Annotated in this window: 46 protein-coding genes and 2 pseudogenes (1 of these 48 only partly in view); 33 read left to right on the top strand and 15 right to left on the bottom strand. The window is 71.3% G+C overall.

What is annotated here, in order from left to right; genetic code table 11:
* Positions 1–367, top strand: the final stretch of a protein-coding gene (gatB, locus tag ACFWYS_RS03390; RefSeq protein WP_384762642.1) for an Asp-tRNA(Asn)/Glu-tRNA(Gln) amidotransferase subunit GatB. 1,148 nt of this gene lie to the left of the window's left edge; only the last 367 of its 1,515 coding nucleotides appear in the window; its start codon lies beyond the left edge, outside the window; the stop codon is at positions 365–367.
* 61 nt (positions 368–428) lie between these two features.
* On the opposite strand, the gene ACFWYS_RS03385 is transcribed toward gatB, so the two are convergent.
* Entirely contained in the window at positions 429–1,232 is an 804-nt protein-coding gene (locus ACFWYS_RS03385) for a methyltransferase domain-containing protein (RefSeq protein ID WP_384762640.1), read from the bottom strand.
* Positions 1,233–1,419: 187 nt separating this feature from the next.
* Here ACFWYS_RS03385 and ACFWYS_RS03380 point away from each other — a divergent pair, with 187 nt between their 5' ends.
* The 7 genes from ACFWYS_RS03380 (at position 1,420) to ACFWYS_RS03350 (ending at position 9,291) form a co-directional block, all read left to right on the top strand.
* Positions 1,420–1,770, top strand: coding sequence for a hypothetical protein (locus ACFWYS_RS03380; RefSeq protein WP_384762638.1), 351 nt, complete (start codon positions 1,420–1,422; stop codon positions 1,768–1,770).
* 212 nt (positions 1,771–1,982) lie between these two features.
* Complete coding sequence (locus ACFWYS_RS03375; protein WP_384762636.1) at positions 1,983–4,229, top strand: MMPL family transporter; 2,247 nt, start codon at positions 1,983–1,985, stop codon at positions 4,227–4,229.
* The gene (locus ACFWYS_RS03370) at positions 4,207–4,779 is read left to right on the top strand and encodes a GNAT family N-acetyltransferase (protein ID WP_384762634.1); all 573 of its coding nucleotides are present in this window, start codon (positions 4,207–4,209) and stop codon (positions 4,777–4,779) included. The genes ACFWYS_RS03375 and ACFWYS_RS03370 overlap by 23 nt, the downstream gene beginning before the upstream one ends.
* A gap of 35 nt (positions 4,780–4,814) precedes the next feature.
* On the top strand, positions 4,815–5,393 hold the full coding sequence (locus ACFWYS_RS03365) for a hypothetical protein (RefSeq protein WP_384762632.1): 579 nt from the start codon (positions 4,815–4,817) through the stop codon (positions 5,391–5,393).
* A 215-nt stretch (positions 5,394–5,608) separates the two neighbouring features.
* Positions 5,609–5,803: a hypothetical protein gene (locus ACFWYS_RS03360; protein ID WP_384762630.1), complete on the top strand. Its 195-nt coding sequence runs from the start codon at positions 5,609–5,611 to the stop codon at positions 5,801–5,803.
* A 179-nt stretch (positions 5,804–5,982) separates the two neighbouring features.
* Positions 5,983–9,027: an AAA family ATPase gene (locus ACFWYS_RS03355; protein ID WP_384762628.1), complete on the top strand. Its 3,045-nt coding sequence runs from the start codon at positions 5,983–5,985 to the stop codon at positions 9,025–9,027.
* A 54-nt stretch (positions 9,028–9,081) separates the two neighbouring features.
* Positions 9,082–9,291 (top strand): DUF6191 domain-containing protein, encoded by a 210-nt coding sequence (locus tag ACFWYS_RS03350; RefSeq protein ID WP_384762627.1) that lies wholly within the window; start codon positions 9,082–9,084, stop codon positions 9,289–9,291.
* A gap of 26 nt (positions 9,292–9,317) precedes the next feature.
* Here ACFWYS_RS03350 and ACFWYS_RS03345 read toward each other — a convergent pair whose 3' ends face one another.
* Positions 9,318–10,520 carry a PQQ-dependent sugar dehydrogenase gene (locus ACFWYS_RS03345; RefSeq protein WP_384762625.1) on the bottom strand — a complete coding sequence of 401 codons (1,203 nt, stop codon included), beginning with the start codon at positions 10,518–10,520 and terminating at the stop codon, positions 9,318–9,320.
* Between the two features lie 265 nt (positions 10,521–10,785).
* Positions 10,786–11,784 carry an aldo/keto reductase gene (locus ACFWYS_RS03340; protein ID WP_384762623.1) on the bottom strand — a complete coding sequence of 333 codons (999 nt, stop codon included), beginning with the start codon at positions 11,782–11,784 and terminating at the stop codon, positions 10,786–10,788.
* Positions 11,785–11,859: 75 nt separating this feature from the next.
* Between ACFWYS_RS03340 and ACFWYS_RS03335 the strand changes: the two genes are divergently transcribed.
* The 6 genes from ACFWYS_RS03335 (at position 11,860) to serA (ending at position 21,912) form a co-directional block, all read left to right on the top strand.
* Positions 11,860–12,810 carry a 2-hydroxyacid dehydrogenase gene (locus ACFWYS_RS03335; protein ID WP_384762621.1) on the top strand — a complete coding sequence of 317 codons (951 nt, stop codon included), beginning with the start codon at positions 11,860–11,862 and terminating at the stop codon, positions 12,808–12,810.
* 445 nt (positions 12,811–13,255) lie between these two features.
* Complete coding sequence (locus tag ACFWYS_RS03330) at positions 13,256–16,321, top strand: putative bifunctional diguanylate cyclase/phosphodiesterase (protein WP_384762620.1); 3,066 nt, start codon at positions 13,256–13,258, stop codon at positions 16,319–16,321.
* 237 nt (positions 16,322–16,558) lie between these two features.
* Positions 16,559–18,415: an acetolactate synthase large subunit gene (locus ACFWYS_RS03325; RefSeq protein ID WP_384762618.1), complete on the top strand. Its 1,857-nt coding sequence runs from the start codon at positions 16,559–16,561 to the stop codon at positions 18,413–18,415.
* Between the two features lie 22 nt (positions 18,416–18,437).
* A complete protein-coding gene (gene ilvN, locus ACFWYS_RS03320) occupies positions 18,438–18,965 on the top strand; it encodes an acetolactate synthase small subunit (protein ID WP_384762616.1) in 528 nt (175 codons plus the stop codon).
* Between the two features lie 128 nt (positions 18,966–19,093).
* Positions 19,094–20,092 (top strand): ketol-acid reductoisomerase, encoded by a 999-nt coding sequence (gene ilvC, locus ACFWYS_RS03315; protein ID WP_272121842.1) that lies wholly within the window; start codon positions 19,094–19,096, stop codon positions 20,090–20,092.
* Between the two features lie 230 nt (positions 20,093–20,322).
* Positions 20,323–21,912: a phosphoglycerate dehydrogenase gene (gene serA, locus ACFWYS_RS03310; protein WP_384762614.1), complete on the top strand. Its 1,590-nt coding sequence runs from the start codon at positions 20,323–20,325 to the stop codon at positions 21,910–21,912.
* 10 nt (positions 21,913–21,922) lie between these two features.
* Here serA and ACFWYS_RS03305 read toward each other — a convergent pair whose 3' ends face one another.
* Positions 21,923–23,470, bottom strand: a complete 1,548-nt coding sequence (locus ACFWYS_RS03305) for an MFS transporter (RefSeq protein ID WP_384762612.1) — start codon at positions 23,468–23,470, stop codon at positions 21,923–21,925.
* A gap of 109 nt (positions 23,471–23,579) precedes the next feature.
* On the opposite strand from ACFWYS_RS03305, the gene ACFWYS_RS03300 reads away from it, so the two are divergent.
* On the top strand, positions 23,580–24,164 hold the full coding sequence (locus tag ACFWYS_RS03300) for a TetR/AcrR family transcriptional regulator (protein WP_384762610.1): 585 nt from the start codon (positions 23,580–23,582) through the stop codon (positions 24,162–24,164).
* Here the strand turns inward: ACFWYS_RS03300 and ACFWYS_RS03295 are convergent.
* Genes ACFWYS_RS03295 through ACFWYS_RS03280 form a run of 4 tightly spaced genes read right to left on the bottom strand, consistent with a single transcriptional unit; the run spans position 24,118 to position 29,053 of the window.
* Positions 24,118–24,831 carry an ATP-binding cassette domain-containing protein gene (locus ACFWYS_RS03295; RefSeq protein WP_384762609.1) on the bottom strand — a complete coding sequence of 238 codons (714 nt, stop codon included), beginning with the start codon at positions 24,829–24,831 and terminating at the stop codon, positions 24,118–24,120. The two genes, ACFWYS_RS03300 and ACFWYS_RS03295, sit on opposite strands and share 47 nt — an antisense overlap.
* Positions 24,824–25,777: an ABC transporter ATP-binding protein gene (locus tag ACFWYS_RS03290; RefSeq protein ID WP_384762607.1), complete on the bottom strand. Its 954-nt coding sequence runs from the start codon at positions 25,775–25,777 to the stop codon at positions 24,824–24,826. Before ACFWYS_RS03290 ends, ACFWYS_RS03295 begins: the two co-directional genes overlap by 8 nt.
* A complete protein-coding gene (locus tag ACFWYS_RS03285; protein ID WP_384762605.1) occupies positions 25,767–27,542 on the bottom strand; it encodes an ABC transporter permease subunit in 1,776 nt (591 codons plus the stop codon). Before ACFWYS_RS03285 ends, ACFWYS_RS03290 begins: the two co-directional genes overlap by 11 nt.
* A 17-nt stretch (positions 27,543–27,559) precedes the next feature.
* Positions 27,560–29,053, bottom strand: coding sequence for an ABC transporter substrate-binding protein (locus ACFWYS_RS03280; RefSeq protein WP_384762603.1), 1,494 nt, complete (start codon positions 29,051–29,053; stop codon positions 27,560–27,562).
* A gap of 135 nt (positions 29,054–29,188) precedes the next feature.
* Between ACFWYS_RS03280 and ACFWYS_RS03275 the strand changes: the two genes are divergently transcribed.
* Positions 29,189–30,730: an FAD-dependent monooxygenase gene (locus tag ACFWYS_RS03275; protein WP_384762601.1), complete on the top strand. Its 1,542-nt coding sequence runs from the start codon at positions 29,189–29,191 to the stop codon at positions 30,728–30,730.
* Positions 30,731–30,748: 18 nt separating this feature from the next.
* Here ACFWYS_RS03275 and ACFWYS_RS03270 read toward each other — a convergent pair whose 3' ends face one another.
* Positions 30,749–31,948: a PucR family transcriptional regulator gene (locus tag ACFWYS_RS03270; RefSeq protein ID WP_384762599.1), complete on the bottom strand. Its 1,200-nt coding sequence runs from the start codon at positions 31,946–31,948 to the stop codon at positions 30,749–30,751.
* Between the two features lie 181 nt (positions 31,949–32,129).
* Between ACFWYS_RS03270 and ACFWYS_RS03265 the strand changes: the two genes are divergently transcribed.
* From ACFWYS_RS03265 to ACFWYS_RS03255, 3 genes and pseudogenes are all read left to right on the top strand, one after another.
* Positions 32,130–33,056 (top strand): proline dehydrogenase family protein, encoded by a 927-nt coding sequence (locus ACFWYS_RS03265; protein ID WP_384762598.1) that lies wholly within the window; start codon positions 32,130–32,132, stop codon positions 33,054–33,056.
* Positions 33,057–33,095: 39 nt separating this feature from the next.
* Positions 33,096–34,727: an L-glutamate gamma-semialdehyde dehydrogenase gene (gene pruA, locus ACFWYS_RS03260; protein ID WP_384762596.1), complete on the top strand. Its 1,632-nt coding sequence runs from the start codon at positions 33,096–33,098 to the stop codon at positions 34,725–34,727.
* Positions 34,728–34,796: 69 nt separating this feature from the next.
* Positions 34,797–35,042, top strand: a pseudogene (locus ACFWYS_RS03255) (alpha/beta fold hydrolase); the annotation flags it as partial.
* Positions 35,043–35,086: 44 nt separating this feature from the next.
* On the opposite strand, the gene ACFWYS_RS03250 reads toward ACFWYS_RS03255, so the two are convergent.
* Entirely contained in the window at positions 35,087–35,293 is a 207-nt protein-coding gene (locus ACFWYS_RS03250; protein WP_384762594.1) for a DUF5988 family protein, read from the bottom strand.
* A gap of 161 nt (positions 35,294–35,454) precedes the next feature.
* Between ACFWYS_RS03250 and ACFWYS_RS03245 the strand changes: the two genes are divergently transcribed.
* Both ACFWYS_RS03245 and ACFWYS_RS03240 read left to right on the top strand, forming a co-directional pair.
* Complete coding sequence (locus ACFWYS_RS03245; protein WP_384762592.1) at positions 35,455–36,012, top strand: GNAT family N-acetyltransferase; 558 nt, start codon at positions 35,455–35,457, stop codon at positions 36,010–36,012.
* Positions 36,013–36,272: 260 nt separating this feature from the next.
* A complete protein-coding gene (locus tag ACFWYS_RS03240; RefSeq protein WP_384762590.1) occupies positions 36,273–36,413 on the top strand; it encodes a hypothetical protein in 141 nt (46 codons plus the stop codon).
* A 57-nt stretch (positions 36,414–36,470) separates the two neighbouring features.
* On the opposite strand, the gene ACFWYS_RS03235 is transcribed toward ACFWYS_RS03240, so the two are convergent.
* The gene (locus ACFWYS_RS03235; RefSeq protein ID WP_384762588.1) at positions 36,471–38,039 is read right to left on the bottom strand and encodes a purple acid phosphatase family protein; all 1,569 of its coding nucleotides are present in this window, start codon (positions 38,037–38,039) and stop codon (positions 36,471–36,473) included.
* A gap of 142 nt (positions 38,040–38,181) precedes the next feature.
* On the opposite strand from ACFWYS_RS03235, the gene ACFWYS_RS03230 reads away from it, so the two are divergent.
* The gene (locus ACFWYS_RS03230) at positions 38,182–39,225 is read left to right on the top strand and encodes a 3-isopropylmalate dehydrogenase (protein ID WP_384762586.1); all 1,044 of its coding nucleotides are present in this window, start codon (positions 38,182–38,184) and stop codon (positions 39,223–39,225) included.
* 306 nt (positions 39,226–39,531) lie between these two features.
* A complete protein-coding gene (locus ACFWYS_RS03225) occupies positions 39,532–40,620 on the top strand; it encodes a branched-chain amino acid aminotransferase (protein ID WP_384762585.1) in 1,089 nt (362 codons plus the stop codon).
* Positions 40,621–40,645: 25 nt separating this feature from the next.
* Here ACFWYS_RS03225 and ACFWYS_RS03220 read toward each other — a convergent pair whose 3' ends face one another.
* Entirely contained in the window at positions 40,646–41,821 is a 1,176-nt protein-coding gene (locus tag ACFWYS_RS03220) for a serine hydrolase domain-containing protein (protein WP_384762583.1), read from the bottom strand.
* Between the two features lie 78 nt (positions 41,822–41,899).
* Between ACFWYS_RS03220 and ACFWYS_RS03215 the strand changes: the two genes are divergently transcribed.
* Positions 41,900–42,496 (top strand): hypothetical protein, encoded by a 597-nt coding sequence (locus ACFWYS_RS03215; protein WP_384762581.1) that lies wholly within the window; start codon positions 41,900–41,902, stop codon positions 42,494–42,496.
* On the opposite strand, the gene ACFWYS_RS03210 is transcribed toward ACFWYS_RS03215, so the two are convergent.
* Positions 42,472–43,923, bottom strand: coding sequence for a cytosine permease (locus ACFWYS_RS03210; protein ID WP_384762579.1), 1,452 nt, complete (start codon positions 43,921–43,923; stop codon positions 42,472–42,474). The genes ACFWYS_RS03215 and ACFWYS_RS03210 overlap by 25 nt on opposite strands.
* A 129-nt stretch (positions 43,924–44,052) precedes the next feature.
* Here ACFWYS_RS03210 and ureA point away from each other — a divergent pair, with 129 nt between their 5' ends.
* The 6 genes from ureA to cimA all read left to right on the top strand — a co-directional run bounded on the left by ureA (position 44,053) and on the right by cimA (position 51,417).
* Positions 44,053–44,745, top strand: coding sequence for an urease subunit gamma (gene ureA / locus ACFWYS_RS03205; RefSeq protein ID WP_384762577.1), 693 nt, complete (start codon positions 44,053–44,055; stop codon positions 44,743–44,745).
* Positions 44,742–46,415: an urease subunit alpha gene (locus tag ACFWYS_RS03200; protein ID WP_384762575.1), complete on the top strand. Its 1,674-nt coding sequence runs from the start codon at positions 44,742–44,744 to the stop codon at positions 46,413–46,415. The genes ureA and ACFWYS_RS03200 overlap by 4 nt, the downstream gene beginning before the upstream one ends.
* A gap of 16 nt (positions 46,416–46,431) precedes the next feature.
* Positions 46,432–47,475 carry an agmatine/peptidylarginine deiminase gene (locus ACFWYS_RS03195; RefSeq protein WP_384762573.1) on the top strand — a complete coding sequence of 348 codons (1,044 nt, stop codon included), beginning with the start codon at positions 46,432–46,434 and terminating at the stop codon, positions 47,473–47,475.
* 8 nt (positions 47,476–47,483) lie between these two features.
* On the top strand, positions 47,484–48,083 hold the full coding sequence (locus ACFWYS_RS03190) for a TetR/AcrR family transcriptional regulator (protein WP_384762571.1): 600 nt from the start codon (positions 47,484–47,486) through the stop codon (positions 48,081–48,083).
* 132 nt (positions 48,084–48,215) lie between these two features.
* Positions 48,216–49,505 carry a TolB family protein gene (locus tag ACFWYS_RS03185; RefSeq protein WP_384762569.1) on the top strand — a complete coding sequence of 430 codons (1,290 nt, stop codon included), beginning with the start codon at positions 48,216–48,218 and terminating at the stop codon, positions 49,503–49,505.
* 307 nt (positions 49,506–49,812) lie between these two features.
* Positions 49,813–51,417, top strand: a complete 1,605-nt coding sequence (gene cimA, locus ACFWYS_RS03180; RefSeq protein ID WP_384762567.1) for a citramalate synthase — start codon at positions 49,813–49,815, stop codon at positions 51,415–51,417.
* 348 nt (positions 51,418–51,765) lie between these two features.
* Here cimA and ACFWYS_RS03175 read toward each other — a convergent pair whose 3' ends face one another.
* A complete protein-coding gene (locus tag ACFWYS_RS03175; RefSeq protein ID WP_384762565.1) occupies positions 51,766–53,643 on the bottom strand; it encodes a lectin in 1,878 nt (625 codons plus the stop codon).
* A gap of 308 nt (positions 53,644–53,951) precedes the next feature.
* On the opposite strand from ACFWYS_RS03175, the pseudogene ACFWYS_RS03170 reads away from it, so the two are divergent.
* A pseudogene (locus ACFWYS_RS03170) lies at positions 53,952–54,059 on the top strand (carbohydrate binding domain-containing protein); the annotation flags it as partial.
* Between the two features lie 213 nt (positions 54,060–54,272).
* The gene (locus ACFWYS_RS03165) at positions 54,273–55,613 is read left to right on the top strand and encodes a hypothetical protein (RefSeq protein ID WP_384762563.1); all 1,341 of its coding nucleotides are present in this window, start codon (positions 54,273–54,275) and stop codon (positions 55,611–55,613) included.
* 159 nt (positions 55,614–55,772) lie between these two features.
* Here the strand turns inward: ACFWYS_RS03165 and ACFWYS_RS03160 are convergent, their stop codons facing one another.
* Positions 55,773–56,555 (bottom strand): serine protease, encoded by a 783-nt coding sequence (locus ACFWYS_RS03160; RefSeq protein ID WP_384762561.1) that lies wholly within the window; start codon positions 56,553–56,555, stop codon positions 55,773–55,775.
* A gap of 236 nt (positions 56,556–56,791) precedes the next feature.
* Between ACFWYS_RS03160 and ACFWYS_RS03155 the strand changes: the two genes are divergently transcribed.
* Complete coding sequence (locus ACFWYS_RS03155; protein ID WP_384762559.1) at positions 56,792–57,382, top strand: YdeI family protein; 591 nt, start codon at positions 56,792–56,794, stop codon at positions 57,380–57,382.
* Positions 57,383–57,447: the final 65 nt, after the last annotated feature.

Below are 57,447 nucleotides of genomic sequence, written 5' to 3'. Positions count from 1 at the left end.
CAAGTCCCTGGACGAGCTGGCGATCACCCCGGCGCAGGTCGCGCGCGTCACCGAGCTGGTCTCGAAGGGCGACCTGAACGACAAGCTGGCCCGCCAGGTCATCGAGGGCGTCCTCGCGGGCGAGGGCACCCCGGACGAGGTCGTCGACAAGCGCGGTCTGAAGGTCGTCTCCGACGAGGGCGCCCTGGGCACCGCCGTCGACGAGGCCATCGCAGGCAACCCGGGCATCGCCGACAAGATCCGCTCCGGCAAGGTCGCCGCGGCCGGCGCCCTGGTCGGCGCGGTCATGAAGGCCACCCGGGGTCAGGCCGACGCCGCGCGCGTCAAGGAGCTGATCCTGGAGAAGCTGGGCGTCAGCGAGGGCTGAGCGCCGAGAGCCGTACGGCCCCGGAGGCAGGTCCTCCGGGGCCGTAGTGGTGCTCACGGGGTCACTTACGGCGCCCTACGAGTCGTACGAAGCCCAGCGCGCGGCCCTCGTCATGGCGCACCATGTCGCCGACCCGGCGGGCCATCGTGCGATGGAACTCCGCCGGGCTCTCCTCGGCGATCACGTCGCACCACAGCAGCCAGTCCCGCCAGCCGTCCGGCTGCCAGTCGGCGGCCTCGACCTCGACGGCCCCGCCGCGGGTCCAGTGGCGCCGCCACCACTCGGCGGAGTGGAAGCACCAGAAGTCGGGCTCCCACCAGGGCTTGAGATGCTCCGGCGGTTCGAGACCGGCCGGCTCCTCCCGCAGCGCGGGCACGACGACACCGATCCGCCCGCCGGGCTTCAACAGGCGGGTGAGCGTGGGCAGATAGAGATCGTTCGTGCCGAAGTACTGGTAAGCGTCGATGCTCACGATCGCATCGAAGCTGCCCTCGGCGAACGGCAGGTCGTGCGCCTCGGCGTGCACGGGCAGCACGCGGTCGGCGAAACCGGCCTCGGCGACGCGCCGGGCGTTCTCGTCGGGCTTGATCCAGAGGTCGGCGGCGGTGACCTGGGCGTCGTACTCCCTGGCCAGGAAGACGGAGGTCATCGCCCGGCCGCAGCCCAGGTCGAGGACGCGGGCGCAGGGGCGCAGGGCGTCCAGGCCGAGGGCGGGGGCCAGCCACTCCAGCAGCCACAGTGCGTTCGGGCCCATCTGGTTCTCGATGACCCAGCGGATGTCGTAGTTGTTGCTGCGCGGGTAGCGGGCGTGGGTCAGCCGCTGGGTGAGGTCCTCATTCGAGGTCCCCGGGGTGATGTCCGGCATCGGTGTACGGGCTCCTTGAGTCCTGGAAGGCGGAAGGGGATACGGAGGAGCTCGGCCGGACGCTCAAACAATGCACCTGCCCAGGTCGGCGGCGATGTGCCGCACAGTGGATGACCTTCGGAAGCTAGCAGCGCACCGCACGGCCCCGCATCAGGTTTCCCGGCGCGACGCGCTACGCTCGCCCGCCATGAGTGGACGTGGTGATTCCGAGATATCCGAGACGGGGGAGGACCGGACCGAGGCGCCCGACGAATTGCACGTCGAGGAGCCGGCGGACGACGAGGACCCGGCGCAGGTGGCGCGGCGGGCCCGCTGGACGGCCGCTGCCGCCGGGGTGCTGCTGACCCTCGCCGGGCTGTCCGCGTCGGTCATGCGGGCCACCGGATCCGCCCCGGCCCTCGTCCCGGCCGCCTACGCATGCGGCGCCGCCGTCTGCGCGCTGGCCGCGTTCCTCGGCTCGCGGGGGCGTACGCGCCGGGCGCTGTGGCTGCTCGTCACCGGAGTGATGGTGATGGCGCTGGGGGACCAGTTCGACTGATGTGAAAGGCGTCACCCGGGAGCGACAGAGTGGCCGTTACTGTCCTGTGATCTGCCTCCCACTCCTGTGAATAACCCCACGAACGGGGCAAACGATCTCCTCGGCCTGCGAGAGTTTGCTTCACATCGCTCATGCGTTCTTTGCGGGCTGTTCACTTTATGAACGACTGATCCCGGCCAAAGATCCATAAATCGTCCCCCGGGAGCACGTTCGTGGCAGCTCTAGCACGCTGGTGTGTCCAACGCCGCCTCGTCGCCGTACTGCTCTGGCTGCTCGCTTTCGGCGGGGTGAGCGCGGCCGCCGCCGTCACGGGCACCGCGTACTCGAACGACTACGAAGTCCCCGGTACCGAGTCCGGCCACGCCACCCAGCTCCTGACGGACGGCTTCCCCGGCCTCGGCGGCGACAGCGACACCGTCGTCTGGCACACCACGTCCGGCACCGTCCGCGCCGCCGACGTCGAACAGACGATGACCCACACCCTGGACGAGATCGCCGAACTGCCCGGCGTCGCGGCCGTCGGCAGCCCCTACGACAAGCAGGGCGCCGCCCAGATCAGCGAGGACGGACACACGGCGTACGCCACCGTCACCTTCGCTGACAGCGCCGAGAACCTCGACAAGGGCGAGGCGCAGGCCGTGGTGAGCGCGGCCAAGGACGCGGAGGCCGACGGGCTCCAGGTGGAGCTGGGCGGCAGTGCCGTCGGGCTCACCGAGTCGCCGGGCGGGCACATCGCCGAGATCGTCGGGGTGGCCGTCGCCGCGGTCGTGCTGTTCCTCGCCTTCGGCTCGCTCGCCGCCTCGCTGCTGCCCATCGCCACCGCGCTCGTCAGCGTCGGCACCGCGTACGCCGGGATCGCGCTGCTCGGGCACGCCATGACCGTCGCCGACTTCGCACCCATGCTGGGCATGCTCATCGGCCTCGGCGTCGGCATCGACTACGCGCTGTTCATCGTCACCCGGCACCGGCGCGGGCTGAAACGCGGGCTGCCCGTCACCGAGTCGATCACGAACGCCGTGGCGACCACCGGACGCGCGGTGGTGTTCGCGGGCGCGACGGTGTGCATAGCCCTGCTCGGGATGCTGATCCTGCAGCTCAGCTTCCTCAACGGCGTCGCGATCGCCGCCTCGCTCACCGTGGTCCTCACGGTCGCCGCCTCCGTGACGCTGCTGCCCGCCCTGCTGTCCTTCATCGGCATGCGCGCCCTCAGCCGCCGCGAGCGGCGCCGGCTGACCGAACATGGACCGGAGCCCGAGGTGCCGACCGGGTTCGCCGCCCGCTGGTCGGCGTTCGTGGAGCGCCACCCCAAGGCGCTCGGCGCGATCGCCCTGGCCGTCATCACGGTCCTCGCCCTGCCCACCCTCGGCCTGCGCCTGGGCACCTCCGACCAGGGCAACAACCCGGAGACCTCCACCACCCGCCAGGCCTACGACCTCCTCGCCGACGGCTTCGGGCCCGGCGTGAACGGCCCGCTCACCCTGGTCACCGAGGTCGACGGCGGCGACGACAAGCTCGCCCTCGACAACCTCGACGCGACCCTGCGGGGCACCGAGGGCGTCGCGTCGGTGACGCCCGTGACGTACAGCTCCGGCGGCGACACCGCGTACCTCACCGTCGTACCGGAGTCCTCCCCGCAGTCGCGGCAGACCAGCGATCTCGTCGACCGGCTGCGCTCCGAGGTCCTGCCCCGCGCCGAGACCGGCACCTCGCTCGATGTGCAGGTCGGCGGCATGACGGCCGGCTACGACGACTTCGCCGACGTGATCGTCGGCAAGCTGCCGCTGTTCGTCGGCGTCGTCATCGGCCTGGGCTGTCTGCTGCTCCTGCTCGCCTTCCGGTCCGTCGGCATCCCCCTGAAGGCCGCCGCGATGAACGTGGCCGCCGTCGCCGCCGCCTTCGGAGTCGTCGTCGCGATCTTCCAGTGGGGCTGGGGGAGCGAGCTGCTGGGCCTGGGCCGGGCCGGGCCGATCGAGCCCTTCCTCCCCGTGATCATGGTGTCGGTGCTGTTCGGCCTCTCCATGGACTACCAGGTCTTCCTGGTCAGCCGGATGTACGAGGAGTGGCTGGAGACCGGCGACAACCGGCGGGCCGTACGGGTCGGGCTCGCCGAGACCAGCCGGGTGATCAACTCCGCCGCGGTCATCATGATCTCGGTGTTCCTCGCCTTCGTCCTCAGCGGCGACCGCGTGATCGCCATGTTCGGCATCGCGCTGGCCGCCGCCGTAGCCCTGGACGCCTTCGTGCTCCGTACCCTCCTCGTCCCCGCCCTCATGCACATGCTCGGCGGCGCCAACTGGTGGCTGCCCCGCTGGCTCGACAAGCGCATGCCCCGCATCAGCATCGAGCCGCCCGAGTCCCGCGCCGCCCATGAGAGGCTGGCCGCCGCGACGGACGCCGAGGTGGCGGACGTGCTGGCGGAGGAGGAGCGGCAGCGGGATGTACGCGATATCGCTGGGTGACGGAGCCGAACTGCGCCCCCTGGAGCCCTGGCACGCCGAGGAGTTCCTGGCCCATCTGGAGCGGGGGAGGGAGTTCATCAACCAGTACATCCCCTTCGGCTCCAAGGCCGTCGACGCGGACTCCGCGCGCGAGACGCTCCAGCGGTACGCCGACATGCGTGCCGCCGACACCGGGTCCCTGCACGGCCTGTGGCTGGCGGGGAAGCTGGTCGGCGGGGTGCTCTTCCTCAACTTCGACGCCGAGAACGCCAACTGCGAGGTCGGCTGCTGGCTGGAACCCGCGGCCACCGGGCGCGGGCTCGTCACCCGCGCGATGCGCATCCTCATCGACTTCGCGGTCGAGCGGCGCGGCATGCACCGGGTGGAGTGGATCGCCGCCGCCGGGAACACACCCAGCCTGAACGTGGCACGCCGCCTCGGCATGACCCGCGAGGGCGTACGGCGGGAGAGCTACCCCTATGGTGGGGTGCGGCACGACCTGGAGGTGTGGTCGATCCTGGCCCCCGAATGGCGTGAGGCACGCGCGCGTGCCGCTCACAGCGATCATTAAGAGACTTCTCAGACAGCGTCCGTACGGTGCGAGACATGGGAACGAAGACAGTGGACGAGACCGGGGCCGAGACGGGCACCGAAGCGAAGACCGATGAGGAGAAGGTGGACGTCGTCAAGACGACCGACGCCGCCGGCTCCACCGACGCCGACGAGGTGGCGGAGCACGACGACGCCGAGGACGAGGTGACCGCCGAGGCCACGGAAGCGGGCTCCTCCGCCGTCGGCCAGGGCGCGGGCGCCGTGGTCTCCGTGGCGCTCGCCCTGGTCTCCCTGACCGGTGGCTGGCTGGGCACGATCGCCTCCGCGCGGCAGAACCTGATCGCCCAGCTGGAGTCCTCGGCGTCGCAGTCCCAGGACGTCTCCCAGCTGCTTGAGCGTGGCTACGGGGACGCCTGGCAGGCCACCGCCCTGTGGGCCGGCGCGTTCGCGCTGGCCGCGCTGATCGTCGGCGTCGTGGTGCTCGCCCGTCCCGCGTTCGGGACGCCCGGCAAGCCGCAGGCCGTCTGGATCAAGTCGGTCGCCTGGGGCGGTGTCGCGCTCGGCGTCATCGGCCTGCTGCTGGCCGTACTCAAGTACACCGACGCGCTGCTGGGTCTGCCCTCAGCGGGCTGAGCCGCCGGATTCACCGCAGATCCCGAGGGGTCTCAGGGCCGCCGTAAGCACCTTAGACGGCGCCCTGAGGCCCCTCACGCATGTCTAAGGCCCCTCCCTCCGGCGAAGATGCGGAACTCTCCCGATGTGGCGGACCCCCCTGGGAGACGAAGGTTGAGGCATCGCAGCAAGCGATACCGAAACCGACTCTCACCAGACAGAACGAGGGACCCGCCATGTATGCGTACGAGCTTCACCACCTCCGTTCCACCGAACTGATCCGCAAGGCCGAGCACGAGCGCCTGGCCCGCGAGGCCCTCCGCCTCCGCCGCGCCGCCCGCCGCGAGGCCACGGAACGCTCCACCGAAGGTGCGGCGACGGAGGAACATACCTCCCGCTTCCGCAGGCACCGGCACCCACGTGCCGCGTGACGGCGGGGGACACGGGGGTCGGGGGAGTTTCATCCCTGGCCCCCGGTCGGCATCTTCCAGCCCGTCCGGATCTCTCAGCCCGTCCGGCGCTTGAGGACAAGGCCCCGTCAGGGCCGAAGCGGGGCTCTGGGGGCGGCAGCCCCCAGAAAACCGGTGCCGGACTGTCAGCGGCGCGTGCGATGCTCGCCCCCGTGGAGAGCCGGTCCGTAAGCCCTGTGTTCGTCGGTCGCGCAGCAGAGTTGGAGACGCTGCACGACACCCTCGCCCAAGCCGCCGCAGACGACCCGCAGGCGTTGGTGATCGGCGGTGAGGCCGGGGTCGGCAAGACGCGTCTCGTCGAGGAGTTCGCCACCGCGGCCGCCCGTGAGGGCGCCGTCGTCGCGCTCGGCGGCTGCGTCGAGATAGGCGCCGACGGCCTGCCGTTCGCCCCCTTCTCCACCGCCCTGCGCGCCCTGCGCCGCGAACTGCCCGAGGAACTCGCCGCCGCGGCCGCCGGCCAGGAGGAGGAACTGGCCCGGCTGCTCCCCGAGTTGGCCGACACGGCCCCCGCCCGGCGCCCGGACCGGTCCGACGAGGAGGGCATGGCCCGCCTCTTCGAACTCACCGCCCGCCTCCTGGAGCGCGTCGCCGCGCATCGCACGGTCGTCGTCGCCCTGGAGGACCTGCACTGGGCCGACGCCTCCACCCGCCACCTCCTCGCCTATCTCTTCCGCACCCTGCGCACCGGCCGCCTCGTCGTGCTGGCCACCTACCGCTCCGACGACATCCACCGCCGCCACCCGCTGCGCCCCCTCCTCGCCGAACTCGACCGACTGCGCACGGTCCGCCGTATCGAACTCGGCCGCTTCAACCGCGCCGAGGTGGGCCGTCAGATCGCCGGCATCCTCGCCGCCGAACCCGCGCCGGCCCAGGTCGACGAGATCTTCGAACGCTCCGACGGCAACGCCTTCTTCGTCGAGGAACTCGCCGTCGCCGCCCACGAGGGCTCCTGCGCCGGACTCACCGACTCGCTGCGTGACCTGCTCCTGGTCCGGGTCGAGCGGCTGCCCGAGAGCGCCCAGCGGGTCGCCCGGATCGTCGCCGAGGGCGGCTCCACCGTCGAGTACCGGCTGCTCGCCGCCGTCACCCGGCTCGCCGAGGACGACCTCATCGAGGCACTGCGGGCCGCCGTGAACGCCAACATCCTCATCGCCACGCCCGCCGGCGACGGCTACCGCTTCCGGCACTCCCTGGTCCGCGAGGCCGTCGGCGACGACCTGCTGCCCGGCGAACGCTCCCGCCTCAACCGGCACTACGCCGAAGCCCTGGAGGCCGACCCGACGCTCGTCCCGGCCGACCAGCGCGTCATGCGGCTGGCCAGCTACTGGTACCACGCCCACGACCCCGCCAAGGCCCTGCCCGCCGTCCTGGACGCCTCCGTCACCGCCCGCCGCCGGCACGCCCACTCCGAGCAACTGCGGCTGCTGGAACGCGCGATGGAACTGTGGGACTCCGCCCCGGAGGACATCCGCGCCGCCCTGCGCCCCGTCGACTACACCGAGGTCTACCCGCCCTGCGGCTGCGACCCCGCGACCACCCCCCTGCGCTACCTCGACCTGATGGCCGAGGCCGCCGTCGCCGGACGCCTGTGCGGGGAACGCGAACGCGCTCTGAAGATCACCAAGCGGGCCCTGCACCTGCTGGAGGAAGAGGGCGACCCGCTGCGCGCCGCCTGGTTCTGGGTGCAGCGCTCCCGTCTGATCCAGGCCCTGGCCCGCGGCGACGGCTGGCAGGAACTCGGCACCGCCCAGCAGTTGGTGCGCGGCCTGCCACCGTCCGAGGTGCACGCCGAGGTACTGGCCACCGCGGCCGGCTGGTCCATGCTGCACAACCCGGGCCCCGAGGCCGTCTCCGCCGCCGAACGGGCCGTCGAGTACGCGCGCATGGTGGGCGCCGAGGACATCGAACTGAACGCCCGCCTCACCCTCGGCGGACTCATGGTCGACGCCGGCCAGATCGAGACCGGACTGGCCCAGATGTACGAGGTGAGGGACGAGGTACTGGCCCGCGGCCTCACCGCCGTCGTCGGCCGCAGCCATGTGAACCTCCCGTCCTCCCTGGAAGGCATCGGCCGCTCCGAGGACTCCGTCGGCCTTCTGCAGGAAGGTCTGCGGCTGACCCAGAAGATGGGCCTGCGTGACTCCGAGGCCTGGGTCTGGGCGAACCTCGCCGAGTCGCTCCTCTCCCTCGGACGCTGGGACGAGGCCGCCGAGGCCGCGGTCAACGCCCAGCGCACGGGACAGTCCGCCAAGCCGGGCGGCGGGGGCTCCAACTCCCTCGCCCGTCTCGCGCTCGCCCGCGGCGAGGTCGCCGAGGCCGTCCGCCACCTCGCCGCCGCCCGCGCCTCCTACGGCACCCACGACCCCATGCCGCAGAACAACCTCCCGATGTCCTGCCTCACCATCGGCACAGCCGCCGCCGAGGGCCGCCTCCTCGACGCGCGAGCGGAAGCCGACCGGGCCCTGAGCGCCGGCTTCCCGCCCGGCACCCAGCGCTACGCCTGGCCGGTGGTGCTGGCCGCCGCCGTCTCCGAGGCCGATGCCCGCGCACTGCCCGCCGCCCAGGACGGCCGCACCGCCTTCCTGGAACGGCTCTCCGAGGCCTGCCGCAAGCTCACCACGGGCGCGCCCCTGTGGCTGGCCTACGAGAAGTGGACCCGAGCCGAACTCGACCGCGCCCGAAGCCGGGCCACCCCCGACACCTGGTCGGACGTGGTCACCGCCTTCGAGGCGATGGGACGCCCCTACGACCTGGCCCAGGTCCGTCACCGGCTGGCCGAGGCGCTGCTCGCGATCGGCGGCGACGACGAGCGCGCCCGCGCCACGGAACTGCTCCGCCTGACCCATGCCACCGCCACCCACCTGGGCGCCCGCCCCCTCGCCGACGCCACGGCCCACCTGGCCCAGCGAGCCCGCCTCGCCCTCACGGCAGCCCCGCACTCGCCTTCCGCGCACCCCGCCGAATCCCTCGGCCTCACCACCCGGGAACGGGACGTCCTCCGCCTGGTCTCCGCAGGCCGCACCAACCGCCAGATCGCCGAGGAACTCTTCATCTCCCCGAAGACGGCCAGCGTCCATGTCTCGAACATCCTGGGGAAGCTCGGCGTCTCGGGGAGGGGCGAGGCGGCCGCGGTGGCGCATCGGCTGGGGCTGTTTCCGGCCGAAACGCTCGCCTACGGGAGCTGACACTGAGATATACGCTGTAAAAGTCCGTAGGGACGTCGGTCCTGTGGAGGTCCAGTGTTCAACGCGTTCGAGGAACTCTTCTCCCCTGGCCGCAAGCACACCAGCGACGAACAGAAGCGACTGGAACTGACCCGCGAGGACGTCGGGGACAACGACCCCGGACGCGGGCCGATAGATCTCGCGTCCGGGAAGGTGGTCGTACGGCCGCCCGAGCCGTCGGCCGAGGAAGACGACGAGGGCGACGAGGGCGACGGCAGGGAGTGACGGCAGGGAGTAGGGAGTAGGGCCGCTCAGCTCACCCGCACCTCCAGAATCCGGTCGTCCCCGTCCTTGGGGTCGCCTCGCCCGTCCGTATTGCTCGTCGTCAGCCACAGCTTGTCGCCGCCCGCCGGGACCACCGTCCGCAGCCGGCCGTACTTGCCCTCCAAAAACGCCTGCGGGGCCGCCGATGCCTCCGTGCCGTTCAGCGGGATGCGCCACAGGCGCCGGCCCTTCAGACCGGCCATCCATATGGAGCCCTTGGCATAGGCGATGCCGCTGGGGGAGGCGTCGTCGGTTGCCCACTGGGCCAGCGGATTGCGGTACTTGGCGTCGTCCGACTTGCCCTCGACCTCCGGCCAGCCGTAGTTGTCGCCAGGCTTGATCGCGTTCAGTTCGTCCCAGGTGTCCTGGCCGAACTCCGAGGCGAACAGGCGCTGTTTGGAGTCCCAGGCGAGGCCCTGCACATTCCGGTGGCCGTACGAGTACACGGGGGAGTCGGGGAACGGGTTGCCGGGGGCCGGTTCGCCCTCCGGTGTCATGCGCAGGATCTTGCCGCCCAGGGACTTCTTGTCCTGCGACAGCCCCGTGTCACCGCTCTCACCCGTGCCCGCGTACAGCATCCTGTCGGGGCCGAAGGCGATCCGGCCGCCGTTGTGGATATAGCCCTTGGGGATGCCCCTGAATATCGTGTCGGGCGCGCCCAGCTGCTCGCCGGACGGCTTCTGCTCGTCGTACAGCATGCGGACGATGCGGTTGTCCGAGGCCGAGGTGAAGTAGGCGTAGACCATGTGATCCGAGGCGTAGTCCGGCGACAGCGCCAGGCCCATGAGACCGCCCTCGCCCGCGGGTGACACCCCCGGTACCTCGCCCAGCTCGGTCTTCTTGCCGGTCTCCCCGTCGACCCGCGTGATCGTGGCCTCGTCTCGGGAGGAGACGAGCAGGTCGCCGTCGGGGAGGGGAGCCAGACCCCAGGGCGTCTTCAGACCCTCGGTGACCGTGCGCACGACCTTGACCGAGCCCTGTGCCGGTGGGGTCTCGGCCGCCTGGCGAGTGGGCGACGACCCTCCGGCCGTGGCGGTACTGGATGCCGCGCTCTCGCCCTCGCCCGGTGACCCTCCGTCGTCGGAGGAGCAGCCGGCCGTCAGCAGGAGTGCGGCCGCGGCCCATACGGCCGTCACAGCTCGACGATGCACGATCACGGTCCCTTCGACGCGGCCGGTTCTACTCTTCATACACCGCTCGCGCCTCAGAGGTTCCCGATCCATGAACCCCGAATCAGCGCCGCCCGGCCCACGACGGGACCGGATCCCCCGGCCGGTTCCCGCCGGGCTCTCCACGAGGCTCTCAGCCGACTCCGACCGCCTGGCCGGATACCGCCCGGCCGTCAGCCGGATCGAGCCCCGGCCGGTCTTGGCCAAGCTCTCCGCGGGCTCCGACCGCCTGGACGGGTGCCTGGGCGGATGCCTGGCGGATGCCGCCCGGGCGCTCCGGCGGACGTCAGTCCCAGGACCCCAGCGCCCCCGGCAGGTCCGCCACCTCGGCCAGATCCTGCTCGGTCAGCCGTACCGCCTCGGCCCCCGCGTTCTGCGTCACCCAGCGCTCCTGCTTGGTCCCGGGCACCACGACGACATGCCGCCCCTGGGCCAGCACCCACGCCAGCGCCACCTGCGCCGGTGTGACCCCGTCCCCGTGCCGGGCCGCGATCCGGCGCAGGCCGGCCACGATCGGCTGGTTCGCCGCCATCATCTCCGCGGTGAAGCGCGGGTGCCGGGCGCGGACGTCGTCCGGCTCGAAGCCCTCGCCGGGGGTGAGCGTGCCGGTCAGGAAGCCGTTGCCCAGGGGCATGGCCGCCAGGAAGCCGATGCCGCGCGCCGCGCACCACGGCAGCAGCGTCTCCAGCGCCTCCGGCGACCACACCGACAGCTCCGCCTGCACGGCGCTCACCGGGAAGACCTGCTGCACCCGCTGCAACTGCCGGATCGTGGCATCGTGCAGGCGGGTCCCGGAGCGACGGCCACCCCGCGCGCCCACCGCGCACAGCCCCAACGCCCGTACTTTTCCGGCCTGGACGAGCTCCGCCATCGCGCCCCACGTCTCCTCCACGGGGACTTCGGGGTCGGCGCGGTGCAACTGGTAGAGGTCTATGACGTCCGTCTGCAGCCGGCGCAGGGAGGCGTCGCAGGCCCGTTTCACGTAGCCGGGGCGGCCGTTGGCCACGATGTGCTGTTCGCCGACGAGCAGCCCGACCTTCGTCGACACGAACGCGTCCTGGCGGCGCTCCTTCAACACCCGCCCCAGCAAAAGCTCGTTGGTGAACGGGCCGTACATATCGGCCGTGTCCAGCAGCGTCGAGCCCAGATCGAGTGCCCGGTGCACCGCCCTGAGCGACTCCTCGCCCCGCTGCCGCGACGAGCTGTACGCCCAGTTCATCGGCATGCACCCGAGCCCGACGGCCCCCACCGCGAGTGCCGCCGCGCCGATCGTCCTGCGCTCCACCTGGCCGTAACCCTCCCTCTTCCGGCACCCCAACCTAACCTCTGCACTCCTGTTCGCCTGACATAGCCTCCTGACATGACCGCTGACGTGTGGCTCCCCATCCCGCCCGAAGACATCGAGGGCCTCCCGGAAGGCCCCAACTACCGCTATTGGGACGGCGCCGAGGACTTCCCCGCCGACCCGGCCGCGTGCGTCTTCTACGTCGTCCCGTACATGAAGCCACCCGGGCTCGGGCAGCGTCCCCTGCCGCGGATGAGCTCCGTCGAGGTCGTGCAGACGCTCTCCGCCGGCGTCGACCATGTGGAGCCGGGTCTCAAGCACCTGCGCCCCGGCGTGCGGCTGTGCAACGCGCGCGGGGTGCACGAAGCGAGCACGGGTGAGCTCACCCTCACGCTGATCCTCGCCTCCCTGCGCGGTGTCCCCGACTTCGTGCGGGCGCAGGACAAGGGGGAGTGGCTCGGCGGATTCCGGCCCGCGCTGGCGGACAAGAACGTCCTCATCGTGGGATACGGCTCGATCGGTGCCGCCATCGAGGACCGGCTCGCACCCTTTGAACTCGCGCGGGTGGCGCGCGTCGCGCGCTCTGAGCGCACCACGGCGCGCGGACCCGTGCATCCGCTCACCGAACTGCCCGCCCTGCTGCCGGAAGCAGACGTCGTCATCCTGTCCACCCCCCTCACGGACACCACCCGTCACCTGGCCGACGCCGACTTCCTGGCCCGGATGAAGGACGGCGCGCTGCTGGTCAACGTCGCCCGCGGTCCCGTGGTCGACACCAAGGCGCTGCTCGCCGAGTTGGAGACCGGGCGCATCACCGCGGCCCTGGACGTCACCGACCCTGAACCGCTGCCCCGGGAGCACCCCCTGTGGCGTGCGCCGGGCGTGCTGATCAGCCCGCATGTGGGCGGGCCGACGTCCGCGTTCCTGCCGCGCGCCAAGCGGCTTCTGGTGGACCAGTTGCGTCGTTATGTGAACCGGGAGCCGTTGCGCAACGTGATCCTTACGACGGGCGCGCCGCGCGCGTGACGCTCACGGGCTGAGCGTCGCGCGGGTGTCGCGTACGCCGCGTGCAACAGGCTCGTCATCCGCTTCGAGTACCCTCCGCAACCTCATGGAAGCGGTCCGTACTCGCATATGCGCTGGTCGTCACGGAGCGTAGAGGCACTATGTCCCTGAGTGACGAGACTGGTGTATCGTCCCGACAGGGGTTGCGCCGCGCACGTTCGGCGCCGGGGATGGACATTTCAGATTTGTGAGGGGGGCGACGGGCGATGCACGGCCTATGGACGAGCGATCCGACGCGACGGGGCCGCCGTCGGCGACCCTGGGTCACGGCCGCGCGCAGACGCGGCCACCAAGGCACTCACGGCTGCCGTCACAACCATCACCACCGCAGGCACGGCAGGCGGCATGCGCAGCCGGCGCACCGGGACCCCCGGGACCCGGGAGCGGCGCGGACCGGGAGGGCCCGGTGAGCTCGCCGCCGCCCCCCACGACGACCCTCGACTCGGCGCTGCGGGCACAGCCCTCGTCGGCGGCGATGCTGCCCCGGCTGTCGTCATCCGGCGGCGGTTCGGGCATGGTTCCGCAACTCGTTCTGGCCCTGCTGTGCGCGGGCTACGCCGTCGGCTCCGCGCTCGGCTGGGGATCGGATCAAGTCGCGCTGATCATGGGCGACTTCGGACTGGCCGCCGCGGCCGGTGCCGCCGCCGTGTCCTGCTTCCGCTACGCCCGTAGCCGGCGTATCCGCTTTCGACCCGCCTGGCTGCTGTTCGCCCTCTCCTCGGCGATGGCGGCCCTCGGCAACCTGGTCTGGGGGTGGTACGAGGTCGTTCTGCAGCGGCCCGTGCCCAGCCCCTCCTACGCCGACGGGTTCTTCCTGTGCTTCGCGCCGCCCGCCATCGTGGGACTCCTGGTGCTCGCCAAGCGACCGGTGACCAAGGCCGGCTGGGTCTGCCTCGGGCTGGACGCCTGGCTGATCGGCGGCTCGCTCCTGACACTGGCGTGGAGCCTCGCCCTGGCCCAGGCGGCCAAGCTCGACTCCGGCGGTGGGATCAGCGTGGCGCACACCGCGCTCTCGCTCGCCTACCCGCTGCTCGACATCGCCCTGGTCAGCATGGTGCTCGCGCTGCACTTCCGCCGCTCCTCGGCCAACCGCACCGCGGTCAACACGGCGATCGGCGCGCTCGCCCTGACCGTCATGTGCGACGCGCTGTTCACCTCGCCGCTGCTGCACAACAACTACCGCTCGGGCCAGCTGCTCGACGCGGGCTGGTTCGCCGGCTCGCTGCTCCTGGCGTACGCCCCGTGGGCCGCGCCCCGGCGCGGGCAGGAGGAGGCCGACCGGCACCCCTCGGCGGGGCACACGCGCGTGGTGCACGAGCATGTGCCGGGACAGCGCGGCGGAAGCCACCACCACACCCCCGCGCAGGGAGGTGATCACACCCGGTACCCGGCCACCCGGCCGATCTCCGGCTCCCTGGCCGCCCTCACGCCGTACCTCGCCGCCGCCGTCTGCACCCTGGGGATCCTCTACAACGTCCTCAACGGCCGCAGCGTCGACCGCGTGGTGCTCATCACCGGCGGCACCGTCGTGCTCGCCCTGGTGGTGCGCCAGGGCATCATGCTGCTCGACAACATCACCCTGACCCAGGAGCTGGCGCAGAAGGAGAACCACTTCCGCTCCCTGGTGCAGGGCTCCAGCGACGTCATCATGATCGCCGCACCCAACGGCATCCTCCGGTACGTCTCCCCGGCCGCCGCCGGGGTCTACGGCCGCTCCGCCGAGGATCTGGTGGGTACGGAACTGGCCAATCTCATCCACCCGGAGGACCTGGGCTGCGTGGTGCACGAAGTGCGCCGCTTCCTCGCCGCCAGCCCACTTGAGGAACCCACTACGCGCATCGAGTGCCGCTTCCGGTCCGGCGAGGACAGCTGGCTCAACGTCGAGTCAACGGTCAACCGGCACCACGGCGGACTCATCTTCAACAGCCGGGACGTGACCGAAAGAGTGCGCCTGCAGGCGCAGCTCCAGCACAACGCCGAGCATGACCCGCTCACCGACCTGCCCAACCGCGCGCTGTTCACCCAGCGCGTGCAGCAGGCCCTCTCCGGCCGCCGTGCCTCCGACCGGGGCCTCGCCCTGCGCAACACGGCCGTGCTCTTCATCGACCTCGACGGCTTCAAGGGCGTCAACGACACGATCGGACACCAGGCCGGGGACGAACTGCTCGTCCAGGCCGCCCGCAGACTCCAGGACACGGTCCGGCGCGGGGACACCGCGTCCCGGCTGGGCGGCGACGAGTTCGCGGCCCTGATCGTCGGGGACCACACCCGGGACCGCACCGCCCGCGAACGGCACATCGTGGAGCTCGCCGACCGGCTCAGACTGACCCTGTCGCAGCCGTACCTCATCGACGGCAACGATGTCCGTGTCAACGCCTCCATCGGCGTCGCCTTCGCCGAGCCGGGCCTCGGCGCGGGGGAACTGCTGCGCAACGCCGACCTGGCCATGTACCGCGCCAAGGCGGGCGGCAAGGGCCGCGTCGAGCTGTACAAGCCGCAGATGCAGCAGGACGTCGTACGCAAGGCGGAGCTGGCCACACGTCTGCGGGCCGCGCTGCACGACGGCGAGTTCGCGCTGCTGCACCAGCCGGTGGTGTGTCTGGCGGACGGCCGGATCACCTCGGTCGCCGCCCAGGCGCGCTGGCGGTCCTCGCAAGGGGTGCTGTTCACGCCCGCCGAGTTCCTGCGGGTGGCCGAGGACAGCGACAAGACCGCCGAGCTGGGCCGCTGGATGCTGGAGGAGGCCGTCGAGCAGGCCGCCGAACGCACCGCGACGGGGCTCGCCGTACCCGTCGTCGTGCGGATGGGCGCGCGCCGGCTGCTGGACCGGTCGATGCCGCTCGGCTCGATCGAGGCGCTGCTGACCCGGCACGGGCTGCCGTCCGGGTCGCTGGTCATCGAGCTGTCCGACCTCGACCCCCGCGCCTCGCTGGACGAACTGGAGCGCCGTCTCAGCGGCCTGCGCAGAATCGGTGTGCGGGTCGCCCTGGACGGCTTCGGCAGCGGGTTCGCGGCGATCACGGCCCTGCGCCGGCTCCCCGTCGACGTCCTCAGGCTCGACCGCAGCCTGGTCGAGGGAGTCGTCGAGTCCGCCCGGCTGCACAAGATCACGGGTGGGCTGCTGCGGATCGCCGGGGATCTCGGGCTGCAGTCCGTGGCCGACGGCGTGGACCTGCCGGAGCAGGTCGTCGCGCTGCGCGCGATGGGGTGCACACACGGGCAGGGCATGGCGTTCTCCGGGCCGCTGGACGAGTACCGGCTGCGCCGGGCGCTCAGTTCCGGCCACTATCCGGTGCCGCACGGGCCGGTGGAGCCCGCCTTCGCGGGTGGTGTGAGAGAGCCGAACGGACGTGTTGGAGGTGAACGCGCCCTGGACAGGGGTGCGGGGGTGTACACCGGTGGTGTGGCCGCTGTTCTCGGAGGCGGAAGTGCCCTCCGCTCACATAATGAGACTCCCGTCCCACCCACTTGACACCGGGTGTGCGCCGGGGGGAGGGTCAGTGCCATGCGCACCCGAATTCTCGTACTTGGAAAGCGCGTCGGCTGAAGCTGGTGACGTCCGGACAGAACCGGAACTCCCAGCGACCACACCCGGCGCGCTCCCCTCGCTTGCCTTTTGGCACGAGGGGTTTTTTGTTGCACAGGCGCCATTCGTGCAACGCCCGAACTCCGCTCAAACCTCGCAAAAACCCTCAGCATCGAGAAGAGAATGCCGATGACCGAGCAGGCCTCCGGGGCCCATAATCCGCAGCCACGGCCCCGATCCGGAGGACAGCAGCCCGTGACCGAGCACGTCACGGGTGCGCAGTCCCTCATCCGTTCCCTTGAGGAAGTCGGCGCCGACACGGTATTCGGTATCCCCGGCGGTGCGATCCTTCCGGCGTACGACCCGCTGATGGACTCCACCAAGGTCCGCCACGTCCTGGTCCGGCACGAGCAGGGCGCCGGCCACGCGGCCACCGGCTATGCGCAGGCCACCGGCAGGGTCGGCGTCTGCATGGCGACCTCCGGCCCCGGTGCCACCAACCTGGTCACGCCGATCGCCGACGCGCACATGGACTCGGTGCCGCTCGTGGCGATCACCGGGCAGGTCGCGTCCAAGGCGATCGGTACGGACGCCTTCCAGGAGGCGGACATCGTCGGCATCACCATGCCGATCACCAAGCACAACTTCCTGGTCACCAAGGCCGAGGACATCCCGCGGGTGATCGCCCAGGCGTTCCACATCGCCTCGACCGGCCGCCCCGGCCCGGTCCTGGTCGACATCTCCAAGGACGCCCTCCAGGCCAGGACCACCTTCTCCTGGCCGCCCACCATGGACCTGCCCGGCTACCGGCCCGTCACCAAGCCGCACGCCAAGCAGATCCGCGAGGCCGCCAAGCTGATCACCGCCGCCAGGCGGCCGGTCCTCTACGTCGGCGGCGGGGTCATCAAGGCCGGCGCCACCGCCGAGCTGAAGGTCCTCGCGGAACTCACCGGAGCGCCCGTCACCACCACCCTGATGGCGCTCGGCGCATTCCCCGACAGCCACCCGCTGCACGTGGGAATGCCGGGCATGCACGGTGCGGTCACCGCCGTCACCGCGCTGCAGAAGGCCGACCTGATCGTCGCCCTCGGAGCCCGCTTCGACGACCGCGTCACCGGCAAGCTGGACAGCTTCGCCCCGTACGCCAAGATCGTCCACGCCGACATCGACCCGGCCGAGATCGGCAAGAACCGCGCCGCCGACGTGCCGATCGTCGGTGACGCCCGCGAGGTCATCGCCGACCTGGTCCAGGCCGTCCAGAAGGAGCACGCCGAGGGCCACCAGGGCGACTACACCGCCTGGTGGAACGACCTCAACCGCTGGCGCGAGACCTACCCGCTCGGCTACGACCAGCCCGAGGACGGCTCGCTGTCCCCGCAGCAGGTCATCGAGCGCATCGGACAGCTCGCCCCCGAGGGCACGATCTTCGCGGCGGGCGTCGGCCAGCACCAGATGTGGGCCGCCCACTTCGTCCAGTACGACAGGCCCGCCACCTGGCTGAACTCCGGCGGCGCCGGGACGATGGGCTACGCGGTCCCGGCCGCGATGGGCGCCAAGGCCGGAGCCCCGGCACAGACCGTCTGGGCGATCGACGGCGACGGCTGCTTCCAGATGACCAACCAGGAGCTCACCACCTGCGCCCTGAACAACATCCCGATCAAGGTCGCCATCATCAACAACGGCGCCCTCGGGATGGTCCGCCAGTGGCAGACCCTGTTCTACAACCAGCGCTACTCCAACACCGTGCTGCACTCCGGCCCCGAGGCCGACGGCAAGCAGCCGAGCGCCGGCACCCGCGTCCCCGACTTCGTGAAGCTGTCGGAGGCCATGGGCTGCTACGCGATCCGCTGTGAGCGGCCGGAGGACCTGGACAAGGCCATCGAGGAGGCGAACTCGATCAACGACCGCCCGGTCGTCGTGGACTTCATCGTCCACGAGGACGCGATGGTGTGGCCGATGGTCGCCGCCGGCACCTCCAACGACGAGATCATGGCCGCCCGGGACGTCCGCCCCGACTTCGGCGACAACGAAGACGACTGAGCGAGAGAGACGTAAAAAGACCATGTCCAAGCACACGCTCTCCGTCCTGGTGGAGAACACCCCGGGCATCCTCGCCCGGATCGCCGCACTGTTCTCCCGCCGCGGCTTCAACATCGACTCGCTCGCGGTCGGCGTCACCGAGCACCCGGAGATCTCCCGCATCACCATCGTGGTGAACGTGATCGAGGACCTGCCACTGGAGCAGGTGACCAAGCAGCTCAACAAGCTCGTCAACGTCCTCAAGATCGTCGAGCTGGAGCCGGGTTCGGCCGTTCAGCGCGAACTCGTTCTGGTGAAGGTCCGCGCCGACAACGAGACCCGCTCCCAGATCGTCGAGATCGTCCAGCTGTTCCGCGCCAAGACCGTCGACGTCTCCCCGGAGGCCGTCACCATCGAGGCCACCGGCTCCAGCGACAAGCTGGAGGCCCTGCTGAAGATGCTGGAGCCGTTCGGCATCAAGGAGCTCGTCCAGTCCGGCACGATCGCGATCGGACGCGGCGCGCGTTCGATCACGGACCGCTCGCTGCGGGCGCTGGACCGGTCGGCGTAAGGGCGTATCGGACGGTCGGGTGACACCGGCCGTCCGGATTCCGCCCGTATAGCGAGACCCCGAAACTTCCCTTCCCCCCGCCGTCATACGGTGGGACGCAACACCTGCACACAAGGAGAGAACCCAAAGTGGCCGAGCTGTTCTACGACGCCGACGCCGACCTGTCCATCATCCAGGGCCGCAAGGTCGCGGTCATCGGTTACGGCAGCCAGGGCCACGCCCACGCGCTGTCGCTCCGTGACTCGGGTGTCGACGTGCGTGTCGGTCTGCACGAGGGCTCCAAGTCCAAGGCGAAGGCCGAGGAGCAGGGCCTGCGCGTGGTGACCCCGTCCGAGGCCGCCGCCGAGGCCGACGTCATCATGATCCTCGTCCCGGACCCGATCCAGGCCCAGGTCTACGAGGAGCACATCGCGCCGAACCTGAACGACGGCGACGCCCTGTTCTTCGGTCACGGCCTGAACATCCGCTACGGCTTCATCAAGCCCCCGGCCGGCGTGGACGTCTGCATGGTCGCCCCGAAGGGCCCGGGCCACCTGGTGCGCCGTCAGTACGAGGAGGGCCGCGGCGTTCCGTGTATCGCCGCCGTCGAGCAGGACGCGACCGGCAACGCCTTCGCGCTCGCCCTGTCGTACGCCAAGGGCATCGGCGGCACCCGCGCCGGCGTCATCAAGACGACCTTCACCGAGGAGACCGAGACCGACCTGTTCGGTGAGCAGGCCGTTCTCTGCGGTGGTACGGCCGCGCTGGTCAAGGCCGGTTTCGAGACGCTGACCGAGGCGGGCTACCAGCCGGAGATCGCGTACTTCGAGTGCCTGCACGAGCTGAAGCTGATCGTGGACCTCATGTACGAGGGCGGCCTGGAGAAGATGCGCTGGTCGATCTCCGAGACCGCCGAGTGGGGCGACTACGTCACCGGCCCGCGGATCATCACCGACGCCACCAAGGCCGAGATGAAGAAGGTCCTCGCCGAGATCCAGGACGGCACCTTCGCCCAGGCCTGGATGGACGAGTACCACGGCGGTCTGAAGAAGTACAACGAGTACAAGAAGCAGGACTCCGAGCACCTGCTTGAGACCACCGGCAAGGAGCTGCGCAAGCTCATGAGCTGGGTGAACGAGGAGGCGTAAGCCTCAGCCGACGGGACCGGAGCATGCCGCTCCGGTCCCGTTGTCCATCCCGTCGCGTCACGGACGGGTGATCCTTCCACAGAGGCACAGGACCGCCTCCGTCACGGCACTACACTGCCGTACTACATACGCGTCAGGCCCACAGCGTCGTGCGTCTTCCACGCGGCCAGTACCCTCCACCGCCTGCGGCCGTCGGGACGGCCGTCCGCATTGGACATGTGAGGACTCACGTGAGCTCGAAACCCGTCGTACTAATTGCCGAAGAGCTGTCGCCTGCCACTGTCGACGCCCTTGGCCCCGACTTCGAGATCCGCCACTGCAACGGAGCGGACCGAGCCGAGCTGCTCCCGGCCATCGCCGGCGTGGACGCGATCCTGATCCGCTCCGCCACCAAGGTGGACGCCGAGGCGATCGCCGCCGCCAAGAAGCTCAAGGTCGTCGCGCGAGCCGGCGTCGGCCTGGACAATGTCGACGTCTCCGCCGCCACCAAGGCCGGCGTGATGGTCGTCAACGCCCCCACCTCGAACATCGTGACCGCCGCCGAGCTGGCCTGCGGTCTGCTCGTCGCCACCGCCCGCCACATCCCGCAGGCCAACGCCGCGCTCAAGAACGGCGAGTGGAAGCGCAGCAAGTACACCGGTGTGGAGCTCGCCGAGAAGACCCTCGGTGTCGTGGGTCTGGGCCGCATCGGTGCGCTGGTCGCCCAGCGCATGTCCGGCTTCGGCATGAAGGTCGTCGCCTACGACCCGTACATCCAGCCCGCGCGTGCCGCGCAGATGGGCGTCAAGGTGCTGTCGCTGGACGAGCTGCTTGAGGTCTCCGACTTCATCACCGTCCACCTGCCCAAGACCCCCGAGACCGTCGGCCTCATCGGCGACGAGGCGCTGCGCAAGGTCAAGCCGAGCGTGCGCATCGTCAACGCCGCGCGCGGCGGGATCGTCGACGAGGAGGCGCTGTACTCCGCCCTCAAGGAGGGCCGGGTCGCCGGCGCCGGTCTCGACGTGTACGCGAAGGAGCCCTGCACGGACTCCCCGCTGTTCGAGTTCGACCAGGTCGTCGCCACCCCGCACCTCGGCGCCTCCACCGACGAGGCGCAGGAGAAGGCCGGTATCGCCGTCGCCCGCTCGGTGCGCCTCGCCCTCGCCGGTGAGCTCGTGCCCGACGCGGTGAACGTCCAGGGCGGCGTCATCGCCGAGGACGTCAAGCCGGGTCTGCCGCTCGCCGAGCGCCTCGGCCGGATCTTCACGGCGCTCGCCGGTGAGGTCGCGGTCCGCCTCGACGTCGAGGTGTACGGCGAGATCACCCAGCACGATGTGAAGGTGCTGGAGCTCAGCGCCCTCAAGGGTGTCTTCGAGGACGTCGTCGACGAGACGGTGTCGTACGTCAACGCCCCGCTGTTCGCCCAGGAGCGCGGCGTCGAGGTGCGGCTGACCACCAGCTCGGAGGCGACCGACCACCGCAACGTCGTCACCGTGCGCGGCACGCTCTCGGGCGGCGAGGAGGTGTCGGTCTCCGGCACGCTGGCCGGCCCCAAGCACCTGCAGAAGATCGTCGCGGTCGGCGACTACGACGTCGACCTCGCGCTGGCCGAGCACATGGTCGTCCTGAAGTACGAGGACCGTCCCGGTGTCGTCGGCACCGTCGGCCGCATCTTCGGCGAGGCCGGCATCAACATCGCCGGTATGCAGGTCTCGCGGGCGGTGGCCGGTGGCGAGGCGCTCGCCGTCCTCACCGTCGACGACACGGTGACGCAGGCCGTGCTGACGGAGGTCGCCGAGGAGATCGGCGCGACGTCGGCCCGGTCGGTGAACCTGGTCTGACATCGCCTTCTCAAACGCCGGACGTGCTGAGTTCGCTCGGCTCGTCCGGCGTTTCGCATGCATGCTCCCGCACCTCGACGCGGCGCAGCGTGAGCACCGCCAGCGCCGCCGCCCCCGCCAGCAGTACCGCCCCCGCGATCGCCGCCCCCTGCATTCCGCTGGTGAACGCCTCCCGAGCCACCCTGGCCAGGCCCGGGACCTGGTCGGCGACCGCCAGCGCTCCGCCCAGCGTCTCGCGTGCCACCTCCGGGGCCGAGGCCGGGATCTCGTGGCGGTAGACCGCCGTGCCGATCGAGCCGAGGACGGCCATGCCCAGCGCCCCGCCGAACTCGGCGCCGGTCTCCATCAGGGAGGACGCCGTGCCCGCCCGCTCCACCGGGGCGCTGCTCAGCGCGAGGTCCATGATCTGGGACATCACCACGACGCACCCGACGGCGAGGACCGCGCACGAGACCAGCACCAGCACCATCGAGTCCGTATCGGCGAGGGCCAGTAGCCCGAACCCCGACGCGGCGATTCCAAAGCCCGTCGCGACGACGTGGGCGCGGCCCACGCCCTTCTGTACCAGCTGGGTCGCGATCGGCGCGGCCGCCCCGATCGGCACCGACGGGAGCAGCGCCCACAGGGCCGCCTCCAGCGCGCTCTTGTCGAGCACGGACTGGATGTACTGCGTGGTGAAGTAGGCCGCACCCATCACCCCGAACGCGGAGAGGAGGTTCAGGGTGACCGAGGGGGCGAAGCCCCGTCCGCGGAACAGTTCCGGGGAGATCATCGGTGCCGAGGCCGTGCGCTGGCGGTGCACGAAAAGGGCCGCGAACAGCAGGCCGACGGTGATGGAGACGACGTAGCGGACGTTCCAGCCCTCGGACGGGATCTCCTTCAGGCCGTAGATCACGGGGAGCACGGCGGCCATCGACAGCGGGACGCTCAGCCAGTCGAAGCGGCCGGACGAAGGGTTCTTCGACTCAGGGAGCAGCGCCGGGCCGAGGACGAGCAGCAGGGCCATCGCGGGCAGGTTGACCAGGAAGACCGAGCCCCACCAGAAGTACTCGACCAGCACCCCGCTCATCACCGAGCCGAGTGCGATCCCGGCCGTCATCACGCCGGACCACAGTCCGATCGCCTTCGCGCGCTGGGCGGGGTCGGTGAACATCGCGCGGAGCATGGCCATCGTGGACGGCATCAGGGTCGCGCCGCCGATGCCGAGGAGTGCGCGGGCGGCGATCAGCATCTCGGCGCTGGTGGCGTACGCCGCCGCCAGTGAGGCCGTGCCGAAGGCGGCGGCGCCGATCAGCAGGAGGCGGCGGTGGCCGATGCGGTCGCCGAGCGAGCCCATCGTCATCAGCAGGCCGGCCAGGACGAAGGCGTAGATGTCGAAGATCCACAGCTGCTGGGTGCCGCTCGGCGCCAGGTCCGCGCTGATCGCCGGGATCGCGAAGTAGAGGACCGAGACGTCCATCGAGACCAGCAGCAGCGGGAGCATCAGCACGCCGAGGGCGGTCCATTCGCGGCGGCCGGCGTGGGTGGGCGGGGTGGTGGTGCTCGGATTCGTTGGCATGCCGGTGAATGTACGCGCGTCTTAGACGGCTGTCTAGGACAAGCGTATAGAACGCTCGTGTAAGACAGTCGTCTAGGACGGGTGTATGGATCCGGGATAGGGTGGGTGCATGGGACACCGCGAGGATCTGCTCGAAGGCGCCAAGCGCTGCCTGCTCGCCAAGGGCTTCGTGCGTACGACGGCGCGTGACATCGTCAAGGAGTCGGGGACCAACCTGGCCTCGATCGGCTACCACTACGGCTCGAAGGACGCGCTGCTCGCGCAGGCGTATGTGGCGCTGGTCGAGGGGATGGGCGACGCCTTCGAGGGCGACGGGGCCGGTGGGATCACCGCCGAGCCCGGCTCGGTCGAACGGTTCCGGCAGGTGTGGTCGAACATCATCGGCACCATGCGCGAACCCGGTTCGCTGTGGCGGCTCAGCATGGAGATCGTCGTCATGGGTGACCAGCTGCCCGAGGTCCGCGACCATCTCGCGGTGGCCCAGCGGGAGGCCGGGCGCGGACTGATTCCGCTGCTCATGGGCGGCCGGGAGGAGGATGTGCCGGACGAGGCCGCGGACACCCTCGGCATGTTCTACGTGACCCTGATGACCGGGCTCATCGCGCAGTGGACCTTCGACCCGAAGACCGCGCCCACCGCGGAGCAGCTCACCGAGGGGCTGCGTCAGGTGATCGAGGCCGCCACTCGGACGTGACCCGCCCGTCCCGCATCTCCAGCACCCGGTCAGCGACATGCCGTACGACGGCCCGGTCGTGGCAGATGAACAGGTAGCCGAGCCCGAGGTCGTCCTGGAGGTCGGCGAGCAGGTTGAGCACGCCGGCCCGGACGGAGGGGTCGAGGGACGAGACGGGCTCGTCGAGGATCAGCAGCCGGGGATCGGAGGCCAGCGCGCGGGCGATCCCGACGCGTTGGCACTGCCCGCCGGAGAGTTCGTGCGGACGCCGGTCGCCGTACGACGGGTCCAGGCCGACCCGGTCGAGGAGCTCGGCGACCCGGGCGGGGCCGTCGGTGCCGTTCCAGCGGCCCCGCACCTTCAGCGGTTCGGCCACCGCGTCGCGGATGCGGTGGCGGGGGCTCAGTGAGCCGTACGGGTCCTGGAAGACGGGTTGCATACGCGGGCGGAGCGGACGCAGCTCGGGGTCGCTGAGGGTCGTCAACTCCCGTCCCTCGAAACGGACTTCGCCGGAATCCGGGCGGCGCAGCTGGAGGACGGCCAGGGCCGTCGAGGACTTGCCGCAGCCGGACGGGCCGTTGAGGGCGAGGGTCTCGCCGGCGGCCAGGGTGAAGGAGACGCGGTCCACGGCGGTCACGTCGCCGTAGCGGACGACGAGGTCGCGGACGTCGAGCAGGGCGTCACTCATGGAACAACTCCGTTGCCGGGTACGGAAGTTCGGCCCACTGGTAGCAGGCCACCAGCCGTCCCTCCACCTCCTGCGGCTCCGGCTCCGCCGTATGGCAGGGGTCCGCCGCGAGCGGGCAGCGCGGGCTGAAGGCGCAGCCCGGGGGGAGGGCGGCCGGGGCGGGCGGGGCGCCGCGCAGGGCGGGGAGGCGGCGGCCCGGGGGTGCGTGCCGGGGGAGGGAGGCCAGCAGGCCCGCCGTGTAGGGGGCGCGGGGGCGGTCCAGCACCTTGCCCGCCCGGCCGAGCTCGGTGAGGCGTCCGGCGTACATGACCAGCACACGGTCCGCGTGGTCCCGTACGACGTCCATGTCGTGGGTGACGAGGACGAGCGCGGCGCCCACGGCCTCCCGCTGCTCGGCGAGCACCCGCAGCACCTGGTCGCGGCGCTCCTCGTCCAGGGCGGTGGTGGGCTCGTCGGCGACCACGACGTCGGGTTCGTTGACCGTCGCCATGGCGATGACCGCGCGCTGGCGCATGCCGCCGGAGTACTCGTGCGGATACGCCCGTGCCTTGCGGGCGGCGTCCGGGATGCCGACCCGGTCGAGCGCGGCGACCGCCCGGGCCCGGGCCTCCTTGCGGGAGACGCGGGCCACCGAGCGTACGGCGGCGGCGAGTTGGTCGCCCACCGGGTGCACGGGGGACAGGGCGGACAGGGCGTCCTGCGGGACGAGGGAGATTCGGCGGCCGCGGTGCGCCGCGAGGTCCGGCTCGATCGTGCCGCTCCTCGTCGCGCCCCGGGGCAGCATGCCCAGCAGGGCCCGGGCGGTGAGGGACTTGCCCGCGCCCGACTCGCCGACGATCGCGAGGGCCTCGCGCGGACGGACGTCGAAGGACAGACCGCGCACGACCTCGACACCGTCGAAGGCGATCCGCAGCTCACGCACCGAGAGGAGCACATCAGACGGCAACGGAGGCCCCCTTCTTCTTCGTTGCGGGCTTCTTCGTCGCGGGCTTCGTCGCCGACGGCGCGGCTCGCCGTACCCTCCGGCCGCCCCGCACGGCTGCCGCCCCCGACACCGCCAGCCCCGCCAGCAGGGCCAGGGCGACGGCCGGGGCGAGGGCGGCCCAGGGGGCGCGTTCGACATAGGCGCGGGACTCGTCGAGCAGCAGGCCCCACTCGGGGGCGGGCGGCTGGGCGCCGAGGCCCAGGAAGCCGAGGGAGGCCAGGGCGAGGGCGATACCGGGCAGCCGGAGCAGGGCGTGCCGGGCGACCGGGGCGGCGACGGACGGCAGGACGTGCCGGGTGAGGATCCACAGCGGGCTTGCGCCCATGGCCCGTTGGGCGGTCAGGAACGCCGACGCCCGCACCTCCTGCACCAGCGCCGCCGCGTGCGCGGACAGCGCGGGCCAGGAGATCAGTGCCACGGCGAGGGCCGCGCCGCCCGTGCCGGGGCCGGTCGCCGCGGCGACCAGGATGCCGACGATCACCGGGGGCAGCGCGTTGGCGATGTCCGCCGCGCCCGCCGCGACGCCGGGCAGGAAGCCGAGGGCGAGCGCCAGCAGCAGGCTCAGTACGCAGATGGCGGCGGCCGTGCCGACCGTCGAGGCGGCACCGTGGCCGAGCCGGGCGAGGACGTCGCGGCCGAGGGCGTCGGTGCCGAGCGGGTGCGCCCAGGTGGGGGCGGCGAGACGGGCAGCCGGGTGCACGGTGTACGGGTCGCGCAGCAGGCCCCAGCCGATGGTCACGGCGAGGACCGTGAACAGGGTGAGCGGGATCGCCGGGTGGGCACGGACCGGGCGGGCCGGGGGCAGCGTCAGACCGGCGTCACGCAGCGCGGGGCCCAGCAGCCACCGGCGCGTGAGCGCCGCCGCCACGCCCGCGACCAGGCCGAGCAGCAGCAACGCCAGCACCGAACCCTGGAGCAGCGGAAGGTCCTGCGACTTGGCCGCGCCGAGCGCCGTACGGCCGATGCCGGGCACCGCGAACACCATCTCCACCGCGACCGCCCCGCCGGTCAGACCGACGGCTGCCATCCCGAACTGCGGTACCAGCGGCGGCAGTACGCGCTTGAGGGCGGCCCCCGCGATCGCCGTACGGCTCACTCCCGCGCCCCGCCACAGCTCCACCCACCGCTCGTCGAGGACGGCGGGCAGCGCGTCCGCGACCAGCCGGCCGAGCAGACCGCCCGCCGGGACGCCGAGCGCGATCGCGGGCAGCACCAGATACTCGGGGCCCGCCCAGCCGGCCGTCGGCAGCCGGCCCAGCCACACCCCGCACACCAGCAGCGCGACGGTGGCCAGCAGGAACTCGGGAACCGCGGCGAGCATGGCGGCGAAGGCACCGGCCGATCCACGCCCCCGCACCAGCACCGGCGTCACCAGCAGGGCGCCCAGCACGATCGCGACACCGAGCGCCGCGCCCATCAGGCCCAGCGACACCTGGAGCCCGGCGACGACGGACGGCAGCACGTCGGTGCCCGACACCCAGGAGGTGCCGAGGTCGCCGCGCAGCAGGTCAGAGGCCCAACTCCCCAGCAAGGAAAGGGGGCCGGCGTCCAGCCCGAGGTCCTCGCGGATCGCGGACAGGGCCTCCTCGGTGGGCTCCCGCTCGGCCGACCGGGCGCGCAGCACGGTGAGCGCGGGGTCCCGGTGCGCGAGCCAGGGCAGCAGGCCGACGGTGGCCAGTACGGCCACGAGACAGCCGAGGCGGGTCAGTCCGGCCGGACTGATCAACCTCCTTGCCGCGAACCTCACTTGACGTACGTGCGCGCGGTGACGAGCTCACGCTCGCGCGGGTCGTGAGCGGCGTTCACGACCCCTTCGGCGTCGCCCTGGATCACCCGCTCGTGGAGCATCGGTACGGCCGCGTCCTTCGCGAGCACGGCGGCTTCGGCCTCGATGACCGCCTTGCGGCGGGCGTCCCCGACCTCGGTGTCGGCGGCCTTGCGCAGGGCCTTGTCGACGCCCTTGTCGGCGAACCGCGACAGGTTGAAGGTGCCGTCGGAGGCGAAGTCGCTGTAGAGGTACGCGGCCGGGTCACCGGAGTCGAGGACGGTGGCGCGGGAGAGGACGAACGCGTCGAACCTGCCGGCCAGGGCGTCGGCCTCGATGTTCGTGTACTCGCGGACGTCGAGCCTCACCTTGAACCCGGCCTTCTGGAGCTGCTGTTGCAGTGTGGCCGCCACCTCGGGCATCTCGGCGCGGTCGGTGTACGTCCCGATGGTGATCGCCGCGCCGCCCGGCCTCCCCGCCCCGGCGTCCCGGGCGACCGGCTCGCGCAGCTCGGCCGCCCACGGCAGGGCCGGTCCGAGCAGCCCCTCGGCGACATCGGCGCGACCCTCGTACACGCCCTTCACGATGGCCTCGGCGTCGATGGCCTCACGGGCCGCCGCCCGCAGCGAGGCGTCCTTGAAGGCGCCCCTGGCGGTGTTCAGGTAGAGGGTGTTGGTGCGCGGCATCGGGACCTCGGTGATCAGGTCCTGGTCGAGCACCGCGGCCTGCGAGACCGGGATCGCCTCCACGATGTCGGCCTCGCCGCTGCGCAGCGCCGCCGCGCGGGCGGTGCCGTCGGGGACGAACGTCACGTCGATTCCCGCGGCCTCGGCCCTGCCGCCCCAGTAGGCGTCGTAGCGGTCGAGGGTGGCGGAGGCCGTGCCGTCCGCCTTGACCAGCTCGAAGGGGCCGGTGCCGGCGCCGACGGGGTTCACCGTCTTTCCCCGGTACGCCTTCGCCGCCAGGATCGACAGCTGCGGTGAGCTGAGCCGCTGCGGGACCAGGGGGTCCTCGTTGGCGGTCGTGACGGTGACCCTGTCCCCGGCGGCCTTCGCGGTCAGCTCGACGCCGTCGAGGATGCGGGGCTTGGGGGACGCCGTGGCCGCCTTGGTGAGGGAGCGTACGACGGCGTCGGCGTCCAGCTTCGTGCCGTCGTGGAAGGTGACGCCGTCGCGTATCTCGAAGCTCCAAGTGCGGCCGGACTGCTGCCACTCGGTGGCGAGGGCGGGCCGGGCGTCACCGTCGGCGTCGAGCTTCACCAGGGTCTCGGCCGTCGACCAGCGGGACAGCTTGAACGCGTCGTCCGAGAGCGGGGACAGCCCGGAGCGCGGGGGCTGCATCATCGCGACTCGGATGCGCTTGCCGTCCGCCGGGTCTCCGGCGGACTCCGCCCCGGCGAAGCAGCCGGTGAGCAGTGCGGAGGCCGCGGTGACGGCGGTGACGGGGAACAGACGGCGGGCGGGCAGGCGCACGGGACCCTCCGGGTGAAAGGGCGGGTAAAGGGGCAGTCAAGAGAGCGGTTGCTGTGACCGTAGCATGATGACAATCATTTCCAGTAGCTGGGGTTCGCCATGACGAGACGGGGCGGGGTGCGGATGATGGATTCCATGCATCCCGAGGTGGAGGTCCTGATCGTCGGTGGCGGGCCCGTCGGGCTCACCGCGCGGGCCCTGCTCGAACGCTGGGGCGTACGTGTGCTGCTGGTCGAGAAACACCGGGAGCTGTCGCCCTTTCCGCGGTCCCGGCTGGTCAACGTGCGCTCGATGGAGATCTTCCGGCAGCTCGGCATCGCCGAGCGGATCAGGGCCGCCGCGTTCCCGGCGGAGTACGGCCGGATCCGCTTCCGCGACACGCTGCACGCCCCCGACTTCGCGTCGGCCGCGATGATCGGCGTGAACGGGCCGGTGCCGGAGAGCCCCGAGTTCGGGGTGGTCACCTCGCAGGACCGTCTGGAGCCCACGCTGCTCGGCGCGGCGGCCTCGCAGGTGCGGTTCGGGGTCGAACTCGTCGATGTGGCCGAGGAGGACGAGGGCGTCGTGGCCCGGCTCGTCGACCGCGCAAGCGGTGCCGAGACGCCCGTCCGCGCCCGTTACGTGCTCGCCGCCGACGGCGCGAACTCCACCGTCCGGGCGCGGCTGGGCATCGGCACCACCGGCCCCGGTGCGGTCGGCCGCGTCACCACCGTCGTGTTCGACGCCGACCTCGACCACTGGTCCGCCCGGCAGCCCGCCGGGGTCTACCTCACCGCACAGGGCTCCTTCCTCCCGCTGTACCCCGAGGGCGGCTGGGCCTGGTTCACCCCCACACCCGAGGACACCGAGGGCGCCGACTGGTCCGGCCGCGTCTCGCGCTCCCTCGGCGCCGACGTGGCGGTCGACGTCCTGCGCGTCCAGCACTGGGTCGTGAACGCCTTCGTCGCGGATCGCTTCAGGCACGGCCGGATCCTGCTGGCCGGGGACGCCGCGCACGCGATCCCGCCCGCCGGGGGGCTGGGCATGAACGTCGGGGTCGCCGATGTGCACAACCTCTGCTGGAAACTGGCGGGCGTGCTGCGCGGGTGGGCCTGGCCGGGGCTGCTGGACAGCTACGAGACGGAACGGCGGCCGGTCGCCCACCGGACCCTGGGCCAGGCGGTGGAGAACTCCAAGATGATGTTCCAGGTGCAGGAGGTGCGCCGCGAACAGCTCCAGGCGGGCGGCTCCCACGGGGAACAGACGCCGGACCGTGTCGAACCGCCCTGGTCGGAGCAGTACTTCGCGCAACTCGGGCTCGTCCTCGGCGTCGCCTACCGCTCCGCGGCCGTACTGACCGGTGACGGCAGCCCACCGGAGACGGGCACGGCCTATGTCCCCACGGCCGAACCGGGCCACCGCGCGCCGCATCTCCGGCTCACGGACGGGCGCTGCACGCTCGACGCGTTCGGCGAGTGGTTCACCCTGCTGACCCTCGCCCCGTGGGAGCCGCCCGCCATCCTGCCCTGGCCGCTGCGCGTCGAGACCCTGCCCGCCGAGCAGGCCGGCCAGTGGGGTCCGGATCCGCTGGGCGCCCTGCTCGTCCGCCCCGACGGCCACATCGCCGCCCGCTGGAGCTACGGCCCACCGGACGGTGCCACGCTCCATGACGCCCTCACGGCGGTCACCACCGGCTGACCCGGCCGACCGGCACGCCTACAGCCGCGCCCCCTTCAGCGCCATGTGCAGCAGCAGCCGGTCCTCGCCGTCGTCCAGGTCCAGGCCCGTGAGCTGTTCGACGCGGGAGAGGCGGTAGTAGAGGGTCTGGCGGTGGATGCCCAGCTCGGCGGCGGTGCGGCCGGCCTGGCCCGCGCAGTCCAGGTAGACCTCGGCGGTGCGGGCGAGTTCGTGGTGGGCGGGGGAGAGGAGGGGGGTGACCGCGGGGTCGTGGACGGTGTCGGGGGAGAGGGCGGTCAGCAGACGGTACGGGCCGATGCGCGACCACTCGGCCACCGGGCCGAACCGCGGTTCCGCCAGGGCCGCGCGGGCCGCGGCCGACGCCTCCTGCCAGACGGTGCCCAGGTCGGCGAGCCCGGCGCGGGGTTCACCGAGACCGGCCGCCATCCGCGCCGGGCCCTGCGCGGAAGGACGTGGGGGCGCCGGGCTCTCCTTCAGCAGCCGGGACGCCGCGGCCAGCGCCGCCGTGCGCACCTCGGGCGAGCGCAGCCGGACCAGCACCGCGAGGCTCTGCCCCGTCGTCCCCCACGGGACCGTGCACAGCGCGGTGGCGTGCGGCACCGTCCGCACCGACGGGGCGTCGTCGGGGTCGGCCGAGGGCCAGGGGGTCACGCAGGCCACCGTATGGACGCCGTCGGCGCGTGCGCCCAGGGCCGTGCGCAGCTCGGCGACCGCCATGTCGCCCTGCCAGCCGCGCTCGGCGGTCAACACCGCCCGCAGCTCCCGGCTGAGGTCCGCACCGTGCTGCGCCTCGTCCGCGAGCAGCGCGCCGATCCGCGCGGTCACCTCCATCGCGGCCGAAAGCTGCCGGTCCGTGGGGCCCGGATCGTCGTCGAGGAGCCAGACGTAGCCCAGCACGACACTCCTGTGGCGTACCGGCAGACAAATACGTCCGCGGTACACCCCCGCCTCCGGCGTCCGCGGGATCCGCACCGGTCCGCTCGCGCGGGTGATGCCGAAGCCCTCGAACCAGGTCCGTACGGCCGATGTCGAGCGGCGGGTCAGGATCGAGCGGGTGCGGACGGGGTCCAGGGCCGAGGCGTCGAGCTCGTCCTCGCTGTCGTAGGCACCGAAGGCGATCAGCTCGAAGTCCCGGTTCTCCAGCGTCGCGGGGGCGCCGAGGAGCTCCGAGATCTCATCGACCAGCTCCTGGTAGTCACCCTTGAATTCGGACGTCACACGGGCATTCTCCCGCATATCCCGAGGGGCTTCATACATCTGTCTGAGATCTGCGGCACGGATGCGTGACAGCTGTCGATGGCCGACGATCGGAGGGATCCTTAGGTTTCACGGTGGTTCTCCGTGCCGTACCCGAATGGTTGGGATTCGGCCGCCTTTCGCTGTTCTGTGGAGGTGCCCCGTGCTGGGTCCCGTGATTCTCGCCGCGTCGCGCAGCGACCGGATGCGACGCCTGATCTCGGCGGCGCCGGTGACCAAGCAGGTCGTCGACCGCTTCATCCCGGGCGAGACGGTCGACGAGATCGTGCCGATCATCAAGGACCTCAGCGACCGGGGTCTGGAACTGACGATGGACGTCGTCGGCGAGGACATCACCCGCCCGGACCAGGCCGCGGCCGCCCGGGACGCCTATCTGGCGCTCATCGACCGGCTCAAGGAACTGGAGCTGGGCGAGCGGGCCGAGATGTCCGTGAAGCTGTCCATGTTCGGGCAGGCACTGGAGGGCGGCCACGAGCTCGCCCTCGCCAACGTCCGGCCGGTCGTCGAGGCCGCCGCCGCGATCGGCACCACCGTGACGCTCGACGCCGAGGACCACACCACCCTCGACTCGATGTTCGCCATCCACGAGGAGCTGCGCCGGGACTTCCCGCAGACCGGCTGCGTCATCCAGGCCTACCTCTTCCGCACCGAGGCCGACGCCCGCCGCCTCGCCGCCGCCGGCAGCCGGGTGCGACTGGTCAAGGGGGCCTACAAGGAGCCCGCCGAGGTTGCCTACCAGCAGAAACACGAGATCGACAAGGCGTACGTCCGCATCCTGAAGGTTCTGATGGAGGGCGCCGGGTACCCGATGATCGGGTCCCACGACCCGCGCCTGATCTCCATCTCCCAGGAACTCGCCCGGCGCGCCGGGCGCAAGCTCGACGAGTACGAGTTCCAGATGCTGTACGGGATCAGGAGCGACGAACACCTGCGACTGGCCGCCGAGGGCCACCGCATGCGCGTCTACACCGCCTACGGCACCGACTGGTACGGCTACTTCATGCGGCGGCTCGCGGAGAAGCCGGCCAACCTGCGTTTCTTCGCCCGCTCGATCGTCAGCAAAGGCTGAGCCCGAACACCCGCTCAAGTTCAAGGAGTTACGGATCTCATGGACGCTGTGACCCAGGTCCCCACCCCCGTCAACGAGCCGGTGCACGGCTACGCCCCCGGCTCGCCCGAGCGGGCCCGGCTGGAGGCCAAGCTCAAGGAGCTCGCCGAGAACCCGATCGACCTGCCCTGCACCATCGGCGGCGAGAAGCGGATGGGCGGCGGTGAGCCGTTCGACGTCGTGCAGCCGCACAACCACAAGGCCCGCCTCGGCACCTACGGCAACGCCACCCAGCAGGACGCCCAGGACGCCATCGACGCGGCCCTCGCCGCCGCGCCGGCCTGGCGTGCGATGTCCTTCGACGACCGCGCGGCGATCATCCTGCGCGCCGCCGAGCTGCTGTCCGGCCCGTGGCGCGAGACGCTGGCCGCCTCCACCATGCTGGGCCAGTCCAAGACCGCCCAGCAGGCCGAGATCGACACGCCCTGCGAGCTGATCGACTTCTGGCGCTTCAACGTCAAGTACGCCCGTGACCTGCTCGCCGAGCAGCCGGTCGCCAACTCCCCGGGTGTCTGGAACCGTCTCGACCACCGCCCGCTGGAGGGCTTCGTCTACGCGATCACGCCGTTCAACTTCACGGCGATCGCGGGCAACCTGCCCACCGCGCCCGCGCTGATGGGCAACGTCGTCGTCTGGAAGCCGTCCCCGACCCAGACCCACGCGGCCGTACTGCTGATGCAGCTCCTTGAGGAGGCCGGTCTGCCCAAGGGCGTCATCAACCTCGTCACCGGTGACGGCATCGAGGTCTCCAAGGTGGCGCTTGAGCACCGCGACCTCGCCGGTATCCACTTCACCGGCTCGACCAAGACCTTCCAGTACCTGTGGAAGACGGTCGGCAACAACATCGAGAAGTACCGCTCCTACCCGCGCATCGTCGGCGAGACCGGCGGCAAGGACTTCGTCGTCGCCCACCCGAGCGCCGACAAGGCGATCCTGAAGACGGCGCTGACCCGCGGTGCCTTCGAGTTCCAGGGCCAGAAGTGCTCGGCGACCTCGCGGGCGTACATCCCGGCGTCGATCTGGAACTCCGGCTTCAAGGAGGAGTTCGCGGCCGAGGTCGACTACATCACCATGGGCGATGTGACGGACCTGTCCAACTTCGTCGGCGCCGTCATCGACGAGCGGGCTTTCGCCAAGAACAAGGCCGCGATCGACCGCGCCAAGTCCGACCCGTCCTGCACGATCGTCGCGGGCGGCTCCTACGACGACTCGGTCGGCTACTTCGTCCGCCCGACCGTCGTCGAGTGCTCCGACCCGGAGAACGAGGTCTTCACCACCGAGTACTTCGGCCCGTTCCTCGCCGTGCACGTCTACGAGGACGACAAGTACGACGAGATGCTGGAGCAGATGGAGTCGGTCTCCGCGTACGCCCTGACCGGCTCGGTCATCGCGGGCGACCGCGCGGCCGCGGCGCACACCATGGACAAGCTGCGCTACGCCGCCGGCAACTTCTACATCAACGACAAGTCGACCGGCGCCGTCGTCGGCCAGCAGCCCTTCGGCGGCGGCCGCGCCTCCGGCACCAACGACAAGGCCGGCGCCCCGCAGAACCTGATGCGCTGGACCCTGACCCGCGCCATCAAGGAGACGCTGGTCCCGCCGACCGACTACACCTACCCGCACATGGGCTGACACCCCAACTCAGCGCGAAGGGCCGGGCCTTGACGGACCCGGCCCTTCGCCGCGCGGGGAGAATACGGCCGCTGGGACCAGCGCGGATGCGGACGCTCCGAGCGGTGCGCCGGCCCCTGGACCACCGACCGGTTCGTGGCCGATCTGGACGCCGTACGACGGGACTTCGGGCTGGAGCGGACGGTGCTGCTCGGCCATTCCTGGGGCGCACAGCTCGCGCTCGCCCACGCACTGGCCCACCCGGACCGGGTGAGCGCGCTGGTGTACGTGTCCGGAACGGGCATCGGCCCGGATGCCGACTGGCGCCCGGCCTACGAGGACAGCCGTGGTGCTCCGTGGCGTGGGGCGGGCCGGGGCGGCTAGCCCGGCATCTCCGTGCGCTCCCACCACTCGTACACGGGGAGGCTGCCCTCGGGTGTGTTCGCCCGGCGGGAGGTCGGACGGAAGTGCTCGTAGCCGTTTCGGAGCTCGATCTTCACGTCCGGGCCGGGGGAGGGGGTGGGGACGATCCGGTCGGACAGGTCGTCCGGGCCGCCCTCAAGGAACACCTTCGCCGTGTCGTTCATGACCTCACCGTTCCCCTCGTCGTGACCGTATGTCCCGTGCCGCGCGGAGGATCAGCCGAGTGGGCGATCCACGGCCCGGGCCGCCCGGGCGGCGTGGGTCCATCGTGACCCCGGTGGCCGGTCCTCGACACCCGTCCGGCGCGGGCGCCGATACTGGGCCGATGACCACCACCGCATCCCCCTACACCGTGCGCACCGCCCATACCGCCGACCTCACCCCCACCGAACTGCACGCGATCCGCGCCCTGTTGGACGAGTCGTTCGACGGCGACTTCTCCGACGAGGACTTCGAGCACGGGCTCGGCGGGATGCACGCCCTGGTGCAGGACGACGCCGGGCGGTTCGTCGCGCACGGGGCCGTGATCATGCGGCGGGTGCGGCACCGGGAGCGGTGGCTGCGGGCCGGGTACGTCGAGGCGGTCGGCGTACTGCCGGATGTGCGTCGTACCGGGCTGGGCGGGCGGGTGATGGCGGAGCTGGAGCGGGTGATCGACCGGGCCTATGACGCGGGGATGCTGTCCGCGAGTGACGAGGGGGCCGCGCTGTATGCCGCCCGGGGCTGGCAGGTGTGGGGCGGACGGGTCTGCGCGCTGGGGCCCGAGGGCGTCGTGCGGCTGGCGGAGGAAGAGGGGAGCACCTGGGTGAGGGCTGCCCTCACCCCGTCCCTCGACCCGGCCTTCGAGCTCGTCTTCGACTGGCGGGACGGGGATGTGCTCTGACAGGGGTTACATCGAAAAGCGCAGGTCAGCGCAGTGTGACCTAGTCCACCGTCTCAGATAGTAGGAAGTCCGAGTAATTGTGGAGACAGATGCGCCGTCCTCCCTTAGCTTTGTAGAAGCCGAACGTCTCGCTCGATCAAGCGAATGGCGGTCGTGAGCCGGGCCCCGTGCAGGCAACCCCTGCGGCACCGCTCCCCGCCCCACCCGGCGTCTCGTAACCCCCCTGTTGCACTCCAGGATGTCGAAGGAGTCGATTTCCCATGGCCGAGACGACCGCCCGCCGTCGAGTCCGTCACCTCTCCCGTACGAGCGAGTCCGACCGCAAGAACGCCGCCGCCGCCCTCCAGCGCGCCCTCGACCGCAGGGACAACGGCGGCAGCACCGGCCACCAGGCCGCCTGACACCGCTGCCGCCCGCACCAGCCGGGAGCCGCCCCGATCGAGGTGCGGCGCGTGGTCTCAGGCTCCGCGCCGCACCTCGAAGTGGTCGATGCGCTCGCCGTTCTGCGCCAGTGCCGACACCTTCAGCCGGGGCTTCGCGCCGCCCTCCGCCGTCACGCTGAGGAACGAGAAGCCCCGAAAACGCACCCGCGACCACTCCACGCGCTCCGCCTTGGTGTTGCGCGACTTGGTCCACTTGAAGGTGTCGATCGACTCCCGCTCGGTGACATGCCCCTCGTAGCTCTCCTCGACGCCCGAGGGGAAGCCGTACAGCTCCTTGCCGCCCCCGCCGGCCGTGACGTACACGATGCCGTCCCGCGTCGGGTCCGTCGAGGCGCCGATGGGCACCTGCCGGCCGACCTCGCCGTTCTTGATGGCGTCCGTCCGCTCGTATACGTGGTTGTGCCCGTTGATCACCAGGTCCACCTGGTGCCGGGCGAACAGCGGCACCCACTCGGCCCGCACACCCCCGTCGGACGCGTGCGAGGACGTCGAGTACGCGCAGTGGTGGAAGAAGACGACGATGAAGTCGACCCCCTTCGCCGCCCGCAGTTCACCGAGCCGCTCGTCCAGCCACTTGGTCTGACGGCCGTCCGTGTGCCCCTGGTTGGCGGGAATCTCGTACGACACGTCGTTCGCGTCCAGCGCCACGAAGCCGACGTTGCCGTAGGTGAAGGAGTACACGCCCGGGGCCGTACGGGCATCGAAGCCGCTGTCCGGCAGGGACCAGCGGGCCAGCTGGCCGCCGTAGCCGTCCGGCGAGTACCAGGCCTCCATGTCGTGGTTGCCGGTCGTCACCATCCACGGCACCGACCTGGCCACCGACTCGGTCTGCTTGAGGTAACCGTCCCAGAAGCCTGGGTCGTAGCCGTCCGACTTCTCGCCCGCCCCCCTGACGTTGGCGTAGCAGATGTCGCCTGCGTGGAGGTGGAAGGCCGGGTTCTGGCCCAGCAGGAGTTTGTCGTTGGTGGCGGCCGCCTCGCTGACGCCCTGGTCGCCGAAGGCCGTGAAGGTGAAGGCCTCCGGGCTCGCGGGAGCCGTGTGGAAGGAGGCGATCGTGGCGCGGTTCTCCGGGGCCGCCGGGTCGAAGCCGTCATGACCCGCGCCGTAGTAGTACGTCGTGCCGGGGCGCAGCGAGTCCAGTGCCGCGTGGACGTAGTACTGCTCCAGCGCCGGGCGGATGCCCTGCAGCCCGGGGGTGTGCAGATCGCGGATCTCGGCGTCGATCCTGCGGCTCAGCTCGTCGGGGCGCAGACCGATCCGGACGTACGGCTTCTTCACCGCGGCCGGTACCTGCCAGGAGATCCGCATCTGCGACTTCGGATCGGCGCCGAAGGCGAGATGGCGGCCGAAGGGGGCGACGGCCGAGCCCGGCACCTTGGTGGAGACGGACGGGGAGGGTCGCGGGCCGGCCGTGCCCGCGGGCTTCTCCGGCCCCGAGCAGCCCGTCAGCAGCCCGCCCGCGACCGCGCCCGCGGTCACCAGCGTGCGGCGGCGGGTCAGCTTGGTGCGCAGGTACTCGTGCTGCTCCGCCATGCTCATGCGGCGGGCAAGCTGCGGAGGGATGCCGAAGTCGGGGAGGTCCATGGTGGGAAAGTTCCCAGCGGTGGCCAACACCCGCCCTGCATACGGGTGAACGCCGGTTGAAGCGCAGAAGCCTTCCCCTGTCCGGGTGTCCGGATCGCGGACACCGCATGTCATTCAATGGGACGGGGAGTAGGGTGCCGACATGTCTCGCAGCCTCAATCTCGCAGTGATTCCCGGTGACGGCATCGGCCAGGAGGTCGTGGCCGAAGGTCTGAAGGTCCTCTCCGCCGTCCTTCCGCAGGATGTGAAGCTGGAGACCAAGGAGTACGACTTCGGCGCCCGGCGCTACCACGCCACCGGTGAGACCCTCACCGACGCCGACGTCGACGCGCTGAAGAAGCACGACGCGATCCTGCTCGGGGCCATCGGCGACCCGTCGGTGCCGTCCGGTGTCCTGGAGCGCGGCTTCCTGCTGAAGCTCCGCTTCCTCTTCGACCACCACGTCAACCTGCGTCCGTCGAAGCTGCTCCCGGGTGTCGCCACCCCGCTCGCCGGCCAGCCCGAGATCGACTTCATCGTCGTCCGCGAGGGCACCGAGGGCCCGTACACCGGCAACGGCGGCACCATCAGGAAGGGCACCGAGCACGAGGTCGCCACCGAGGTCTCCGTGAACACGGCCTTCGGTGTCGAGCGCGTCGTGCGGGACGCCTTCGCCCGTGCGCAGGCCCGCCCGCGCAAGAAGCTGGCGCTGATCCACAAGAACAACGTGCTGGCCTTCGCCGGTCACCTGTGGACCAACATCTTCAACAAGGTGGCCGAGGAGTTCCCCGACGTCACCACCGAGTACATGCACGTCGACGCCGCGACCATCTACCTGGTCACCCAGCCCGAGCGCTTCGACGTCATCGTCACCGACAACCTCTTCGGCGACATCATCACCGACCTCGCCGCGGCCGTCTCCGGCGGCATCGGTGTCGCCGCGAGCGGAAACATCAACCCGAGCGGTGACTTCCCGTCGATGTTCGAGCCGGTCCACGGTTCCGCGCCCGACATCGCCGGCCAGGGCAAGGCCGACCCCACCGCCACGGTCCTGTCCGTCGCCCTGCTCCTGCGCCACCTCGGCTACGACGCCGAGGCCGCCCGGATCGACGAGGCCGTCTCGGCCGACCTCGCGGAGCGCACCGGCAGGCCCGCCCGCAGCACGTCGGAGATCGGCGACGCGCTGGCCGTACGAGTAGCCGGCTGACCCTCCCCCAGTGCCTTGCGGGCCTGGGGGTGCCCCCCAGGCCCGCTCGAAATCTTTCGAAGCCGCCGGGTCACTCCGCACCCGGCGGCTTCCCCATGTCCGCCGCCGGGTGCCACCATCAACCCCTGGATCGCGATTCACGCCGGATCACGCCGATCACGCCGATTTCTTCCACGGCTCCCGCTTGCGATAATCGGACGCGGAGCCGCGGAACAAGGGAATGCTCGGACGTCCTAGCACTGGCCACTGGCAGTACTGGCGTGAGCGCGGCCCGCCACAATCAAAACCGGTGAAGGACATCTACTCATGACGACGCCCACGATCGAGCTCAAGCCCTCCGCCAGCCCGCTCTCCGCCGCCGAGCGCGAGGCGATACTGGCCAACCCGGGGTTCGGCCGCCACTTCACCGACCACATGGTGACGATCAAGTGGACCGAGGGCCGCGGCTGGCACGACGGCGAGCTCGTGCCGTACGCGCCGCTCTCCCTCGACCCGGCCACCATGGTCCTGCACTACGCGCAGGAGATCTTCGAGGGGCTGAAGGCCTACCGCCAGCCCGACGGGTCCGTCGCCTCCTTCCGTCCGGAGAAGAACGCCAGGCGCTTCCAGGCGTCGGCCCGCCGGCTCGGCATGCCGGAGCTGCCGGTCGAGACGTTCATCGAGGCGTGCGACGCGCTGGTCGCGCAGGACGCGGCGTGGGTGCCGGCGCACGGCGGCGAGGAGTCCCTCTACCTGCGTCCCTTCATGTTCGCCACCGAGGTCGGCCTGGGCGTGAAGCCCGCCAGTGAGTACCTGTTCATCGTCATCGCCTCCCCGGCCGGCGCCTACTTCCCGGGCGGCGTCAAGCCGGTCTCCATCTGGGTCTCCGAGGACCACGTCCGCGCCGTCCCCGGCGGCATGGGCGACGCCAAGACCGGCGGCAACTACGCCGCCTCCCTGCTGGCCCAGGCCGAGGCCGCCGCGAAGGGCTGCGCCCAGGTCTGCTACCTCGACGCGGTCGAGCGCAAGTGGGTCGAGGAGCTCGGCGGCATGAACCTGTACTTCGTGTACGGCGACAAGATCATCACGCCGTCCCTCACCGGCTCCATCCTGGAGGGCGTCACCCGTGACTCCCTCCTCTCGGTCGCCCGTGACCTCGGCTACGAGTCCGAGGAGGGCCGCGTCTCCGTCGACCAGTGGCAGCGCGACTCCGAGAACGGCACCCTCACCGAGGTCTTCGCCTGCGGTACGGCCGCGGTCATCACGCCGGTCGGCACGGTGAAGCGCACGGGCGCCGAGTGGCAGCAGAGCGGCGGGCAGCCCGGCGAGGTCACGCTGAAGCTGCGGCAGGCGCTGCTGGACATCCAGCGGGGGACGGCCGAGGACAAGCACGGCTGGATGCACAAGCTGGGCTGACCCCGGAGGCCGCGGGCCCAGGACGTCAAGGCGAAGCCGCTCCGGACAGCACCGTCCGGGGCGGCTTCGTCCGCTCGACGATGCCCAGGGTCAGCGACTGCGCCCGCTCCTCCAGGTTCCACTTCCCGTCCCGGTAGGCGTGGTTGCTCGCCCAGAAGACGAGGACGCCGTCGCCCAGGGAGCGGCCGAGGAGGGCCAGCGACCAGCCGTTGCCGCCGTCGTGCCAGGCCAGCCGGCCGTCCGGGGTCTCGCGGATGCTCCAGCCGTAGCCGTACCGGTTCTCGGAGTCCGGCTCCGCCACCCGCGGCTCGAACAGCTTGTCCCTGGCCCGCGCCGGCAGGATCTCCTCGCCGAGGAGGGCGCGGTGCCAGCGGAGCATGTCGCCCGCGGTGGAGAGCATGCCGCCGTTGCCGCGCAGGTTCCAGTACGGCCCGTCGGCGGCCCAGGGGTGGTCGAAGGGCCTGCCCTGGCTGCGGCCCAGGCGGTCGTACTCCACCGCGACCAGTTGCCGTGGCCAGCGGGGCAGCACATACCCGGTCCGGGTCATCCCGGCCGGCGCGAACAGATGCCGGGCCAGGAACGGCTCGTACGCCTGCCCGGACGCCTTCTCCACGATCGCGGCGAGCAGGCTGTACCCGGTGTTGGAGTAGTGGAACTCCGCCCCCGGCGCCGATCGCGGCCGCGATGTCAGCGCCCCGCGCACCAACTCGTCGCGCGAGAGCGGGTCGTAGTCGTCGCCGAGGGCCTCGACCAGGCCCGAGGTGTGGGTGAGCAGGTGCTCGACGGTGATGTCGCGCTTGTCGTCCGGCACCGGTCCGAGGTGGCGGCCGATGCGGTCGCTCACCCTGAGCCGGCCGAGCACCTCCAGTTTCAGGATCGCGGCCGCGGTGAACTGCTTGGTGACCGACATGACGTCGTACACCGTGCCGCAGCTCGCGCGGATGCCGGCGGCGCGGTCCGCCAGGCCGAACCCCTCGCAGTACACGAGTTCACCGCCGCGCGCGGCGAGCACCGTGCCGCCCGCCCCCTCGGGCCAGGTGCGGCGGACGAAGTCGGCGAGCCCGTCTCCGTCGCGAACCGGGTCGCGGACCGGGTCGCTGGGCGGCCGTGGTTCGGCGGGGGCGGCGCCGACGAGCAGTGACGCCAGGACGGCTGCGGCCGTACCGCCGAAGTGGCGGCGAGAGCAGCGGAACGTTCCCATGTGACCTCCAACGCCGGGAATCCGCACCGAGGTTGACCGCCGCTCTCGCCCTTCCTCAAGCTGTCAGGGTGTTCGAGCTTGTGCGAGCTCATGTACGTCCAGCTCACCAGGGGGACCACGATGACCACCGCACCGCCGTCACCACCCGGCGCCGGCACCGACCCCGCCGCCTTCGTCGCGGCACTGCGCCGCCTCAAGGCCTGGTCGGGCCTGAGCTACCGCACCCTGGAACGCCGCGCGGCCGACGCGGGCCACGTCCTGCCCTACTCCACGGCGGCGACCATGCTGGGCCGGGACCGGCTGCCCCGCGTCGAACTCGTCGCCGCGTTCGTGGCGGCCTGCGGGGTGCGCGGGGCGGAGGCCGAGGCGTGGGTGGACGCCCGCAGGTGCATCGCGGCGGCATCGATCGGGCCGATGGCGAGCGCGCCGGTGAAGAGCGTGCCAATGGCGAGCGTGCCAATGGAGACCAGGCCGATGGAGACCGCGCCGTCCGTACGGCAACCGCCGTCCCGTCGGCCCCGTCGGCCCCGTCGGTCCCGGCGGTGGGCCCTGGCCGGCGCCGCCGCCGCGCTCCTGACCGCCCTGCTCGGCGGCACCCCGGCGAGCGGTCTCCTCACCGAGGACGAGGACGTACGGCAGACACGGACCGCCTACGAGGTCACCGAGGCGCGCTGAGCCTCGGTTCCCTCGGTCGCCTCGGTGCCCACGGCGACCGGCGTACGGCCCGCCCGCCCGGTCAGCGCCAGATAGCCGAGCCCGCCCACCGCCCCCGACAGCAGGAAGCTGCAGTCCACTCCGCCGGTCAGTGACAGCAGCGGCCCCTCGTACGACGGCAGGGACACGGCCAGTACCCCCACCACCGCGCCCAGCGCCCAGGACACGGTCGCCGGGAGGTGCCAGCCGGCCCGGTACCAGTAGATCCCGCCCCGTGCCCGGCGGTTGAAGACCTGCAGCGCCTCCGCGTCGTACCTGCCACGGCAGCGTGCGAAGCCGATCAGGGTGATGACCGCCCAGGGGGTGCCGATGGCGGTCAGCAGGAGCACGAAGGACGTCATGGCGTTCTGGGCCGACGAGTAGGAGTGGCCGACGAACACGCACACCGTCGCGATCACCGCGACCGTGTAGGTGGCCGTCGCCCGGGACGCGCGCGGCAGGATCGCGTCCAGGTCGAGGCCCATGGAGTAGAGCATCAGACCCGCGTTGCCGACCGAGCCCGCGGAGGCGGCCAGCAGGAGCGGGACCAGGTACCAGGTCGGGGACGCGGAGACCAGCGGTCCGGCGTAGTCGAGGGCGGCCCGCGCCGCGTACGCCGTGAACGTGCCGAACAACTGCGGGACCAGCAGGCCCAGGACCAGGCCGAGCCAGGTCGCGTGCAGGACCCGGCGGGAGGAGTGGCGGGCCGGGGAGATGTAGCGGGTGTAGTCGCCGAGGAGGGTGATGAAGGCGATCGGGCCGGACAGACCCGCCGCCACCGCGGCCAGCAGCCACGTCGGCCAGAAGCCGCCCAGCAGATAGCCGCCCGCCTCGGGCAGCGCGTCAGTCGTGAAGTGCGGGGCGTAGGCGATCACGCCGAGGACCAGCAGGGCCGTCATACCGATCGCGAGGACACGGGACATGGCGAGCAGCACCCGGTAGCCGTACACCGCGCCCGCGACGGTCGCCGCGGCCAGCAGTCCGTAGACCACGCCGTACGACATGTCGTCGGCCGGCACGTCGAACAGGCGGCCCAGCACGCCCACCATCACATCGCCGCCGATCCACACCGTCAGCGCGGTGTAGCCCAGCGCCAGCAGCAGGCCGACGACCGAGCCGACCAGGCGGCCCCGGACACCGAACTGGGCGCCGGAGGACGTGGACAGGTTCGTCGCCGTGCGCAGGGAGATCAGGGCCAGCGGGGCGGTGAGGGCGGTGCCCACGACGGTGCCCACCACGATCGAGATCACCGAGGCCCACCAGCCCAGGCCGAAGGACGGGGGCAGCCAGCCGAAGACGATCACCCCCAGGCAGAGGTTCGACCCGAGCAGGATCGAGACGAGGTCCCGTGGGCCGCTCGTCCGCTCCCCCTCGGGGATGGTGTCGACTCCGCGCTGTTCCCTTGGCATGAGCGTCTCCCTCGGTTTGAGTGACGTTCAATCTGAAGCGCCCGCGGTTTGCTGTCAACCTTTCGGTCAGTGGAGTTTCGTGTTTAGAGTGATGCTCTAAAGTCGAGTCAGGCAAGGAGGTGCCGCGTAGTGAGACTGACCCCCACGGAACGTGACCGGCTGCTGCTCTTCGGAGCCGCCGAGCTGGCCCGGGCGCGCAAGGCCCGCGGGCTGAGGCTGAACGTGCCGGAGGCGACGGCGATCGTCGCGGACACAGTGTGCGAGGCCGCCCGGGACGGGGCCAGACTCGCCGAGGCCATCGAACGCGCCCGCTCGGTGCTCGGCCCCGACGACGTGCTGCCGGGTGTCGTGGACGTCGTCACCGTGGTGCACGTCGAGGCCGTCTTCGACGACGGTTCACGGCTGGCGGTGGTGAGCGACCCGATCGGCGGGGGACTGGGCGGGGGACTGGGCGACCTGGCGCCGGGTGCGCTGCTGCCGGGGCCCGCGCACGCCGAGCCCGAGGCGGTCGTACGCCTGACGGTGACGAACACCGCGACCGTCCCGGTCTCCGTCACCTCCCACTTCCACTTCTTCGAGGCCAACCCGCGCCTCGACTTCGACCGGGGCGCGGGCTACGGCATGCGGCTCGCCGTCCCCGCCGGGTCCTCCGTGCGGTTCGGGCCGGGGGAGCGCGTCGAGGTCGGGCTCGCGCCCATCGGGGGCGACCGGATCGCCATCGGGTTCGCCGGTCTCGTCGACGGGGCGCTGGACGCGCCGGGGGCGAAGGAAGAGGCCCTGCGCAGGGCCGCCGCCTGCGGATATCTGGGAGTCGAACGATGAACCCGTACGAGTACGCCGCCACCCACGGCCCCCGCGCCGGTGACCGCGTCCGCCTCGGCGACTCCGGTCTCACCATCCGCGTCGAGTCCGACTCCCAGCGCTACGGCGACGAGTTCCTCGCCGGGTTCGGCAAGACCGCCCGCGACGGGCTGCATCTCAAGGCAGCGGCCGTCCGGGACACCTGTGACGTCGTGATCAGCAACGTCGTCGTGATCGACGCGGCGCTGGGGATCCGGAAGGTCTCCATCGGCATCAGGGAGGGGCGGATCTGCTCGATCGGGCGGGCCGGGAACCCCGACACCCTCGACGGGGTCGATGTCGTGGTCGGCACGGGTACGTCCATCGTGTCCGGCGAGGGGCTCATCGCCACCGCCGGGGCCGTCGACACGCATGTGCATCTGCTGTCGCCGCGCATCATGGAGGCGTCGCTCGCCTCCGGCGTGACCACGATCATCGGCCAGGAGTTCGGGCCGGTGTGGGGCGTCGGAGTCAACTCGCCCTGGGCGCTCAGGCACGCCTTCAACGCCTTCGACGCCTGGCCCGTCAATATCGGCTTCCTGGGACGCGGTTCGTCCTCCGACACCGCGCCCCTGGTCGAGGCGCTGGCCGAGGGCGGGGCGAGCGGCTTCAAGGTGCACGAGGACATGGGCGCCCACACCCGGGCCCTGGACACGGCGCTGCGGGTCGCCGAGGAGTACGACGTCCAGGTCGCCCTGCACAGCGACGGGCTGAACGAGTGCCTGTCCGTCGAGGACACCCTGCGCGTCCTGGAGGGCCGCACCATCCACGCCTTCCACATAGAGGGCTGCGGCGGCGGACACGTCCCCAACGTGCTGAAGATGGCCGGCGTCCCCAACGTCATCGGCTCCTCCACCAACCCCACCCTGCCCTTCGGCCGGGACGCCGTCGCCGAGCACTACGGCATGATCGTCTCCGTCCACGACCTGAAGACCGACCTGCCCGGCGACGCCGCCATGGCCCGCGACCGCATCCGCGCCGGGACCATGGGCGCCGAGGACGTGCTGCACGACCTGGGCGCGATCGGCATCACCTCGTCGGACGCGCAGGGCATGGGCCGGGCCGGCGAGACCGTGCGCCGTACCTTCGCGATGGCCGGGAAGATGAAGGCCGAGTTCGGCGCCCCGGACGTCGGCCACGACAACGAGCGCGTCCTGCGCTACATCGCCAAGCTGACCATCAACCCGGCCATCGCACACGGCCTCGCCCACGAGGTGGGGTCGCTGGAGGTCGGCAAGCTGGCCGACGTCGTGCTGTGGCGGCCGGAGTACTTCGGCGCCAAGCCGCAGCTGGTGCTGAAGGCGGGCTTCCCGGCGTACGGCGTGGTCGGCGACCCCAACGCCGCTACCGACACCTGCGAACCCCTCGTTCTGGGCCCGCAGTTCGGTGCGTACGGCGCCACCCCCGCCGACCTCTCGGTCGCCTTCGTCGCCGGGGCCGCCGTAGACCAGGGCCACGACACCATGCCGACCCGGCGCCGCAGGGTCGCCGTGCGCGGCACACGCGGTATCGGGCCGGCCGATCTGCGCCTCAACTCGCGTACCGGAGCGGTGGACGTGGACCAGCACTCGGGCCTGGTGACGCTGGACGGCGAGCCACTGCGCTCCGAGCCCGCGGACTCGGTCTCCCTCAACCGCCTCTACTTCCTGTGAAAGGACGACCGACCGCATGAGCACCCCCGCCGCCGACGGCTTCCGTATGCCCGCCGAATGGGCCCCGCACGAGCGCACCTGGATGGCCTGGCCGGGACCGAACCCGACCTTCGAGGATCCGGACGACCTCGCCGCCTCCCGCACCGCCTGGGCGTCGGTCGCCCGTGCGGTCCGCCGGTTCGAGCCGGTGACGGTGGTGTGCGGCCCGGGGCAGTCGCAGCAGGCGCGGCGGCTGCTCGGCCCGGACATCGACACCGTCGAACGCGACCTGGACGACGCCTGGATGCGGGACATCGGCCCGACCTTCCTGACCGACGGCGCCGGTGGACTCGCCGCCGTCGACTGGACGTTCAACGGCTGGGGCGCCCAGGACTGGGCCCGCTGGGAGCACGACGCGAAGATCGCCGCGTACGTCTCCGACCTCGCGGGGTCGACCAGGACGTATGCCTCGCGGCTGGTCAACGAGGGCGGAGCGATCCATGTGGACGGTGAGGGCACGGTCCTGCTCACGGAGACCGTCCAGCTCGGCCCGGAGCGCAACCCGCACTGGACGCGGGAGGAGGTGGAGGCCGAGATCCACGCCATGCTCGGCACCCGCAAGGCGATCTGGCTGCCGCGCGGCCTCACCGGTGACTATCCGCCGTACGGCTTCGGCACCCTCGGCCATGTCGACATCGTCGCCGCCTTCGCCCGCCCCGGTGTCGTGGTCGCGCACTCCCAGCCGGACCCGGCGCACCCCGATCACGAGGTGACCAAGGAGGTCATCAGGCTGCTGAGGACCCAGACGGACGCGCGGGGCCGCAGCCTGGAGGTCGTCGAGGTCCTGGCACCCACCGTCCTGGAGGCCGACGGCCACTGGGCCGACTACTCCTACATCAACCACTACCTCTGCAACGGCGGCGTGGTGCTGTGCGCCTTCGACGACCCGCGCGACGAACTCGCGGCCGGTATCTTCCGCCGCCTCTTCCCGGAGCGGACGGTGACCCTCGTCGACGCCCGTACGATCTTCGCGGGCGGTGGAGGCATCCACTGCATCACACAGCAGCAGCCGAAGATCTAGGAGCGCAGATGGCCGGTGGGCGCAGGCAGGCGCCGCCTCGCGACGAGGTCCTCGCCGCCGCCATGGAGATGATCGCCGAACGCGGTCTGGAGAAGCTCACCATGGCGGCGCTCGGCCGTGCGGTCGGCATGAGCAGCGGCCATCTCCTCTACTACTTCCACTCCAAGGACGAGCTGCTGCTGCGCACCCTGGAGTGGAGCGAGGGCCGGCTCGGCGCCGAGCGCGGCCGGCTGCTGACGCGCACCGCCTCCGCCCGCGAGCGGCTCGACGCCTACGTCGACCTGTACGTCCCCGACGGTCATCGCGACCCGCACTGGACCCTCTGGCTGGAGGTCTGGAACCGCTCGCAGAACGCCGACGACGACGCCAGGGAACGCCAGGCCGCGATCGAGGGCGCCTGGCATCGCGACCTGGTGGCCCTGCTGGCGGAAGGGGTGTCGCGGGGCGAGTTCCGGACGGTCGACCCGGACCGCTTCGCCGCCCGGCTGAGGGCGCTCCTCGACGGCTTCTCGATCCACGTGGCCATCGGGCTGCGCGGCACGGACCGGGCGCAAGTCCTGCGCCATGTACGGGAGTTCCTGGACGACAGCCTCCACGCGGACTCCTGAGCCCACGCCCTGGTTGTACGCAATATTGCGGATTGACCCTGTAGCGCATGGTGCGTTTGCCTCAGGGGAGGACCAAGAGGGGAACGACCGACCACCTCTGAAACACCGACCAGCATCAACGGGGGAACCACCATGCACAGCAAGAGGCGCGTCCGCGCGCTCGCCATCGCCGTCGCCCTCGCCGCCGCCACGGCGACCCTGACCACCGGGACGCCGGCGGGGGCCGCGCCCCGCGTCCCGTCGACCGAGCGGGTCACCGTGTCGGCGACGGGGGAGCAGGGCAACGGCAACTCGTACGGACCGCAGTTCAGCGCCGACGGCCGCTTCGCGGCGTTCACGTCGGACGCGTCCGACCTGGTGCCCGGCGACACCAACGAGCGGGGGGACGTCTTCGTGCGCGACCTGCGCACCGGGACCGTCGAGCGGGTCAGCGTCAGCTCGGCCGGCGCACAGGCCGACCAGCCGTCGTCCGTGCAGGCCATCAGCGCCGACGGGCGGTACGTGCTGTTCTGGTCCAACGCCAGGAACCTGGTCCACTGGGACACCCCGCCCGCCGACGCGGGGGCCGGCGACGTCTATCTGCACGACCGCCGCACCGGCACGACCAAGCGGATCAGCGTCGCCTTCGACGGCGGCTCCGCCTACGCGGCCGGCGCCGACATGTCGGCGAACGCCCGCTACATCACCTTCAACGCCAAGGCCGCCCGGATGGAGGAGGGCGCCCGCGACCTCTTCGGAGCCGTGTACGTCTTCGACCGCGGCACCGGCACCACGAAGCGGATCAGCAACCCGGACCAGCCCACCAACCCGGCACTCTTCCAGGACGTGAGCGCCGACGGCCGGTACGTGCTGTACACACAGCCGGTGCCGCGCAGCTCGAACGGCGTCACCTGGGTGCACGACCGCCGCACCGGCACCGAGGAGCGGGTCAACGTCAAGGCGGACGGGACTCCGGCAGCGCGGTACGCGATGCCCGCCACGCTCTCCGCGGACGGCCGCACCGTCGCCTTCCAGAACTGGGACGAGGACCTGCTCCCCGGCGGCGGCCCGGACGCGTCCGACCTCTACGTCCGCGACCTGCGCACCGACGTCACCCGACGCATCGACGCCGGCCCCGACGGCGAGAGCTCGCCCGACCGTCCCGTACTCAGCACGGACGGCCGGTACCTGGCCTACGAGGCCACCCCGCGGCTGCCCGACGGAACGCTCGGTCCGACCAACGTCTACCTCCGCGACCTGCGCACCGGCTCCACCCGGCTGGTCAGCGAGTCGGTCACCGGCGGTCCCGCGACGGACGCCTATGTGTGGCTGGAGTCGGTGAGCGAGGGGGCCAGGCGCATCGGCCTCAGCAGTTCCTCGTCCCAGCTGGTCGCCGGCGACACCAACGGCGTGAGCGACGGCTTCGTCCGCCACCTGCACTGATCACCACAGTGCTCGCATCCTGAGACGGAGGGTGAGCGCGGGGGCGACTTGTGCCAGACTGCCCCCGTGCTCTCGTTCGCCATGATTATTGGCAGCAGGCGCGCCGGTCCGCAGTGACCACCACGTACGACCAGGTACGGGTGGACACCGTCGTCCTCGACCCGCGCGCAGACCTCTCGCACCCGCGAGGGGTTTTTCTGTTTCCCGGCCCACCCGCAGCCGGGCGGAGTGCGTGAGGGACCATAGGTGGGGGCGGTGGAGCCGGTCATTCCGGTAGACCGAGATCCAGTACAGGAGCCTTACGACCATGACGCCAACCAGCGAGCTCGACGACTCGTTCCACGTCTTCGACACCACCCTGCGCGACGGCGCCCAGCGGGAGGGCATCAACCTCACCGTCGCCGACAAGCTGGCCATCGCCCGGCATCTGGACGAGTTCGGCGTGGGTTTCATCGAGGGCGGCTGGCCCGGCGCCAACCCCAGGGACACCGAGTTCTTCGCCCGCGCCCAGCAGGAGATCGACTTCCAGCACGCCCAGCTGGTCGCCTTCGGCGCCACCCGCCGGGCCGGCGGCAAGGCGTCCGAGGACCCGCAGGTCAACGCGCTCCTGGCGTCCGGCGCCCCGGTGATCACACTCGTCGCCAAGTCCCACGACCGCCATGTCGAGCTCGCCCTGCGCACCACCCTGGACGAGAACCTGGAGATGGTCCGCGACACGGTGTCGTACCTCCGTGAACAGGGCCGCCGGGTCTTCGTCGACTGCGAGCACTTCTTCGACGGCTACCGCGCCAACCCCGAGTACGCGAAGTCCGTCGTCCGTACGGCCTCTCAGGCCGGCGCCGACGTCGTGATCCTCTGCGACACCAACGGCGGCATGCTCCCCGCCCAGGTCCAGGCCGTCGTCTCCACCGTCCTCGCCGACACCGGCGCCCGGCTCGGCATCCACGCCCAGGACGACACCGGCTGCGCGGTGGCCAACACCCTCGCCGCCGTCGACGCGGGCGCGACCCACGTCCAGTGCACGGCCAACGGCTACGGCGAGCGCGTCGGCAACGCCAACCTCTTCCCGGTCGTCGCCGCCCTGGAACTGAAGTACGGCAAGAAGGTCCTCCCCGAGGGCCACCTGCGCGAAATGACCCGCATCAGCCACGCCATCGCGGAGGTCGTGAACCTCACCCCCTCCACCCACCAGCCCTACGTCGGCGTCTCCGCCTTCGCGCACAAGGCCGGACTGCACGCCTCCGCGATCAAGGTCGACCCGGACCTGTACCAGCACATCGACCCCGAGCAGGTCGGCAACACCATGCGGATGCTGGTCTCCGACATGGCCGGCCGCGCCTCCGTCGAACTGAAGGGCAAGGAGCTCGGCATCGACCTCGGCGGCGACCGCGAACTGGTCGGCCGGGTGGTCGAGCGCGTCAAGGAACGCGAGCTCAAGGGCTACACCTACGAGGCGGCGGACGCCTCGTTCGAACTCCTCCTGCGCGCCGAGGTCGAGGGCAAGCCCCTCAGCTACTTCCAGGTCGAGTCCTGGCGCGCGATCGTGGAGGACCGCCCCGACGGCAGCCACGCCAACGAGGCCACGGTCAAGCTCTTCGCCAAGGGCGAGCGCATCGTCGCCACGGCCGAGGGCAACGGCCCGGTCAACGCCCTCGACCGCGCCCTCCGAGTCGCCCTGGAGAAGATCTACCCCCAGCTCGCCAAGCTGGAGCTCGTCGACTACAAGGTCCGCATCCTGGAGGGCGTCCACGGCACCCAGTCCACGACCCGCGTCCTGATCTCCACGTCCGACGGCGCCGGCGAGTGGTCCACGGTGGGCGTCGCCGAGAACGTCATCGCCGCGTCCTGGCAGGCCCTGGAGGACGCCTACACCTACGGCCTGCTGCGGGCCGGGGTGACGCCGGCCGAGTAGGCGCACGGCGGCCCGGCGTCGGCGCTGGTCCGGGGGTGGGCGCGCAGCCCGGCGCGACGGAGTGCCGCCGCGCCCACCCGAGCGAAGACGGACCGGCACGGTGTGCGGTGCATGGGGCGCGTACCCCCAACGGCCTGCAGTCGCGTACGGCGGAAAGGGGACGTGCCGGAGGGTGTCCGCCCGCAGTGGCCGGCGTCAAGAAACAGCACCTCCTGGCCCACGCCGGCCGCCGGTCCGAGGACGGACACCCCCCGGCGCGGCCCCGCCCCACAGCGCACCCGCAGGCGCTACGCACGCCCCCACCGAACACGAGCAGGCCGCCGCAGGCATCCGCACCCGCACCCCGCGCTACTGCAGACGCCACTTCTGGTTGGCGGCGCCCGTGCAACTCCAGATCTGCGCACGAGCCCCGTTCGCCGAGGAGTTGTCCGTCACGTCGAGGCACTTGTCGGCGGCCCGATTGACCAGGTCACTCGTCGTGGCGTTGTACGACCACTGCTGCGCACCCGTGCCGTTGCAGTCGTACAGCTGCACCTTCGCCCCGTCCGCCGTGGAGCCGGACGCCACATCCAGGCACTTGCCCAGCGCCCGCACCGACCCGTCCCCCTGCACGGTCCACCGCTGAGCGGACGTACCGTTGCAGTCGTAGAGCTGCACAGCAGCCCCGTTGCCCGCCGAACCACCCGCCACATCAAGGCACTTGCCCGCGAGACCCACGAACGCGCCCGACCGCGACGGCCCGTCGGCCTGGGCCCCGGACCACGTGAAGGTCGCCGACGTCTTGCCCGGCAGCGAGTAAGTGGCGTGCTGTGAACCCCAGTTGATGGTCACCGTCCTCGCGGACGAGGCGTCGTTGTAGGCGATCAGCGCCTTCGACCCATCAGGGTTCCGCCACGCCACGTTCGGCACGGACGACGACGCCGTGGACGCGATGCGCTGCGCACCCGGCCGTACGAACTTCGTCAGATGGCCCATCGTGTAGTACTCGACCGTGTAGTCGACCTGCCCGTGCCGGGAGTCCCCGTTGTGCACGGTGACCAACCCGTCGCAGGTCCCGCAGCCACCGTTGTGCGGCCCCCGGTTCTGGTCCACCGCCAGCGACCACTTCGTCACCGACTTCGCCCAGTTCCGGGTGTAGTCGATGATGTTGTTCATGTCCTCGCGCTGCTGATTGGCGATCCAGGTGCCCCCCGAGTGCTCGGTGCCGAAGGCGTCCAGCTGCGGGTACCGGTCGTGCACCTGCGTCTGCTTGGCCACGTCGCCGCCGTAGCCGTGCCAGGCGACCCCGCCGAAGTTCGGATGGTCGCGCACCGCCGCGTCATCCACGGTCTGGGCGGCGTAGGCGTCGTAGGTGTCCCAGTTCCAGTCGTGCGCCAGCACCTTGGTGGACAGCCCGGCCGCCTGGAGCTTGGGCAGCAGCTCGTTCTTGGTGAAGTACGCGAGGCCGCTCGCGTTCCAGCTCATCGACGGATAGCCCGCGCAACAGGTCGGCTCGTTCTGCGCGCTGACATAGGCGATCGGGACGCCCTGGGCCTGATAGGCCTGCGCGTACTTCACGAAGTACGAGGCGTACGCCCCGTAGTACTCCGCCTTCAGCCAGCCGCCGTTGAGCTGCCCGTTGTCCTTCATCCAGGCGGGAGCCGTCCATGGCGAGGCCATCACGGTGAGCTGCGGGTTGAGCTGACGCGCCTGCTTGGTCAGCGGCACGACGTCCTCCAGATCATGTGCGATCGAGAACTCCGACAGATCCGGATCACTCTGCCCGCCCGGCACGTCGTCGTACGTGTAGCCGAAGCGGGCGAGGTCCGACCCGCCCATGGGGTTGCGCAGGAACGACAGCCCGATGCCCTCCGTCGGGGAGAACAGCTTGCGCATCGTGTCGTCCTTCGTGGCCTGCGACAGCGCACCGCTGCCGTCCATCAGCCAGGCCGCGGTGTCCGTGAAGGACGCGCCGCCGCCGGTGAAGGACTGGTAGCGGGTGTTCTCGTCGACGGTGATGTTCTCGCCGCTGCCGCCGGAGCCCGCCTGGAAGGCGAACGGGGTCTGCGGCTGGAGCCCGCGGACCACATGGCGTCCGCCGGAGTCGTCCGTCGTGGTGAGCCAGACGGTGACCTGTTCGCCCGCCGCCTGCGCGGGTGCGGCCGCCGTGAAACCGACCGCTGTGAGACCGGCCGTGGTGAGGAGCCCGGCGAGGAGCAGCCCGAGCGTCCGAGTGGATCTCCTCATGGAGCGCAGCCCTTCTGGATGTGGGGATGGGGGGCCGTGCGAGGCGTGAGTAAATGACGGGTTCGTACGGGCGTCAAGGGGTCTCGCGTTCATTAGCCGAAGCGACAACCCTCAGGATCCGGCCGGGAGTTGAGTGCGTACCGGTCCTGACGTGAAGCCTTGACGCCGACTGGCGCCGCCAGTTAACTCAAGGCGTGAGGTAAGTCATAAGTGGACTGCCGAGAGTCGAGGGACGCACCATGCGCAGAACCGCCCGGCCTGCCTCCGTGCCCGCCTCCGCCGCACTCCTCGCCACCCTGCCCCGGCTCACCGAGCTCTGGACGAGCTCTTTCACCGACGACTTCAGCGGCTGGAAACAGAATGAGCTGTCGTGCACTGCCTTCACTTGTCGCACGAACTACCAGCGCGGCGGGGGGCGAAAGCCGGAGCGACGCACATGGGCCGCACGCTCGTCACGAGGGCCCGCCCGGGGACGGGGCGGGGTGTCGCAGGGCCGGCGCCGACCCGATGGGGAAGCCACCCACCTGGCCCCCACCTGGCACTCACCAGGCATTCACCTGAATCCGCTCACCTGAATCCGCTCACCGGGACCGGCGCCTTTGCCCGCCTCATCAGGTAGCGTCGAGGGTATGAGGACTCCGCTCTTCCGGGGCCTCATGCGCTCGCTGATCGTGCCGGTCGCCGCGGCAGCCGCGGTGCTCACGGCCGGCGCGCCCGGCGCACATGCGGCCACCGACCTTTCCCAGGTCGCCGAGGCACTGCGGGACGGCCCCGTGTACGTGGCCCCCGCGGCCTCGGACCAGCTGTCGTCGGCGGACGCCGAAGCACTCGCCGACAAGATCGAGGACGCCGACAAGCCGGTGTTCGTGGCCGTACTGCCTGCCGATCAGCCCACCGAGAACCTCCTGCTGAACCTCCGTACCGAGACCGGTGTCACGGGCCTGTACGGCGTCCGCGTGGGCGACCGGTTCGACGCGGCGGCCGACGCCTCCGTGATGTCCGGGCGGGCGGTGGACAACCTGGTCGCGTCGGTGCGGGGCGCCGGTGACGCCAAGGCGCAGCTGAACGACTTCGTCGACGCGGCGCTGCTCAACGTGCGCGGCACGGCACCCGCGAGCTGGAGCGACGGCGGCGGCGAGGGTGTGGACGTCGGCGGTCTGGTCGCCGTCGGCGCGGTGCTGGTCGCGGGCGGCGCTGGCGCGTACGCGCTGATCCGGCGCAACCGGCGGCGCCACGAGGCGGAGCAGCGGGCGGCGCTGGAGAAGTTGCGGGTGGTCGTCGACGAGGACATCACCGCGTTCGGCGAGGAACTGGACCGCCTGGACTTCCACCCGGCCGAGGCCGGTGCCGACGACGCGATGCGGGCGGACTACGAACGCTCGCTGGACGCCTACGACCAGGCGAAACGGCTCATGGACGGGGCCGCCAAACCGGAGGACGTCAAGGCGGTCACCCAAGCCCTGGCGGACGGCCGCTTCTCCCTCACCCAGCTGGCCGCCCGCCGGGAGCACCGGCCGCTCCCGGAACGCCGGCCGCCCTGCTTCTTCGACCCGCGTCACGGCACCGCGGTCGCCGACGAGACCTGGACCCCACCCGGCGGCACCGCCCGCGAGGTCCCCGTCTGCGCGGCCGACCGCACCCGTCTGTCCGAGGGTCGCGACCCCGTGATCCGCGAGGTCGACACCGAACACGGCCGCCGCCCGTACTGGGACGCCGGCCCCGCCTACGGCCCCTGGGCAGGCGGCTACTTCGGCGGCGGCCTCCTCCCCGGCCTCCTCATCGGCACGATGCTGGGCAGCATGATGTCCGCGCCCGCCTATGCGGCTGACTACGGGGCCGGGTACGGGTACGGCGGCGGGGGCTATGAGGGCGGTGACGTGTCCGGGGCGGACTTCGACGCCGGGGACTTCGGGGGCGGGTTCGGGGGCGGGGACTTCGGCGGGGGCGGGTTCGACGGCGGAGGGTTCTGACGGCGGACGGCGCGGTGGCCCGTGCATCGGGTCCGGGTGACAGTCGCGTATTGCGTAGCCGTAGCCGTAGCTGGTGGCTGGTAGCCAGTAGGGGAAACCAGCGGGCCCGGCGTCCGAAGACACCGGGCCCGTGGTTGTGGCAGGTCAGAATGCGGCAGGTCAGAGTGAGGACGCCGCCGAGGCGATCGCGGAGGCGAAGGTCGAGACCTCGGTGTAGACGCCGGGGGCGTTCGGGCGGGCGCAGCCTATGCCCCAGCTGACGATGCCGACCTGGATCCAGGCGTTGTTGGCGTCGCGGCGGAACATCGGGCCACCGGAGTCGCCCTGGCAGGTGTCGACGCCGCCCGAGGGGAGGCCGGCACAGATCTCCTCGTTCGCGATGAGGCCGCTGTAGCCGCTATAGGAACGGCACTGGGCGTCACTGACGAACGGCACGTTGGCTTTGAGCATGTAGCGCTGCTGACCGCCGCCCTCGGTGGCCGCGCCCCAGCCGGCGACCGTGAAGGTGCCGGTGTTGTACTGCGTGGTCGTCGCGATCTTCAGCGTCGGGAGGTTGATCGGCTGGGCGAGCTTGATGAGCGCCCAGTCCTTGCCGTTGCCGTTGTAGCCGGGTGCCTGCAGCACCTTGGTGGAACGGACCTGGACACGGCCGCTGGAGGACTGGAGGTCCACGACACCGGCGGTGGCCGTGATGCTCGTGTTGTTCCCGGAGCCACTCACACAGTGCGCGGCGGTGAGCACGATCTGCTGGGTGTAGAGCGCGCCGCCACAGCCCATGGAGAGCCGGACCATGAACGGGAACTCGCCCTGCGCGGCACGGGTCCCGCCGACGACGGGCTGCGGGGCGGCCTGCGCGGCCGAGACGGGCTGAAGGCTGGCGATCGCGAGAGCGGCGGCGCCGATGGCCGCGCATCTCTTGAGTGCGGTGATGAGCTTCTTCAACGTGATGCCTTCCGTGGGGGGTTGGACATACGAACGTGGAGAGGCGCTGGAATGTCAGGGGCATGCCAGCAGGGGGAGTGAGCTTCTGGTGGCATGCGCCGGTCAAAGTTGTTGCTGGATTATGAGAACCCCGCGCACGCGAGGACAAGGGGCCAATTCCGGCCACGCCGCTCCCGGCCCCCTGGGGCCCGCCCTATAGGACAGTTACCGTCCTATAGGGCCCCTACGGTGACCCCATGACCCCCTCCGACGGCACAGCCCCCCGCGCCTTCGAATCGGCCGCCGCACTGGACGCCTGGCTGACCACCCACTCCGCCCCCGGAGACGAGTACCGCCTGCGGGGTGGCCTCTGGATCAAGGTCGCCAAAAAGGGCTCCGGCACGCCCTCCGTCACCGCCGCCGAGGTCAACGACGTGGCCCTCTGCCACGGCTGGATCACCGGTCAGCGCAAGGGGCTCGACGCCACGCACTACCTGCAGCGGATCACCCCGCGACGGCCGGGCAGCCTCTGGTCGATGGTCAACGTCCGGCGGGTCGAGGAGCTGGCGGCCGCCGGACGGATGCGGCCCGCCGGACTCGCGGAAGTGGCCGGCGCGAAGGCGGACGGCAGGTGGACGGCGGCGTACGAGTCGCAGCGCAACGCCACCGTCCCCGAGGACCTCGCGGCCGCGCTGGAGCGGAACCCCCGGGCCAAGGCCGTCTTCGAGGGGCTCGGCAGGACGGATCAGTACCTCGTCATGCTCGGCGTCCTCCGCGCCCGCACTCCGCAGAGCCGGGCGGCGCACGCGGGGGCAGCCGTCGCGAGGCTGGAAGAGCGGCGGTCCTGAGGCACGCCGGGACGCCGGGAACGGCAGGGGGGGGGGGGGGTGTTGTGTCACTCAACCACACCAGG

Origin of the sequence: Streptomyces sp. NPDC059010, assembly GCF_042740355.1 — a bacterium.
Lineage (GTDB): Bacteria > Actinomycetota > Actinomycetes > Streptomycetales > Streptomycetaceae > Streptomyces.
The sequence above is the reverse complement of the archived record's forward strand: the minus strand, read 5'-3'. Positions and strand labels throughout refer to the sequence as shown.

What these genes read in the sequence shown, in the direction of transcription:
- ACFWYS_RS03195 (WP_384762573.1), top strand. Translation starts at nt 46,432, where the DNA reads ATGAGCACCCCCGCCGCCGACGGCTTCCGTATGCCCGCCGAATGGGCC.
- ACFWYS_RS03365 (WP_384762632.1), top strand. Translation starts at nt 4,815, where the DNA reads ATGGGAACGAAGACAGTGGACGAGACCGGGGCCGAGACGGGCACCGAA.
- ACFWYS_RS03300 (WP_384762610.1), top strand. Translation starts at nt 23,580, where the DNA reads ATGGGACACCGCGAGGATCTGCTCGAAGGCGCCAAGCGCTGCCTGCTC.
- ACFWYS_RS03245 (WP_384762592.1), top strand. Translation starts at nt 35,455, where the DNA reads ATGACCACCACCGCATCCCCCTACACCGTGCGCACCGCCCATACCGCC.
- ACFWYS_RS03190 (WP_384762571.1), top strand. Translation starts at nt 47,484, where the DNA reads ATGGCCGGTGGGCGCAGGCAGGCGCCGCCTCGCGACGAGGTCCTCGCC.
- ACFWYS_RS03210 (WP_384762579.1), bottom strand. Translation starts at nt 43,923, where the DNA reads ATGCCAAGGGAACAGCGCGGAGTCGACACCATCCCCGAGGGGGAGCGG.
- ACFWYS_RS03345 (WP_384762625.1), bottom strand. Translation starts at nt 10,520, where the DNA reads ATGAAGAGTAGAACCGGCCGCGTCGAAGGGACCGTGATCGTGCATCGT.
- ACFWYS_RS03185 (WP_384762569.1), top strand. Translation starts at nt 48,216, where the DNA reads ATGCACAGCAAGAGGCGCGTCCGCGCGCTCGCCATCGCCGTCGCCCTC.
- ACFWYS_RS03275 (WP_384762601.1), top strand. Translation starts at nt 29,189, where the DNA reads ATGCATCCCGAGGTGGAGGTCCTGATCGTCGGTGGCGGGCCCGTCGGG.
- ACFWYS_RS03295 (WP_384762609.1), bottom strand. Translation starts at nt 24,831, where the DNA reads ATGAGTGACGCCCTGCTCGACGTCCGCGACCTCGTCGTCCGCTACGGC.
- ACFWYS_RS03200 (WP_384762575.1), top strand. Translation starts at nt 44,742, where the DNA reads ATGAACCCGTACGAGTACGCCGCCACCCACGGCCCCCGCGCCGGTGAC.
- ACFWYS_RS03305 (WP_384762612.1), bottom strand. Translation starts at nt 23,470, where the DNA reads ATGCCAACGAATCCGAGCACCACCACCCCGCCCACCCACGCCGGCCGC.
- ACFWYS_RS03220 (WP_384762583.1), bottom strand. Translation starts at nt 41,821, where the DNA reads ATGGGAACGTTCCGCTGCTCTCGCCGCCACTTCGGCGGTACGGCCGCA.
- ACFWYS_RS03380 (WP_384762638.1), top strand. Translation starts at nt 1,420, where the DNA reads ATGAGTGGACGTGGTGATTCCGAGATATCCGAGACGGGGGAGGACCGG.
- ACFWYS_RS03240 (WP_384762590.1), top strand. Translation starts at nt 36,273, where the DNA reads ATGGCCGAGACGACCGCCCGCCGTCGAGTCCGTCACCTCTCCCGTACG.
- ACFWYS_RS03175 (WP_384762565.1), bottom strand. Translation starts at nt 53,643, where the DNA reads ATGAGGAGATCCACTCGGACGCTCGGGCTGCTCCTCGCCGGGCTCCTC.
- ACFWYS_RS03370 (WP_384762634.1), top strand. Translation starts at nt 4,207, where the DNA reads ATGTACGCGATATCGCTGGGTGACGGAGCCGAACTGCGCCCCCTGGAG.
- ACFWYS_RS03355 (WP_384762628.1), top strand. Translation starts at nt 5,983, where the DNA reads ATGCTCGCCCCCGTGGAGAGCCGGTCCGTAAGCCCTGTGTTCGTCGGT.
- cimA (WP_384762567.1), top strand. Translation starts at nt 49,813, where the DNA reads ATGACGCCAACCAGCGAGCTCGACGACTCGTTCCACGTCTTCGACACC.
- ACFWYS_RS03155 (WP_384762559.1), top strand. Translation starts at nt 56,792, where the DNA reads ATGACCCCCTCCGACGGCACAGCCCCCCGCGCCTTCGAATCGGCCGCC.
- ACFWYS_RS03335 (WP_384762621.1), top strand. Translation starts at nt 11,860, where the DNA reads ATGACCGCTGACGTGTGGCTCCCCATCCCGCCCGAAGACATCGAGGGC.
- ACFWYS_RS03225 (WP_384762585.1), top strand. Translation starts at nt 39,532, where the DNA reads ATGACGACGCCCACGATCGAGCTCAAGCCCTCCGCCAGCCCGCTCTCC.
- pruA (WP_384762596.1), top strand. Translation starts at nt 33,096, where the DNA reads ATGGACGCTGTGACCCAGGTCCCCACCCCCGTCAACGAGCCGGTGCAC.
- ACFWYS_RS03235 (WP_384762588.1), bottom strand. Translation starts at nt 38,039, where the DNA reads ATGGACCTCCCCGACTTCGGCATCCCTCCGCAGCTTGCCCGCCGCATG.
- ACFWYS_RS03230 (WP_384762586.1), top strand. Translation starts at nt 38,182, where the DNA reads ATGTCTCGCAGCCTCAATCTCGCAGTGATTCCCGGTGACGGCATCGGC.
- ACFWYS_RS03325 (WP_384762618.1), top strand. Translation starts at nt 16,559, where the DNA reads ATGCCGATGACCGAGCAGGCCTCCGGGGCCCATAATCCGCAGCCACGG.
- ilvN (WP_384762616.1), top strand. Translation starts at nt 18,438, where the DNA reads ATGTCCAAGCACACGCTCTCCGTCCTGGTGGAGAACACCCCGGGCATC.
- ACFWYS_RS03360 (WP_384762630.1), top strand. Translation starts at nt 5,609, where the DNA reads ATGTATGCGTACGAGCTTCACCACCTCCGTTCCACCGAACTGATCCGC.
- ACFWYS_RS03385 (WP_384762640.1), bottom strand. Translation starts at nt 1,232, where the DNA reads ATGCCGGACATCACCCCGGGGACCTCGAATGAGGACCTCACCCAGCGG.
- ACFWYS_RS03165 (WP_384762563.1), top strand. Translation starts at nt 54,273, where the DNA reads ATGAGGACTCCGCTCTTCCGGGGCCTCATGCGCTCGCTGATCGTGCCG.
- ACFWYS_RS03250 (WP_384762594.1), bottom strand. Translation starts at nt 35,293, where the DNA reads ATGAACGACACGGCGAAGGTGTTCCTTGAGGGCGGCCCGGACGACCTG.